Genomic DNA, 48,294 nt, shown 5'->3' on the forward strand with positions numbered 1-48,294 from the left:
CGCCCCCGCCCCCCCATCCCGCCCGCGGCCGCGGGCGCGGCGCCCCTGGGGGGGCGGCCCCCCCCCCCGGGGGGGGGGGGGGGGGGGGGCGGGGGCCCCCCCCCCCCCCCCCCGCGACCCGCGCGGCTTCGCCGGATCAGCCGATCCGGCTCAGCTTCTTCCCGAAGGCCGGCTCGGTCAGCTCGCTCTGGAGCGCGACCGGCACCTTCACCTGGCTGGCACCCTCGCCCACGGTCAGCGTGCCGACCTCGGTTCCGGCCGCCGCGGAGTGCGGCACCGTCTTCCCGCCGTCGGTGAGTTCCAGCTTCACCGTGAGACCGGCCCAGCCGACCGCCTGCACGTCCTTGGTCGCGACGACCGGCGTCGTGCCTCCGAGGCCGTCGTCGACGGTGCCGACGACCTGCCCCTTCTTCACGATCTTGGCGCCCTTCAACTCGTCCTGCGTGGCGATCATGACCTTCTTGCTCGCCGCGTTGACCGCGTCGATGATCGAGGTGTCGCTGTACTGGCCGAGCACCGCGCCGACGATCAGCTGGTCGGTACCGTCGACCATCTTGTGCGCCGCGAAGAGCAGGTTGCCGCCCGCCTTGCTGGTCGAACCGGTCTTGATCCCCAGCGCTCCGTCGAAGGGCACGAGGGTGTTGTAGTTCCGCCAGACCTTGCCCGACGGGTCCTTCCACTCCGGCAGCTTGGTGATGTCCATCAGCGCCGGGATCTCGACCAGCTTCTCGCCCAGCTTCACCAGGTCCTCGGCCGTGCTCACCGTCGTGGCGTTGAGCCCGGAGGGGTCGGTGTAGGTCGTGTTCTGCATGCCGAGCTGCTTCGCGGTGTCGTTCATCTTCTCGACGAACGCCTTCTCCGAACCCGCGTCCCAGCGCGCCAGCAGCCGCGCGATGTTGTTCGCCGAGGGGATCATGAGGGCGGACAGCGCGTCCTTCTCGCTGATCTTGTCGCCCTTCTTCACCGTGTTCAGGGTGGACTCGCCCTCGGTGAAGAGCTGGCCGTCGGACTCGCCCTTGGCGTCGACCTCGATCATCGGGCCGTCCTCGCCCCGCTTCAGCGGGTGCTCCCTGAGCACGATGTACGCCGTCATCGCCTTGGCCACACTCGCGATCGGCACCGGCTTCTGCTCACCGAACGAGTCGACCTTGCCCAGCCCGGTCGCCGCCATGTAGCCCTGGCCCTGGTCCGGCCACGGCAGCTTGGGCTTGCTGCCCTCGAAGGTGTACGTCGGCTGCGCCGTCAGCTGGAGCGTGGGCGTCGGCAGCGGGCGCACCATCTGCACGATCGCAAAGACGATCAACAGGAGCACGACCAGCGGGGTCCAGATCTTGACCCGGCGGACAGCCGTACGGACAGGGGTCTCCTGGGGCGGAGGCGTATTCGTCAGCTCGGCGAGCAGATCGAGCGGCGGCTTGGGCGGCAGCGGCTGCTGCCGGGTCCGCTCGGGCTCGGCCCAGGCCGGGCCGGGGGCGGGGGCGGGCTTCGCCCCGGAGGCGGCACCTGCGGCGGACCCCGCACCCGCCCCCGACGCTGCCGCACCGGTCCCGGACGCTGCCGCCGCCCCGGCCGCCGGTGCGGCGGGCTCGGGCTTACGGGGCGCGGGCGCGGGCCGCACGTCGTCCGAGCGGAGCGGCACGAACTTGCTGGTCCGCTCGGCAGGGGTCTCCGCGGTCTCGCGGCTCTTCGAGCCCTCGCCGCTCTTCGGGGCGGGCTCTCGCGGCGGAATCTTCAGCGCGGTCGTCGGGTGATCGACCTGCGCCTGCTTGGGCGCCTTGAAGACAGCGGTGGGCTGATCGATTCCTCGCTGGTCGGCCGCGGTTTCGGCAGGCACGGATTCAGCGGACACGGATTCGGCGGGCACGGATTCAGCAGACACGGACTCGCCGTCGGCGTCGGCGTCCTCACCGGTGCTGGAGTCCGCGCCGGCGTCGGCGCTGCTGTCGGATTTCGCCCCCGCGCCGGGCTTCGAGGCCGGGACGGCCACTTCCTCGCGGGTCTTCGGCACCCGTACCTCGCCGGACGCCTCACCTGATGACTCGGCCTCAGACGCGGTCTCGCGCTCAGCTGCCGGCTCATCGTCGGAAGCTGTCGCATCCGAGGTGTCGCCCGTGTCAGCCGCGTCATCCGCATCGCCGTCGCCGTCGCCGACCCAGGCGGCGACTGCGGCCCGCAGCCGCGCGTCACCGGGCTCGGCTCCAGCATCGGACTCGCCGGCCGCGGCCCCGGGCTCACCGGACCCGGTGACCTCACCCGGCTCGTCCGCCACCGCAGCCTCGTCCGCCACCGCAGTCGCGCCCGCCTCGTCCGCCCCGGAGGCCTCGCCGTCCGAGTCGGACGCCAGAGCGCCCTCGGCGCTCTCCGGGGGCGTGGAGCCCCCTTCAGAGGCCGCGGAGGCCGCAGCGGGCGTCACGTCGTCATCACCATCGCCGTCGTCATCGCCGTCGACCGCCGCAGCGGGCCGGGTACGGAAGACCGCGGTCGCGTTGTCCGTCACGCGGTCCGTCGCGCTCCCGGCATCCGCGTCCACGTCCGCATCCGTACCCGCGTCCGGGCCCGCCTCCGCATCCGTACCCGCGTCCGCCTCCGGGCTCACGCCCGACTTCGCGGCCGGTTCACGGAACACGGCGAGACGGGGGTCACGTTCCTCCGGAGCCGTCCCCGACGACTTCTGCTGCTCCGACTTGTCGGGGGACTCGCCCGCCACCGATGCCTCCTCATGCGCTGCGGGGACAACCCCGCGCTGTCCGAACCATCTACCAGTGTCCTGTGTGAACCCCTGGCCGGGCTGCTAGACGAGAACGACATACCTACTGGTTCCCATATATAGCGGTCAGGCGCTCTCGACAGACCAATGTGAGAGGGGTCACCCTGTCATTCATCCACGCGGGGAGGCATGGATGGGCAGGAGCCGCAGAACAATTCCGGAGGAGCTTCTGCTGCTCGCTCTGGACCCGACCACGGGTACCACAGCGCAGCCGCAGTCGCTCGACCTCGGCCTGGCCGGGGCACAGCTAGTAGAGCTGGCTCTGGCAGGACGGATAGCCCCTGACGGGGATCGTATCGCCGTGGTGATGCCACGGCCGACAGGAGATCCGACTCTGGACTCCGCACTGGAACTGCTGCGCCGTCGCGGCAGCCCGGTCCGGGCCGTCCACTGGATCGGCGGACCCCGGCTGGGGCTGCGCCAGATCTATCTCGCCCATCTGGAGCGGTGCGGCATGGTGCATGCCGTGGCGGGCCAGATGTGCGGAGTACTGCCGACGACTCGCTACCAGGCGACGGACACGGCAATCAGCCGGGACATCAGAGCCCGGCTGGACAGCGCGATCCGCACCGGTGTACCGCCGGACCCGCGGACCGCGGCGCTCGCCGCACTGGCCCACGCGGTCGGACTCGGCAAGCACCTGTACCCCGGGAACGAGGGGCGTTCATCGCGCTCCAGGCTCCGGGACCTGATCAGACACGACCCGATGGGCGGACTCGTGGCGCATGCCGTGATGGACGTCCAGAACGGTGTGGCCGTACAGCCACGCCGCAATCAGCAAGCAGCGGGCGTGCCGTTGCAACCGCAAGCGCAGTCGCGCCGCGGCAGCATGGCGCAGACCGCCGCGCACTGAACCGTACGGTGTGCTGTACGGGACACCGCACAGCGCGCCGTACGGAACGGGCACGACAGCGGAACGAGCACGGACATACGCATACCGCCGCACCGACGTCCCCAAAGACCCGGTTCGGGAGCCGCACCACGCGCGGGGCAGCCGGATCCACCGGCTGCCCCGCGCGCTTGCGTGTTGCCGTTTCCCAGCGCGGCCGGTGCCGGGGGTGGCAATCTGCTGAGCAGTAGATACGCACAGCTACATAGCCGGAGGTGCCGTTTCCGTGCCGTCCCATGTCAATCCCACTGTCAGGCGACGCCGATTGGGCCAGGAGTTGCGCCGTCTGCGCGAGATCAAGGGCATGACCGCCGAGGAGGTGGCGGAGCGCCTGCTGGTCTCGCAGTCGAAGATCAGCCGTCTGGAGAACGGCCGCCGTTCCATCAGCCAGCGCGACGTCCGTGATCTGTGCGGGGTGTACGAGGTCGAGGACGTCCGGGTCGTCGACTCGCTCATGCAGATGGCCAAGGACTCCCGCCAGCAGGGCTGGTGGCACGCCTTCGGCGACATCCCCTACAGCGTCTACATCGGACTGGAGACCGACGCGGAGTCGCTGCGGGTGTACGAACCCCAGGTCGTCCCCGGACTCCTCCAGACCCGGGCCTACGCCGAGGCGCTGATCAACGGCGCGCTGCCGGAGACCCCGCCGTCCGACATCGAGAAGCGCGTCAATGTGCGCGCCCGACGCCAGGACCGGGTCAACGCGCCCGAGCATCCGCTGCGGGTGTGGGCGGTGATCGACGAGTCGGCGCTGCGCCGGATGGTCGGCGGCAAGCAGGTGATGCGCGAACAGCTGGAACACCTCGTCGAGCAGTCCCACCTCCCGCATGTGACGGTGCAGGTGCTGCCGTTCGACATGGGCGCGCACCCGGGCATCAACGGGCAGTACGCGATTCTGGAGTTCCCGGACGCCGCGGACTCCAGCGTCGTCTACATCGAGGGCGTCACCAGCGATCTCTATCTGGAGAAGGCGAACGACGTACAGCGCTACAGCGTCATGTACGAACATCTGCGGGCACAGTCGCTGAATGTGGAGCAGACCCGGCAGTTCGTCAGCGAGATGGCCAAGCGGTACACCAGCTGAAACAGGACAGCCGCAAGGTCTGTTTTGCGAGAAATGGAATGATGCCGATGGAGAGGCGACGGCAGAGTACACCGTCGCCACCTCACGACGGAAGACCCGCATGGAATATGCCATCCGGTCGAGTGAACGGCCACTTCACGCAACGGAGTTGGCGAGTAGCGTCGATCACGCCAATCGGAATCCGGTTGGCACGACTCCCCCCATCTCTCTGAACCGGAGTGAACATGGCTATTCTTCAGGGTGCTACGGAAATGTGGACGAAGTCTTCGTACTCCGGGGGCAACGGCGCATGCGTCGAGGTCAAGTCCCCGGTCGCTCTGTCCATCGCCGTGCGTGACTCGAAGGCCCCCGAGGGCCCCTCGATCACCTTCGTCCCCGGTGCGTGGAACGCGTTCGTGCGCGATGTCGCCGCAGGCTCCATCAACGCCTGACCAGCCGCACCGCCGGCCACGACGCACCATCTGACTGGAGCCCTCTCGACTGGTTCGCCGTCCTGGCCGAGGGGGCTCGGCCCATTTCCCGGCACCCGCCGCGTCACCTCAGCTGATCGACGTACCGATCCGTCCCCGGCACCGTGGGAATGAACGGCGCGGCCAACTCGACCCGCCCCAGGCCCGATTCAGCTACAGCTTCCCCGAGTCCGGCGAAGTGTTCGGCCCAGGAGGCACGCGGGTCCTCCTGGAGGAACCACAGCAGCGTCAGACGGGTCCCGACCCCCTCGACCTGCTTCACATACGTCATCCGGTCACCGGGCAGCGGCGTGGGCCGGAAGACCGTGACCATCGCGGCGGGCGACCCGTGGAGCCGCTTCGGCAGGTGCCGCGAGCGCAGCCACTCCAGCAACTCCGCACACCGCTCCGGGTCCTCGGCGTCGATGACCTCAAGGACCAGACCCCGGTACGGATGGTCCAGGGCATGGAAGTCCCGGGGGCCGGCGGCTCCGTCGCGGTAGACGGTCGCCGCGTGGTCCTGGAAGGCCGTGAAGACGTGGGTGCGGTCCTGGTAGACCCTGCCGTCCCGGTTGAGCCGCTTGTTGATCCCGACGGTCCACTTCATGTGGTCGTCGTAGCGCCCGTCCGTCACCCAGTACGTCGACAGGTAGCAGCCGGCCCCGACGGGCCGGGCGACCGCGGACTTCTCCGGGTAGCGCAGCTCCTGGAGCTCCTTGGTGGCCACCCAGCGGCGCCCGGCGGCCATCCAGGGCATGGCCATCGCGCCCGCGTAGTAGTGGTCGTCCTCGTACCAGCGGTTGTACGCGTACTCATGGCCGGGATGCGGTTCGACCATGGTGATCAGCGCGTGCCCCGGGTGGACCCCGTACGGCCCCACCGCCGCCAGTTCCGCGTACTGATCGCTGCGTGTCTCGTCGCTCATACCGTTCCCTTCCCCTTCCGTCCTGGGTCGCGGGCACCTACTCTGACGCTCCGTCAGACGAACTGCCAGAGCCGGGAGGCGCCGATGTTGCTCGCGGGGAAGACCGTCATCGTGTCGGGCGTCGGGGCCGGGCTCGGGCACCGGATCGCGGAGACCGTCGTCCGGGACGGGGGCAACGCGGTGCTCGGGGCGCGTACCGCGGCGCATCTGGCCAAGTCGGCCGCCGAGATCGACCCGGAGGGCCGGCACACCGCCTATCTCGCCACCGACATCACGGACGAGGGGCAGTGCGAGGTGCTGGCCGCCCTGGCCTCGGAGCGCTTCGGCGGGATCGACGCGGTGGTCCATGTCGCCGCCTGGGACAGCTACTTCGGCGGCCTGGAGGATGCCGACTTCGCCACCTGGCAGGCGGTGATCGATGTCAATCTGCTCGGTACGCTGCGGATGACCCGGGCCTGCCTGCCCGCACTCAAGGAGCGGGGCGGCTCGGTGGTCATCATCGGTACGCAGTCCTCGGTGGCCGCCCCGTCACAGGTGCGGCAGGCGGCGTACGCGGCGTCCAAGGGGGCGCTGACCTCGACGATGTATTCACTGGCACGGGAACTGGGACCGCACCGGATCCGGGTGAACACCGTGGTTCCGGGCTGGATGTGGGGGCCGCCGGTGCAGGCGTACGTCCGGTTCACCGCGGACACCGAGGGCGTACCGGAGGCCGAGGTGCTGGCCCGGCTCACGGATCGGATGGCACTGCCCGAACTGGCCACGGACGAGGATGTGGCGCAGGCCGCCACCTTCCTGGCCTCGGACCGGGCGCGATCCATCACCGGCCAGTCGCTGCTGGTCAACGCCGGGGAACTGATGCGCTGACGTGTCGGCGCCCCGCTGTACCGGCGCGTCAGCTCGACGACGCACTGACACACTGACGTGCCAGCGGACTGACATGCTGACGTGCTGACGCGCCAGCGGACTGACGTGCTCAGGTGCCAGCGGACTGACGAGCCGGCGCGCCCGCGCACTGACGTACCGGGCCCGGTGCCCCTACGCGCTCCCCCTTCCCCGGCCGCACGGGACCCGCATCCCGTACGGTCGCCTCACCCTCTCCCGGCGTACGCCCCTTTCGCGGTGCGGCCTGACGAAGTGCCCGCCCATCGTGTGGGTTTGGTCGCGTTCACGACAACGCTCCACCAGGTCAAGAACCAGCAAAATCGTTCGGCTTACTGATCGGTGTTCACATTTCTGATCGCGCAAGTCCTTGACCGGGAGCCCAGGCGGGCGGTTCAATCCCCGAAGTCCCCACTCCCGCACGGGGCCCCGCTGAACGGCCGTACCGACGAAGTGCGTGACCCGTTCACAAGGCGGACCCCTGGAGGGGGCACATGAACAGTCTCGACTGGGCCGTGCTCATCGGATACTTCGGTGTGATGGTCGCGATCGGACTCTGGTCGCACAAGCGCGTGGACAACGTCAGCGACTTCTTCACGGCCGGCGGCAGGATGCCGTGGTGGCTGTCGGGCATCTCGCACCACATGTCCGGCTACAGCGCGGTGATGTTCACCGGCTACGCCGGAATCGCGTACCAGTACGGCGTCACGTCCTTCGTGACCTGGTCGCTGCCGATCGCCATCGGGATCGGGATCGGCGCCCGGCTCTTCGCGCCCCGGCTCAACCGGCTGCGCTCGCGGCTGCGTGTCGCGTCCCCGCTCGAATATCTGAAGGACCGCTACAACATCCCGACCCAGCAGGCCCTGGCCTGGTCCGGTCTGCTGCTGAAGATCGTGGACGTCGGCGCCAAGTGGGCGGCCATCGCCACCCTGCTCTCCGTCTTCACCGGGATCTCGCTCACCCAGGGCATCTTCATCACCGGTGCCATCACCGCCGTCTACTGCACGGTCGGCGGGCTGTGGGCCGACGCACTCACCGAACTGGGGCAGTTCATCATCCAGTTGTTCGCGGGGCTGGCCATGCTCGTCATCGCCATGGGCAAGCTGGGCGGCTTCAGTTCGCTGTGGACCGTCTGGGACAGGCTGCCCGAGGGACACACCGACCCGACTGCCGGACCGTACACCGTGACGTTCCTGCTGGCGTACCTGTTCATCAAGACCTTCGAGTACAACGGCGGCATGTGGAACCAGGCCCAGCGCTACATGGCCACGGACTCCGCGCGCTCAGCGACCCGTTCGGCCCGGCTCTCCGCGGCCTTGTGGCTTGTCTGGCCGGTCGTCCTGTTCTTCCCCATGTGGGTGGCCCCGCTGCTCGTCGAGGCGAAGAAGCCGGACGCCTCGGACAGCTACGCGCTGATGACCGAACAGCTGCTGCCGCACGGTCTGCTGGGACTGGTCGTCGTCGGCTTCTTCTCGCACACGATGGCCATGTGCTCCTCGGACGCCAACGCCATCTCCGCCGTCTTCACCCGCGACATCGCCCCCGTCTTCTCGAAGGCGGCCCGCACCTGGAGCAACCGCAGCGGTCTGCTGGCGGCCCGGCTGTCCACGCTGGCCTTCCTCGGCCTGTCGATGGCGCTGGCGACACAGATCAACTCACCGACGTTCAAGGACATCATCTCGGTCGTCATCAAGTGGGTGGCCGGACTGATGGGCCCGATCGCGATCCCGTTCATGCTGGGGCTCCTGCGTACGTTCCGCAGGTCCGGACCGACGGCGGCGCTCACCAGCTGGGCTGCGGGTCTGCTCGCGTTCTACTTCACCAACTACAACGTCGACGGCTCGGTGAAGACGGATGTCGCGCTCCAGTACCAGGTGGCACTGCCGCTCGCGATCTCGCTGGTGCTCTACATCGTGATCGGCTTCGCCAAACCGGAGGACACCCCGGAGCGCGACGCGATCATCGACAAGGTCAACTGGGGCGACGGAGAACCGGACGACGACGGCCCGGCCCCGGCGTCGGACGCGGCGATTCCGGCCCAGGGCGGTCCCCCCGGCTCACCGGTACCGGACGGGCCGGGGAAGGGCTAGGGACCACCGGCCGAAGAGGGCACGGAGGTACGGGGATCGGGGCGCGGGGGCGCGGGGCGCGGGGGCGCGGGGGTACGTGGCGCGGGGGTGCGGGGGTGCTCATGCCCGTACCCCCGCCCCATCTCCGTGTCAGCGGCTTCGGACACCGCGGCCGGTCCGGCCACCGCGGCCAGTTCGGCAGCGTCGGCCGCTTCAGCCGCGTGGGTAGCGGACCAGCCAGCCCGGGGCGGCCGCGGTCGGGCTGTGGAGGGCCGGGCCCTGGGTCATCTCCATCGCGAAGTCGTCGGCGATTTCGAGGAGGGTGGCGCGCCCCTCCAGTTCGGACAGCCAGGCCGGCGGCAGTGCCGTCTCGCCGTGCAGCGCGCCGAGCAGGGCCCCGCAGACCGCCCCGGTGGCCCGGGAGGGCCCGCCGTGGTTCACCGCGAGCTTCAGGCCGTGCCGGATGTCCTCGCCGACCAGTGCGCAGTACACGGCCACGGCCAGGACGTCCTCCGCGGTGTCCGTGTCTCCCAGCGCCTCGATCAGGGCCGGGCCCGGGATTCCCTGGCGTACGGAGCCGAGTGCCTGCTGAAGTGCCTCGGTGACCGGTTCATGACCGGGGCGTTCCGCGAGCAGGGTCAGGGCGTGCTGGACGGAGCCGTCCAGGGTCTCGCCGCGGGCCAGCCCGTGCACCAGGAGGCCGAAGGCCCCGGCGGCGAGCTGGGCGGCCGGGTGGCCGTGGGTCTGGGCGGCGCACTCGACGGCCAGCTGGAGCACGAGCTGCGGCTCCCAGCCCACCAGCAGCCCGAACGGCGCGGACCGGGTGAGCGCGGCCGCGTCCCGGGCAGTGGGGTTCTTGGGCCGGTCGAGGGTGCCCATGGTGGTGTCGCCGAAGCCGGTGAGGCATTCCCGGGTGGGGTCGCGGCGGGCGTACAGCCACTCCTGCGCGGCCAGCCACCCGTTGTCCTTGCGGCGTTCGTCGGGCCCCCAGTCGCGCTGGGTCGCGGCCCAGCGCAGATGCGCCTGATGCACATCGGTGGGCGGGTGCCAGGCGCCGGTGTCACGGCGGACCTGGGCGCGGATCAGCCCGTCGACGGTGAACAGGGTGAGCTGGGTGACCGCGGTGACGGCCCCGCGGCTGCCGGGCGGGGAGCCTGCAAACACAGGACCTACGGGCGCGGGACTTCCGGGCGCGGGACTTCCGGGCACAGAGCTGCCGGGCGCGGGGACGAAATCGGTGACCCCTTCGGCGCCGTGGGCCTCGCGGATCTCCTCCAGGGTGAGCCCCGTGACCGCGGCCCCGAGCGCGTCACCGATGGCGCCGCCGAGCAGGGCGCCGCGTACCCGGCTGCGGAAGTCCTGCTGCTCGGCCCGGCCCCAGACAGCCGTGGTCCCTGTGCTCACCTCGCCCCTCCCCGTACGTCTGTCACGCAGGCCGATCCGTGTCCCAAACGCTGTGCTGCTCCGTGCGACTGCGCAGCACTGTAATCGAACGGGAACGGTCGGTTCAGGGCCGGATCCGAGTACGCGTGGGTATGTGAACGGACGTCCCGCAGGTCGTTTTTGAACTGTGGGGAAGCGGTGTGGACCCGGTGAGAAACCGCCCGGGGCACCACGCCCGAGGCACCGTCTCGGGTACCCGTTTCCGGCGGCGCCCGGCTCCCCCGGGTTCAGCTTCCCGGTTCCTGCCCGCTCTCGCGGACCGTCGCCTCCAGCCTTTCGCGCTGGGTGCGTGCCCAGGTGTAGTCCGGGTCTATCTCCAGCGCCCGGTCCAGGTCGGCGAGGGCTTCCGCGGGCCTGCCCAGGGCCTCGTGGGCGAGGGCTCGGCTGCCGTGTGCCCAGGCGTAGTCGGGGTTCAGCTCCAGCGCACGCCCGTAGCTCGCCACGGCCTCCTCGTAGCGCCCGAGCGCCCGGTAGACCTCGCCCCGCTCCCCCTCGGTCCCGGACAGCCCCGGGGTCAGTTCCTCGGCCCGGTCCAGGTCCGTGAGGGCGCCGAGCGGGTCGCCCAGGACGGTACGGACCCCGGCCCGCCGCACCAGTGCCCAGCCGTACTCCGGCCACCGGGCGATGGCCCGGTCGAAGTCCTCCAGCGCCTCCTCGTGCCGGCCCAGGCGGTGGCGGACCAGGCCGCGGCTGCCGAGCGGCACGGCGTCGGTCGGGTCCATGGCGTGGGCCCGGTCCAGGACGGTCAGGGCCTCCTCCAGCCGCCCCATCCGCCGGTAGGTCTCACCGCGTTCGCGCACCACCCACGCCCAGGTGGGGGCGATCTCCCCGGCCCGGTCCAGATCCGCGAGGGCTTCCTCGTACCGGCCGAGCGCGCGCAGCACCACCGCCCGCCCCTGGTAGGCCTGTTCGCTGCGCGGGTTCACGGCGATGGCCCGCCCGTGGTCGGACAGGGCGGCGTCGAACTCCCGGGCCCGGAAGCGGCTCCAGGCCCGCGCCACCAGGGCGGCAGCCCTGGCCCGGTCGTCCAGCTCGGCGCGGGTCAGCAGGAGCCCGAGGGCCGCGGTGGGGCGGGGGCCGTGGTCGGTGAGGGCGCTCAGCAGGTCCCGTCCCCAGTCGCGCAGGACGGCGCTGTCGGCGTCCTCGCCCGCCTCCGCGAGGGTCCGGGCCCAGTGGCGGGCGGCGACCGAGTGCTGACCGCAGACCTCGATCCCGGCGCGCAGCGCATCGGGCAGCGCGGTACGGGGGCGGGCGCAGAGCCGGTGGTACAGCGTGTCGAGCGCCGCGTCGCGCCAGGGCTCCTCGGCCCACAGCCTGCCCGGGTCGAGCCCCTCCGCCGCCGCGTCCCGCCGGGCGGCGAAGGCCTCGGCGAGGCGGTCGTGCGCCTCGGTCCATCTCTGCGGCGACGCGGTGCGCTGGAGGCGGAGCATCGGGGCACGGACGACGTCGTGGTACCGGGCCCGCCCGGAGTGCCGTTCGGCGACGAACGGCAGCTCGTGCAGCCACGCGTACACCCCGGGCGCCCCCTGGGGCACCACGACCGCCACCAGGTCCTCGTCGATGCGCCGGGGCAGCGCGCAGGCGAGAGCGGCGGCGCGGCGGTCCGGGTCGCTCTCCCCGGCCAGGAAGCGCTCGACCGCGCTCGCGCTCGCGTCGCCCACCGCCCCCGGGTTCGCGGCGAGCGTGGAGACGAGGACCGGCAGCCCGCCGGAGAGCCGGAGCACTTCCCGTACGACGCTCTCCTCCACCACCCCTCTGCCGGTGAGGAGTTGGCGTGACTCCCGCTCGGTGAACGGCTCCAGCGGCACATCCGCGACCAGACGGGTGTGGTCGGCCCAGCGGGCGGGGTCGAGGCGGCGCTGCCCGGCGAGGGTGAGGACGAGGTTCGCGGGGAGAGCCCCGTACCGGCCGGGGGTGAGCAGGTCGGTCAGCCAGCCGTCGAGAAGCGGGGCGGTGCGCTCGTACGTGTCGAGGAAGAGCACGATCCACGGCACGGCGTCCGCGACCCGTTCCAGTTCGGCGACGAACACGGGCGTCAGGACACGTACCGGCTCCGACAGCAGCCGGGCGTCGTCCTGCTGCCGCGACCGGCCGCCGAACACGGCCCGCAGCCCGCCCGCGCCGCGCGCCACCACCGCCGGATCGATCCCGCCGACGAACGCCCCCACGACCGGCAGCGTCCCGGCGGCGATCAGCCCGGCCTGCGCCGCGACCACGGCCCCGGTGGACGGCTCGCCCGCCGCCGGTTCACCCTCCGCCCCGGCCTCGGTGACGGCATCGTGCAGCCGGCGCCGGTACGTGGCCAGCAGCCTGTCCAGCGCCTTCATCGGGTGCCCCTGCGCGGCGAACTGCGCGGCGATCAGGGCCAGTACCTCCGGTACGGACTCGGCGCTCTCGTCGACCGACGCGGTGAGCGCCCCGCACCCCCTGGCCGTCTGCCGCCACTCCCGTACGAGGGACGTCTTGCCGACCCCCGCGTTGCCGCGCACATGGAACACGAAACGGTGCCGCGGATCCTCCGGCGGTACGTCGAAGTTCCCGCGGAACAGGCCGAGTTCGCCGTCCCGCCCGACGAACGCGGCACGGCGTTGCTCCTCGACGATCTGCTGAAGGGACAGGCGGCGCGGGGTGGCTGCGGACATGCGCACCAGTCTGTCAGCGGCGAGGTCCCGCCGGGGAGCGGTTCCACCGGGAGCGGCCTCCGGCCGGGGCGGTTCTCTGTACAGGGGGGCTGTCCGGGGGTCTGTCCGGAGCGGCCGTCCGGGGGGCGCCGGATCGGTTCTGCCGGGGGGCGGTGGCCGGAAGCGTGGGCCGGGAGCGTGGGCGGTGACCGTCATGGGCGGTCGTGCCCGGCGCGCAGGCTTGCCACGGCGCTGAGCAGCAGCACGCCCACGAAGACGACGAGCGGCACCGTCCACGTCCCCGTCACGGTGTGCAGCACGGACGCGGTGACCGGTCCGACCGCGGCGAGGAGGTAGCCGCCGGTCTGCGCCACCGTGGAGAGCGCCGCCACGTGCTCGTGGTCCTTGCCCCGCTTGACGTAGAGCACTCCGGCCACGGCCTGCCCGCCGCCGAGACCGATACCGAGGACGACCGCCCAGAGCGCGGGGGCGGCGGCCGGGGCGGCGATCAGGCCCGCGTAACCGCCCGCGCAGACAAGGATGATGCCGAGCAGGTGGGGGCGCTGGTCGGTTCGCGCGGCGGCCAGGACCGGGGTGACGAAGCCGCCCACGGCGACGCCGACGATGAACACCGACTGCATGCTCCCGGCCGTCGCCCCGGTGACCCCGGCGTCCACAAGGATCGCGGGCAGCCAGGCGAGCGTGGTGTAGAAGAGCAGCGTCTGGAGCCCGAAGAACGCCGTCAGACTCCACACCAGCCCACGCCCCGGCCTCCCCTGCGGCCTCTGCGAGCCATGTGGCCCCGCTGAGCCCCTTCGGCCCCGCGCCGGGGGCTGCGAGGGCCGGGGGGAATCCGGGGGCCGAGGGGCTCCGCCCGCCGCTCCGGGACCACCTGCCTTCGGGGCGGCCGATCCGGAACCGCGCACCTGCGGGGCGATACCGATGGCCGCGAGGGCCGCCGGGACGACGGCAACGCCGATCGCCGTCTGCCAGGAGTGTCCGGACGCCTGCCAGACCGGGACCATCAGGGCCGCGACGAGGGCTGAACCGGCACCCATGGACAGGGCGTAGACGCCCATCATCACACCGACCCGGCGCGGGGCGAACCGGCTGCGTACGAACACGGGGATCAGCACGTTCACGACGGCCGTGGCGACGCTGACGAGCACGGTGCCGACGAACAGACCGGGCAGGCCGGCTATCCGGACGATCGTTCCGGCGAGCAGGAGGACGCTCGCCCAGAACAGGCCGCGTTCCTCGCCGAACCGGCGCCGTACCCACGGCGCGAGCGGCGCGAACAGTCCCATGCACAGCGGGGGAAGCAGCCCGAGCACGGTGAGCGCCCCGGTACCGAATCCGGCGACCGGCGCCAGCGGCCCCAACTGACCGAACGCGACCCGTGTGTTGAGGCTCAGGAGGACGAAGCCGAGGACCAGGACCACGGCCGCGGCCTTCGCATGCGAAGAGGAAGGAGAGGAAGGGGATGGCGACGGAGTCGGGGACGGGGACGGGGGGAGGAAAGAGGACGAGGACGAGGACGACGGCGGGTCGGAGGGGGCCGCCGGCCGGGCGGGAGAGGGTACGGACACAGGAACCTTCCGGAGGTGGACGACCCCTCCAGCGTTCACGCTCAAGTAAACTTGAGCGCAACCCCGGGCGGAGGTGCCCCATGAAGGACCTGTACTCGATCAGCGAGGTCGCGGAGGCGTTCGGGCTGACCGTCGCGACCCTCCGCTTCTACGAGGAGCGCGGGCTCGTCCAGCACAGCGAGCGCCGGGGGCGCGTCCGCCACTACCGCCGCGAGGACCTCGCCCGGCTCGCGTACGCCCAGCTCTGGCACGACGACGGCATGCTCACGCTCACGGAGACGAGCGCCATCGTGGACAGTGAGCAGCTCGACGACCGGCTCACGCTCATCACCGCCCAGCGGGACGCGATGCGTGAACGGATCGAGAAGCTCGACCGCGCCGTGACGGTCCTCACCCATATGCTCGGCTGCCGCACCGACAAGGCCCTGGACTGCCCGATGACCGGCGGCTACATCCGGGGCCGGGTCGACGCGGCCCTCGACGGCACCCCGCACACCACCGACTTCTGGCCGGAGCGCGAAGACGGCGCCCAGGACGAGCGCGAAAGCGGCGCCCAGGACGGGGACGAAGACGACACCCGCAGCGGGCGCCGCGCCACGGACGGGAACGGCGCGCACAACGGGAGCGGCGCCCAGGACGGCGGCGGCGCCCACTGAGGCGGACGCCGCCGGGCCCCTTCCTCAGGCAGGTCCCGCCGGCCCCGCCGAACCCGCCGCGTCCGCGTCCATGTCCACGGCTCGCTCGGTGCTCCTCCGGTAGGTGAGCCAGGGCAGGAAGAACTGGGTGACCGGGCCGACCAGTACGGCGTACAGCACCGTCCCGACACCCGCTCTCCCCCCGAGCAGCCAGCCGACGCCGAGCACGGTCAGTTCGATCAGGGTGCGGACGAGCCGGAGGGAGAGCCCGGTCGCGGCGGACACACCCGTCATCAGCCCGTCCCGGGGGCCGGGACCGAAGCGCGCGCCGACGTAGACGGCGACGGACAAGCCGTTGAGCACCACACACCCGATGAGCAGGCCGATCCGGGTCATCAGTCCGAGGTCCTCGGGGATGAGCAGAAGACCGAGGTCGGACGATGCGCCCACGACGGCGATGTTGGCGAAGGTGCCCAACGTCGGCTTCTGCTTGAGGGGAATCCACAGCAGGAGGACGAAGACGCCGAGGAGGGCGCTGATCATGCCGAAGCTCAGGGGCGTGTGGTGCTCGACCCCTTCGTACAGCACGCTCCAGGGATTGACGCCCAGGGACGTGCGGACCATGGCCGAGAGGCTGAACCCGTACAGGGCGAGGCCGAGGAGCAGTTGGGGAAACCGTCTGAGCGGGTGTTCACCCAGGGGTACGTAGGTGAGGGGCGGCAGGGACGGGCGGGACGGGGACGCCGACGGCCCCTCGTCGCGTTGCTCCTGACGGCGCCGGAGTCTGTGCTTGTAACGGTCCGTGATCTCCTGCTCCACTCCGGTCGCCTACCGTGTGATCTCGTCCTGCCCGCATCGGCGCACGTCAGGGCTTCAGCCGGTCCAGGGCACGCTTGATCCGTCCGCCGACTTCGCTCGGGAGCGTACCCGTCCTGCCGCAGTTGATCCGGACGAAATGGTCCAGTGGCTCGCCCTCCGCGAAATGGTTGCCGCTGATCGTGGCGACCTTCGCCTCGGCCAGCAGGAACTGTTCCGCCGTGCTGTGGCCCAGTCTCCGGTAGCCGTCGGCGAACGCCGAGAGGTCGGCGAAGAGGAAGTAACCCCCCTGCGGCTCGTTGATCCGTAGCGAGGGGATCGTGCCGAGCTCCGCCAGCATCGCTTCGAGGTTGGAGCGCGCGGCCTTCGCCCTGGCGGTCGCCACCTCGTCCATCTCCGGCCGCAGCGCGATGTGCGTGGCGACCTGGCCGTAGGTGGACGCGAACGAGGTGAGGTTGACCTGTGCGCGTGCGGAGGCGTCCACGATGTCCGCCGGACCGCAGAGATAGCCGATCCGGTCGCCGTGCATGCCGTACGTCTTGCCGGGACCGGTCACCGAGACCGTCCACGGCCGCATGGAACAGCTCGTGCCGTCGGGCATCCGGACGTCGATGGCGGCGAACGTCCTGGCCCGGGGCCCGATGACATGGGCCTCGTAGGGGGTGTCGAACAGGACGTGGACCGGGCTCTCCCCCTCGGCCTCGCGCCGCAGGTTGTGCCGGGCGACGGTACGGGCCAGCGCCTCCAGTTCCCCGGTCGAGTAGACCTTGCCCGTGGGGTTGACGCAGTCGCCGAGGACGACGATCTTGGTCCGCCCGGAGATCGCCCCCTCCAGGGCGGACGGGGTCAGCCCGTCCTCCGCCGTGACCAGGACGGATTTCGGAATGGCCTCGTGCAGCCGCACCATATCCGCGTAGTGCGGCCAGTTGGGTACGGGAATGACGACCTCGTCGCCCGGGTTGAGCAGCGCGTGGAAGGTCACCGAGATCGAGCCCTTCACACCGCCCGGGGTGACCATGATTTCGCTCTCCGGGTCGTACGTGATTCCGTGGAGGCGATCCACCCGTGCGGCTATGGACTCCAACAGGAACGGAAATCCCTTGATCGGCGCGAACGCGTGAATCGTCGTGGAGTCCGCCTGGATGAAATCGATCACTCCACGGTCGATCCGGGGATCGGTCGGCGTATCAAGCGCACCGATGCTGAGATCGATGAACTGCTCATCGGCCGCGAGCCCACGATTGAGTGCGGCGAGCTTCGCCGCGGCCCCGTGGGTCGCCGATTCCGGAATGCGTAGGATGGCATCGGAAATGCCGCGATTCTTCTGCACGACGACGGGGTTCGCCTTTCCATCGGTGGAATTCAATTCGCGGCCACGGCCTTGTACATCGCGTTCCACATGTCCAGCTGGATGTTCAGGGTCTCCATCGCCCCGTAGGCGATCTCGGCGACGTCCGCGTCGGTGCGGCAGTTGTTCAGGACGCACTGCTTCGCGTCGGCGGCGTGCCGTTCCTCGACGCCCTCGTCCCCGACGTGGACGTCGAAGTAGACCTCGACCCTGTTCACGAACTCGTCGGCGGGCAGTTCCTTCCGGCTTTTGCGGAACGCCGTACGGCAGACCTGAAGCATCTTGTCCGCGTGCGACTCCAGGGCCATCGCCACACCCAGCATGCGGTGATAGTTGCTGGTCAGCAGCTCCAGGGTGCGCTCGCGGTAGGCCACCGTCCCGGGGATGACCAGGTCACTGTCGCGGGCCTCGCGCACGAGCAGCGGCGGCAGGCCGAACTCGCGCCGGCCGTACAGGTTGTGGGAGTTCTCCATCAGCAGCTCGTGGCAGTGCGCGGCATCGCCGTTCCCGGTCTCCTCGTTGAGGATGTGGGAGAACAGGACGAGCGTGTCACGGTCGTCGTGGGCCGCCGCCTGCGCGCACACATGGGCGATGCCCTTGACCGTGCCCTCGGTCCGGTGGAAGAAGTTGGCGCGGTGGAAGTCGTAGTCCCGGGCGGTCCACGGCGCTTTCTCAAGGAACGCGAAGTAGTCGTTCCCGTAGACGTCGTGATTGTCCAGGTCATCGATGAGTGCGGTGACCTGGTCGTGAATGGCCACTTCGGCGGAGTTCTTCATGGCGCGGCTACCTCCTGTGCACACAGGTTCTGAATCGCAGCCCACGAGATTCCCGGACGGACCCGCGATTCAATGGATGAATGCCTTACCGGAACCATCGTTCGGATGAGCACAATGCCCATCGCCGGAGGCCGTCGTGGTGGCAGCCTTGGCCGCTCGCCTGTTGAAGGCAGCCAGGATCGATCGCTGCCGGAACTTCCCCTCGGTAATCACCGAGGACCGCTTCGGCCCGACGGCGACCACTGTGGCGCAGCGACCGATACCGGGAACAGGTCACAACCGGCCAGATGCGAAGTCGCGCCCGCGCGGGAAAACGTCCGCACATTCGCATCGATGCATCGAACGCATGAATCGTCTTTCACGATCGACGGCCGTCGGAACCTCCCGCTCCGTGCCCGTGAACGACCCGTGAACGACCCGTGAACACACCCGTGAAGTCGCCGGTGAACGCGTCGGTGAACGCGTCGGTGAAGCACCCGTGAACGCACCCGCTCCTACGGGACAGCCCTTGCCCGGCGCCCACGGCGGGTGTCCGGCCTCCGTCGTCGGCTGAATCCCGTCGGAAACGTCGCGGAGAACGCCCGGTGGTGGCCGCGGCAACACGGTCGCGGCCACCACCGAGCCGACCCACCACCGAGCCGACCCACCACCGGGCCGACCCACCACCGGGCCGGGGCGTCACATCAACGGCAGGGTCTGGGTCCTCAGTTGGGCAGCACCGGCAGCACCGGCAGCAGTTCAGGCAGGTGGCCGTCCGACGCGGCGGCGGCCGTGACGCGCTCCGCCGGGACCTCGCCGTACAGCGTCGTGCGCGGACGGGCCGGGCGGCCGGCCAGTTCGGCGATCGCGATCAGGTCCTGGACGGAGCGGTACGAGCCGTAACCCGACCCGGCCATACGGGAGATGGTCTCCTCCATCAGCGTGCCGCCCAGGTCGTTCGCGCCGGACCGGAGCATCTCCGCCGCACCCTCCGCGCCCAGCTTCACCCAGCTGGTCTGGATGTTGGTGATGTGCGGGTGGAGCAGCAGGCGGGCCATCGCGGTGACCGCCCGGTTGTCACGGTCGGTCGGTCCCGGTCGGGCGATGCCCGCCAGGTAGACCGGGGCGTTGGTGTGGATGAAGGGCAGGGTCACGAACTCCGTGAAACCGCCCGTCTCCTGCTGGAGCGCGGCCAGGGTCCTGAGGTGGCCGAGCCAGTGCCGGGGCTGGTCGACATGGCCGTACATCATCGTGGAGGACGACCGCAGACCCACCTCGTGGGCGGTTTTGATGACCTCCAGCCAGGTGGCGGTGGGCAGCTTGCCCTTGGTGAGGATCCAGCGGACCTCGTCGTCCAGGATCTCCGCCGCCGTGCCGGGGATCGAGCCGAGCCCGGCCTCCTTCGCGGCGATCAGCCAGTCGCGGATCGACATGCCGGTGCGGGTCGCCCCGTTGACGACCTCCATGGGTGAGAAGGCGTGCACATGGATGCCGGGGACGCGTTCGCGTACCGCGCGGGCGATGTCGAAGTACGCCGTGCCGGGCAGGTCCGGGTGGATACCGCCCTGCATGCAGACCTCGACCGCGCCGACGTCCCACGCCTGGGCCGCCCGGTCGGCGACCTGGTCCAGGGAGAGCGTGTACGCGTCGGCGTCGGTGCGCCGCTGGGCGAAGGCGCAGAAGCGGCAGCCGGTGTAGCAGACGTTGGTGAAGTTGATGTTCCGCGTGACGATGTACGTGACGTCGTCACCGACCACGTCCCGGCGCAGCGCGTCCGCGATCCGGCACAGCTCGTCGAGCGCCGGGCCGTCCGCGTGGAGCAGGGCGAGCGCCTGGTCGTCGGTGAGCTTCGTCGGGTCGTCGGCGGCCCGGCCGAGCGCCTGCCGTACGTCGGCGTCGATACGGGAGGGCACCATCCCGGGGGCGGCGGCCTCGCGGAGCGCCTCCCAGTCCCCGTACACCTCGTCGAAGTCGTCGCGGCGGTCGCCGGTGCGGCCCTCGGTGTCGATGGTGCGGTGCAGGTCGGTACGGCCGGAGGCGTTGAAGCCCTCGTCCGGTTCCTGCCAGGGCAGACCGGTGGGGATCACGCCCTCGCGGGCCAGGCCCGTCTCCGGGTCGGCCAGGGCGCGGACGTGCGGGACGAGGCGGGGGTCCAGCCACGGTTCGCCGCGCTGGATGAACTCCGGGTAGATGGTGAGGCGCTCGCGGAGCGTGAAGCCCGACTCCGCTGTCCTCGCGGCGAGTTCGTCGATGTGCGGCCAGGGGCGTTCGGGGTTCACATGGTCGGGCGTGAGCGGTGAGACGCCGCCCCAGTCGTCGATCCCCGCGCCGATGAGCAGCGCGTACTCGGCGTCCACCAGATTCGGCGGGGCCTGGATACGGGCCGAGGGGCCGAGGATGTGACGGGCCACGGCGATGGCGGCGGCCAGCTCCTCCAGCTCCGCGTCCGGCATCCCGCGCATCGCCGTGTCCGGCTTGGCGCGGAAGTTCTGGACGATGACCTCCTGGAGCCCGTGGTAGGCGCGGGCGGTCCTGCGCAGCTCGAAGAGGGAGTCCGCGCGTTCCTCGTACGACTCGCCGATCCCGATGAGGATGCCGGTGGTGAAGGGCACGTTGGAGCGGCCCGCGTCTTCGAGGACGCGCAGCCGTACGGCCGGTTCCTTGTCCGGGGAACCGTGGTGCGGGCCGCCCGGCTCCGACCACAGACGGGTCGCCGTCGTCTCCAGCATCATGCCCATGGACGGGGCGACGGGCTTGAGCCGCTGGAGGTCGGTCCAGGTCATGACGCCGGGGTTGAGGTGGGGCAGCAGGCCCGTCTCCTCCAGGACCCGGATCGCCATGGCCCGTACATACGCGAGGGTGTCGTCGTACCCCTCGGCCTCCAGCCACTCGCGCGCCTCGGGCCAGCGGTCCTCGGGCCGGTCGCCGAGCGTGAACAGTGCTTCCTTGCAGCCCATGGCCGCCCCTCGGCGGGCGATGTCCAGGACCTCGTCGGGCGAGAGGAACATCCCGTGGCCCTCGCGGCGGAGCTTGCCCGGCACGGTGACGAAGGTGCAGTAGTGGCACTTGTCACGGCAGAGCCGGGTCAGCGGAATGAAGACCTTGCGCGAGTACGTGATGACGCCCGGCCGGCCCGCGGCCAGCAGGCCGGCGTCCCGCACCCGGGCGGCGGACGCGGTCAGGTCCGTCAGATCGTCGCCGCGCGCCTGGAGCAGTACGGCGGCCTCGGTCACGTCGAGGGCGACACCGTCACGGGCCCGTCTGAGCGCGCGCCGCATGGCGTTGGTGGTGGGGCGTCCGCTCTGAGGATCGGTCATGAACCGAGCATACGAGCGAGGCGCGCGTACCGGACCAGGGCCTCCTCCGGCCGGCCCGGCGGTCGGCCGGGCGGTCGGCCGGGCGGTCGGCCGGGCCGTGCGTCGCCCGCTTCCCGCCGTCGGGAGCACGCCCGCTCCGGGACCGGACAGCGCGCCCGCGCCCTCGCCCTCGCTCGACCGGCACCCCTCGCTCGGCCCGCACCCTCACTCGTCCGGGCCGACTCACCGAATGAGACCCGTCACGCGGCGGACGCGCCCGTAGGGTCGGGACGGTGATGGAAACGATCGTGTTCGACATCGGCGAAACCCTCGTACGCGACGACCGCTACTGGGCGTCCTGGGCCAACTGGCTCGGCGTCCCGCCGCACACGCTCAGTGCGCTGGTGGGTGCCGCCGTGATGCAGGGCCGGGACAGTGCCGACGCGCTGCGCATCCTGCGCCCCGACATGGACGTCGCCGAGGCCTACCTCGCGCGGGTGGCGGCGGGGCGCGGCGAGCACCTCGACGAGTCGGACCTCTACCCGGACGTACGGCCCGCCCTGGCCGAGCTCCGCGCGCTCGGCGTCCGTGTGGTGGTCGCGGGCAACCGGACGGTGCGGGCCGGGGAGTTGCTGCGGGCGCTGGACCTGCCCGCGGATCTGGTCGTCACCTCGGACGAGTGGGCGGTGTCTAAGCCCGACCCGGAGTTCTTCGCCCGGGTGCTGGAGGTGTCGGGGGCGGAGCCTCGGTCGACGCTGTACGTCGGTGATCATCCGGCGAACGACCTGTTCCCCGCCAAGTCCTCGGGCCTGCGGGCCGCGCATCTGCGGCGCGGGCCGTACGGGCACTGGTGGGCGGACCACCCCGACGTCGTGGAGACGGCGGACTTCCGGATCAACGCGCTGACGGAGCTGCCGGGGCTGCTGAGCGGCAGGAAATCAGGACCGGGCACGGAATCGGGAGCGGGATCGGGAGCGGGAAGGGCGGCGGAGTCCGGTACCGGGTCAGTGGCAGGGGCGGGGACTCCTGGGACTCCGGGGACTGCGGGGACTGCGGCGGACGCGCCCGCACGCCGTCGCACGCTCCGGTCCGTCCGCTAGCGTCCCCGGCCCGCATCGGCCCCGCCCCGCAGCTCGCACCCCACACCGCACACCCCGCACCGCCGGCCGACAGGGCCGGAACTCACGGAGACAGCCGCAGGGACTGGGGCAGGGGCAGAGACGAGGAAGAGGCCGGAGAGGCGAGCCGGCGCAGGGCCAGCCCGGCGAGCAGGGCGGCGGCGTACGGCAGCGCGCCGTCGTCGTACACCGCCTGCGCGGAGTGGTTCATCGGGGCGGTGGCCGGGTCGCTGCCGGGCGGGCAGGCTCCGAGGCCGACGAAGGCGCCGGGCACCTCGCGCAGGACGAAGGAGAAGTCCTCGGACCCGGCCATGGGCTGGGGGGCCTCCAGTACGCGGTCGGCGCCGAGGAGTTCGCGGGCGGTCTCCAGGGCGAAGGCCGCCTCGTCCGCGTGGTTCAGGGTGGGCGGGTACTGCTCGGCGTAGTCGATCTCGGCGGTCACCCCGTGGGCGGCCGCGACCCCGTGCACGGTCCGCTCGAACGCGGTGCGGACGGTGGCGTGGGCGGCGTCGGAGAAGGTACGTACGGTGGCGGCGAACTCCGCCGTCTCCGGAATCACATTGGGCGCGGTGCCCGCGTGGAGCTGTCCGACGGTGACGACGGCCGGGTCGAAGATGTCGATCTCGCGGGTGACGAGGGTCTGGAGCGCCGTGACCATGGCGCACATCGCGGGTACCGGATCGGCGGCGGAGTGGGGAGAGGAGCCGTGGCCGCCCCTGCCGCGCACGGTGACACGGGCCGAAGCGGAGGCGGCGAGCATGGGGCCCGGCCGGGTGGCGGCGTGGCCGGTGGGGGCTCCGGCGGACACGACGTGCAGGGCGTACGCGGCGACGACACGCTCCCCGGCGGCGTCGAGCACTCCCTCCTCGATCATGATCCTGGCGCCGCCCCGGCCCTCCTCGCCGGGCTGGAACATGAACACGATGTCCCCGGCCAGTTCCTCGCGGCGCGCGGCGAGCAGCCGGGCGGCGCCGACGAGCCCGGCGATGTGGAGGTCGTGCCCGCAGGCGTGCATGCGGCCGTCGACGGCGGAGGCGTACGGAAGGCCGCTGTCCTCCTGGACGGGCAGCCCGTCCATGTCGCCGCGCAGCAGGACGGCGGGGCCGGGCCGGCCTCCGCGCAGGACGGCGGTGACGGAGCTGAGCCCCCTGCCGAGGCCGATCTCCAGACCGAGCCCTTCCAGCGCGGCCAGGACCTTCGCCTGGGTGAGCGGCAGGTCGAGCCCGAGTTCGGGTTCGCGGTGCAGGGCGTGGCGCAGCGCGGTGAGTTCGGGTGCGAGGGCGTGGGCCTCGTGCAGCAAGGACATGGTCGTATGGTGCCGAGTGACCCATGTCAACCATGATCGTCCGCAGGAAAGCGCCGCACATGCCCTTGCCGCCGCCCGAATCCGCCGCCGCAGGTACCGCCGGAGCGGCCGGGACCCCCACGCTCGACGAGCTGGACCATCTCCTGATCACCGCGCTCCAGACCTCCCCGAGGGCCGAGTGGGCGCAGATCGGCAAGGCGCTGGGAGTGGACGCCTCGACGGCGGCCCGCCGCTGGCACCGCCTCACCGAGGCCGGTCACGCCTGGCTGAGCTGCTACACGGTGGCGGCCGGCCCGACGGAGCCGATCATCGCGTTCATCGAGGTGGACTGTGCGACGGGCGGGCTGCACGACGTGGCGGTGGAGATCGCGGACGATCCGCACCTGATCACCGTCGAACATGTCACCGGCTCCCGCGACCTGGTCCTGACGGCAGTCTTCCCCGACCAGTCCGCCCTCGGCCGGTACGTCGGCTTCCGCCTCGACACCCTGCCCGGTGTCGCCGCCACCCGTTCACAGATCGCCACGGCCGTCCACGCGGAGGGCAGCCGCTGGCGGCTGGACCGGCTGGACCCGGACGGCCGCGACACGCTCGCGAGGGACCGGCCGCACTCCGCGCCCCGGATCGGCCTGCGGTCCCCGGACGAGCTGGACAGCCGGCTCTCCCTGCTCCTGAGCGAGGACTGCCGGCAGTCGGCCGCCCGCCTCGCGGAACGTACGGGTGTCAGCGCCACCACGGTCCGGCGCCGCCTGGACCGTATGCACCGGACGGACGCCCTGGTCTACCGCTGCGAGGTGGCCCGCTGTCTCTCCGGCTGGCCGGTCTCCGTGACGATGTGGGGCATCGCACCGCCCGGCGAGGCGTCCCGGATCGCCGGGCAGCTGATCGGCATGCGCGAGACCCGCCTGTGCGCGTCCCTCTCCGGCCCGTACAACCTGCTGCTCACGGTCTGGCTGCGCTCGGCACAGGACATCGCCGCCTTCGAGACCCGCCTCGGCACCCGATTCCCCGAACTCACGGTCGCGGACCGGGCGGTGACCCTCTGGCCGTTGAAACTGGCGGGCCAGATCCTGGACCCGCAGGGCCGCCACATCAGGGGCGTGCCGGTGAGGTTCTGGGAGGACCCGGTGACGGACCGGGCGGAGGACGACCTGGTGGAACGGCTGCGGGGCGGCCGGGGGTGATGACAGGTTCCGTGGCGGTACGCGGTCGGGTTCGGCGCGCGTCCGCACGGTCAGGGCGCGGCGGTGAAGGCCAGTGAGACGTTGTGGCCGCCGAACCCGAAGGAGTTGGCGAGCCCGGCGGTCCAAGTGCCCCGGCGGGGCGGACCGGTGACGAGGTCGAGGCCCGTGCCGATCGCCGGGTCGGGCGTGTCGAGGTTGCGGACGGCGGGCACGATCCCGTCGCGCAGTGCGAGTACGGTGACGGCGGCCCCCAACGCGCCCGAGGCGCCGAGGAGATGGCCGGTCATCGACTTGGTGGCGGTGACCGCCGGGACACGTACCCCCAGGGCCTCGGTCAGCGCGTCCGCCTCCGCGAGGTCGCCCTGTGGAGTGGAGGTGGCGTGCGCGTGGACGAGACCGATGTCCGTGGGTCGCAGGCCCGCCGATTCCCAGGCCCCTCGCATGGCCCGTACCTGCCCGGCCGGCTCGGAGGCGGTGATGTGCCCGGCGCTGGAGGTGACGGCCGCCCCGGCGAGGACACCGTGGGGCCGTGCGCCACGGGCGCGGGCGAACGCGGCGCGCTCCAGGACCAGTACGGCGGCGCCCTCCCCGAGGACGAAGCCGTCGCGGTCCGCGTCGAAGGGGCGGGAGGCGCGGTCCGGGTCGCCGTTCACCGTCGACAGCGCCCGCATCTGCGCGAACCCCGCCAGCGGAAGCGCGTGCAGACACGCCTCGGACCCTCCGGCCACCACCACGTCGGCCCGGCCGAGCCGGATGAGGTCGAGCCCGTGCGCGAGGGCTTCCGCCCCCGAGGCGCAGGCGCTCACCGGGGTGTGGGCGCCGCCCCGGGCGCCCAGGTCGATGCTCACCCAGGCGGCCGGGCCGTTGGCCATCAGCATCGGCACGGTGTGCGGGGAGACCTTGCGCGGCCCGGACGACTCCAGGATGTCGTCCTGCCCGAGCAGGGAGAGCACGCCGCCCACCCCCGTACCGATGACGACGGCCACCCGTTCCGGGTCGACACCGGTCGGCGCCGCGTCCGCCCAGGCCTCGCGGGCGCTCACCAGGGCGGCCTGTTCGCACCGGTCCAGCCGCCGGGCCTCGGTCCGCCTCATGGCGCCGGCCGGGTCCACGCGCATCGGTGCCGCCAGCCGGACGGGCAGCCCGGCGGCCCACTCCTCGTCCAGGACCGCTACCCCGCTCTCCCCGGCCAGCATCGCCGCCCACGTCGTGGCGAGGTCCCCGCCCAGCGGCGTGGTCGCCCCGATTCCGGTCACCCATGCCCCCGCGTCGCTCCTCAGCACAGCGCACCTCCACCTTGTTCGACGGTCTGATCCCTTGACCGGCACGCTAGCCAACCAACTGGATGGTTGGCTATGTAGAGTCGTGCCATGTCGCAGCACCCCGAATCAGTAGGAACCCGCGCCCGCCTCCTGGCCGCGGCCAGGAAAGAATTCGCCGCCCACGGAATGGGCGGCGCACGCGTCGACCGGATCGCCGAGCACGCGGGCGCCAACAAGGAACGCATCTACGGCTACTTCGGCAGCAAGGAGAAGCTCTTCGCGGCGGTCGTCGCCGAGGCCCTCGCCGAACACGCCGCGCTCCTGGGCCCGCCCACCGGCGACCCCGCCGAGTACGCGGGCCGGATCTACGACCTCCACCAGAAGCACCCGCACATGCTCCGCCTGATGATGTGGGAGGCCCTGCACTACGGCACGGGCGCCCTGCCCGCCGAGGAGCAACGCGGCGCCCGCTACGAGGACCTGATCACCACGCTCGCCACCACCCTGAACGCCCCCGCCGACCCGCGGACCGCACACACCTTCCTGGCCCTCCTGGGCATCGCGGTGCTCCCCGCCGCCTTCCCCCAGCTCACCCGCCTGATCCTGGGCCCGGAAGCGGATGCCCCGACGACCCGCGCCCATGTGGTGGAACTGGCCCGCCGGATGACGGGCGGGGCGCCGGAGCCCCGGTGAAGCGTCCGGATCCGCCCGCATCCGCAAGCAGCGCGGCCTGACACAGCAGCAGATGCCGTAGGAAGGCAGTACCGGAAGTCCACCAGGCTCTCGGAGGCCGTGGCTCCCGTCCGGTCACACATGAGGAACGCGGGACCCGTTCAGGTCGGCATGCGCCGGCGCCCTCTCGCCCACCGTCGCGTCGGGGTCCGCTATCGCGGTGTCGCGCGGTCCGTCACCGTTGAAAGCCCGTTCGCCCCTAGAGGTACGCCGCGTACGCGTCCAGCACCCGGAGCACCTCCGGCTCGCCCGCCGGGGGGAGTTGGAGGACGACCTCCTCGATGCCCAGCTCGGCGTAGTGGGCCAGCTTGCCCGGACTCGGCAGGACCGCGTACGGGACCACCTGGAGGTCCTTCGGGTCGCGGCCCGCGGCGTCCCAGGCCTCCCGGAGCTTCGGTACGGACTCCGTCAGGCCGCGCCCGCCGATCGGGAGCCAGCCGTCCGCGTACTCCGCGATCCGGGCGAACAGCCTCGGGCCCGCGGCCCCGCCGATCAGGGTGCGGGGGCCGCTGACCGGGCCGCGCGGGGCCTGGACCGGCTTCGGGTACGCCCAGCTCGCCCGGACCGAGCCGAACTCGCCCTCGTACGCCGTCGGCTCGTCCGCCCACAGGGCCCGCATCAGCGCCATCCGGTCGCGCCCCAGCGCCCGCCGCGTCGACCAGTCGACCCCGTGGTCCGCGGCTTCCTCCACGTTCCAGCCGAAGCCGACGCCGAGCGTGAACCGGCCGCCGGAGAGGTGGTCGAGCGTGGCGATCTGCTTCGCCAGGTCGATCGGGTCGTGCTGGGCGACCAGGGTGATGCCCGTGCCGAGCGTCAGGCGTTCGGTCACGGCGGCGGCCTGGCCGAGGGCGACGAAGGGGTCCAGGGTGCGGCCGTACTCGGGCGGCAGCTCCCCGCCCGCCGGGTACGGGGTCTCCCGGCTCACCGGGATATGGGTGTGCTCGGGCAGATACAGCCCGGCGAATCCCCGCTGCTCCAGCTCGCGTGCGAGCCTGACCGGCGTGACCGTCTCATCGGTGAGGAAGATCGTTGTGGCGATCCGCATCGAGAACACCTCCGTCGTCGTCCGCTGACGGCCCCAACGTATGCGGTACGACGTCGAAAGCCGAGTATCGCGCGGGATGCCGCACCCCGCGTCCTCCTCAGCACCTTGGCCGCAACTCCCCTTCCGTTCGCGTGGAGTTCACGGCCCAATACGAGAGTCCGAGTACGTCGCCCTTGTCCCGCCCGACCCAGGGGAGCCCTCGTATGACCGGATCGCAGACCCCGAAAGCCCCGATCGCCAGGCGCGGCCTTCTGCTCGGGACGGCCGCCTCCGCCCTAACGTTGGGACCTGTGAGCTTCGCCCAGGCATCCGACAGCGGCACGGACGGCACCGCGGACGGTGAACGGACCGGAACCGTGCGCGGCACCCTGCCCACCGGGTCGCCCGACTTCGTCCATCTGCCCGTCGAAGTCCCCCGGGGCGTACGCGAGATCGCCGTCTCCTACACGTACACGAAGACGCCCGTCCCGGCCGGCACCCACGGCAACGCCCTCGACATCGGCATCTTCGACGAGCGCGGTACGGAGCCGGGAGGGCGCGGGTTCCGCGGCTGGTCCGGCGGCGCGCGCAGCTCCTTCTTCATCCGGGCGGACGAGGCGACCCCCGGCTATCTCGCGGGTCCGGTACGGGCCGGGACCTGGCACATCGCGCTGGGGCCGTACACCGTGGCCCCCGAGGGGCTGCCGTACGAGGTCACGGTCACGCTGCGCTTCGGCCCCTCCGGGAGCACCCCGAGGCCGGTGTACCCGCCCGAGCGGGCCAGGGGCCGGGGCAGGGCCTGGTACCGGGGCGACTGCCATCTGCATTCCGTGCACTCGGACGGCCGTCGCACCCCGGCCCAGATCGCCGCCGCCGCGCGGGCCGCCGGGCTCGACTTCATCAACAGCAGCGAGCACAACACCACCTCCGCGCACGGCGCCTGGGGCGGCCTGTGGGGCGACGACCTGCTGATCCTCACCGGCGAGGAGATCACCACCCGCAACGGTCACGTCCTCGCGCTCGGCACCGATCCGGGGACCTTCGTCGACTGGCGCTACCGCGCACGCGACAACCGCTTCGGCCACTACGCGAAGGCGGTCCGCCGGGCCGGCGGCCTGGTCGTGCCCGCGCATCCGCACGCCACCTGCATCGGCTGCCACTGGAAGTTCGGCTTCGGCGAGGCGGACGCGGTCGAGGTGTGGAACGGGCCCTACACCCCGGAGGACGAGATCTCCCTCGCCGAGTGGGACAACGCCCTCGTCGCGTCGGTACGGTCCTCGAAGCCCTGGATCCCCGCCATGGGCAACAGCGACGCCCACCGCGAGCCCGACACCGTGGGGCTGCCGCAGACGGTCGTCCTGGCCGAGGAGCTGTCCCGGGACGCGATCACGGCCGGCATCCGGGCCGGGCGCTCCTACGTCGCCGAATCCTCCGCCGTCTCCCTCTCCTTCGGCGCCTCGGGAGGGCGCGGCCGGCACGCGGGCATCGGCGAGCGGCTGCGGGTCGACGCGGACACCCCCGTCACCGTGCGGCTGGAGGTCGCGGGGGCGCCCGGCTGCACCGCGCACTTCGTCACCGACCAGGGCACGCTGTTCACGTCCGCGCTCCCCGCGTCGGGGACGGGCGCCGTGGAGTGGCGCACCACTCCCGCGTACGCGGCGTACGTCCGCGCGGAGGTCCGGCACCCGGTCGCCGTGCCGGGGCTGCCCGGTCCGCTCGCCGCCCTCACCAACCCGGTGTTCCTGGGCGACAGGGACTGAGCGGCACCCGGAGCCGAGAAGCGCCCGGAGCCGAGAAGCGACTGGGGCCGAAGATCGACCGGGGCTGAAGGGCGACCGGGCTGATTGATCGACCGGGGCCGAGGAGCTGTCGGGCCGAGGGCGACCGGAGGGCCTGCGTCCGGATGCTTCCCAGCCACTCCCCACCTTCAGAAATTTAGGTTAGCCTAACCTAAAGTAATTTTCTGGCCAGAGGGCGCGGGAGCGCGTCGGAAGCAGGGGTAGCCATGGGTCACGGCTGGGAGGGCGTCGTCCTCAAGCTGATGCGGGGGCGCGACTTCACGTTCACCGTGACCGGGACCGAGCAGGTCACCGAGGACTTCCGGCGGGTGCATCTGACCGACGGCGGGCTGCTGGCCGCGACCGGCGGAGCGCACCCGACCATGTGGGTCAGGGTGTGGTTCCAGCGGGACGGCAAGCCGCATCAGCGCGGGTTCACCCTGGTCGACCCCGACCCGGTGGCCGGGCGGTTCAGTTTCGAATTCGCCCTGCACGGCGGGGCGGCGAGCGAGTGGGCCCGCGCCGCGAAGCCCGGCGACACGGTGGACGCGACGCTCCAGGGCACCGGCTTCACGCTGCCCGACCCGGCGCCCGCCCGCCTCTTCGTGATCGGCGACGCGGCCTCGCTGCCCGCGGTCAACTCCCTGCTGGACGCGGTTCCGGCGACCCCGGCGACCATCTGGTTCGAGACGACGCGCGCCTCGGACGAACAGCTCCCGTTCCGCGTCGACCCGGCCCACCACACCCTGCACCGCGTCCCGCGCCGTGACGCGGGGGCCCATCTGGTGGACGAGGTGAAGGCCGCGCTGCCGGGGCTGCTGGGCGAGGACTCCTCCGACGCGTACGTCTGGATCGCCTGCGACACCTCGACCACCCGGGCCCTGTCCTCCTATGTCCGGCGGGAGTTGGGGCTGCCCAAGGACCGGGTGCACGCGCTGGGGTACTGGCGCCCCTGAGCCACCGGGACCCGGCCGGGCCGCGCTGGGCCTGACCGCGCCGACCGGGGCTCGTGGCGGGCCCGGCCCGGCACCGGCCCTGGCCCGCCGCCGGCCCCGGTCAGTCCGCCACGATCAGGGCCGGTGTCTCCTTCGTCAGCACCTCGCCGCGGAAGAACGCCGGGCTGCGGCGCCCCATCACGGTCATCAGCACCAGGCCGAGCAGCAGCAGCCCCACCCCGATGACGAACACCGAGCCGACGCCGAACACCGCGGAGCCCGAGCCGTAGGCCGGGTCCCACATGTCGTAGAGGGTCTTGCAGAAGACGGCGCCGAGCAGGATGCCTCCGACGACCGGGAAGAGGCCCTTGAAGACCAGGTCGCGGGCGGACCGCGTCAGTTCGGACCGGAAGTACCAGGCGCAGGCGAAGGCCGTCAGCGCGTAGTAGAAGCAGATCATGAGGCCGAGCGCGTAGATGGTGTCGACCAGGACGTGCTCGCTGACCAGGGTCATCACCGTGTAGAAGACGCCGGTCGCGACGCCCGCCGTCACGGTCGCCCGGCCCGGGGTCCTGAAGCGCGGGTGGACCTGGGCGTACGAGGCGGGCAGTGCCTGGTACGCGGACATCGCGAGCACCGTACGGGCCACCGGGATGAACGTGGTCTGGAGGCTGGCGGCGGCCGAGGCGAGCACCGCGACGAAGAGCAGGACACCGAGGCCGGGGCCCATGACCGGACCGGCGAGCGCGGCGAAGACGTTGTCGGAGGTGTCCGGGTTGGCGAGGCCGGGACCGGAGCCGCCCGAGCCGACGGCCATCTGGGCGGCGATGCCGGTGGCCAGGTAGGAACCGACCAGGACGACCATCGCGATGAGCGCGGCCCGCCCGGGGGTCTTCTCGCTGCCGGTCGTCTCCTCATTGGCGGTCAGGCACGCGTCCCAGCCCCAGAACATGAAGATGGACAGGGAGAGTCCGGCGGTGAAGGCCGCGAAGGACTGCACGGCGAAGGGGTTCAGCCAGGACCACGAGAAGTCGACGGACGAGGCGAAGTCTCCGCTGTCCGCCTTCTGGAGGGCCATCGCCACGAACAGGGCGAGGACGACGAGCTGGAGTCCGACCAGGGCGTACTGCACCCCCTTGGTGGCGGTCATGCCCCGGTAGCTGATGGCGGTGGCGGCGGCGATGAGGGCCAGACAGGTGAGGATGTGGACGGCCTTGTTGTCGTCCAGGGCGGCGACCTGACCGCTGCCGGTGATCTCGCCCGCGAGGAGCCAGAAGTACGAGGTGGCGACGCCCGCCAGGTTCGACAGGACGATGATCGTCGCGATGACCAGACCCCAGCCGCACATCCAGCCGACGCGCGGGCCGAAGGCCTTCACCGTCCAGGTGAAGGAGGTGCCGCAGTCCGGCATGACCTTGTTGAGCTCGCGGTAGGCGAAGGCGACCAGCAGCATCGGCAGGAAGCCGGCCAGGAAGACGGCGGGCATCTGCACCCCGACCTCCCCGGCGGTGGAGCCGAGGGTGGAGGTCAGGCAGTACACCGGGGCGACGGTGGAGATGCCGATGACGGCGCTGCCCATCAGCCCGACGGAGTTTCCGCCGAGGCCCTTGTTCCGCACTCCGTCCCGCACTCCACCGTCGGCCGGGGCACTTCCCCGTACCGTGTCTCCGGCCCGTGGCCGCGCGTCCAGCTGAGTCATGGGGAGGACGCTATGCGCTGCGATATCCACATCCGGAGCGTGAGACTCCAGCGTCTCACCCTTTCAAAACAAGGTAGTTGAGCGGCAATACGCGTGCGAATAGCGCATTACACCGCCATCACACCTTGCAATGAACGACCCGCGAGCGGGAGCGACGGCGTACGGTAATCGCAGCGCCGCCCGATTTGTGCTGGTTCAAAAATTTCCCGCGGTGTTTCGTCCGCACCTCTCGGACAGCTCATCCCGGCCAGACGATCGCCTGCGTCTCGCTGTAGGCGTGCAGGGCGTACGAACCGACATCGCGTCCCACCCCGCTCTTCTTGAACCCGCCGAACGGCGCCTCCATGTTCCGGCCGATCGTGTTCACACCCACTCCGCCCGCACGCAGCCGGCGGGCCACCCGGAAGGCCCGCGCCACGTCCCCGGACCAGACGTAGTCGAGGAGGCCGTAGTCGCTGTCGTTGGCCAGCGCGATGCCCTCCTCCTCGTCGTCGAAGGGGACTACCACGACGACCGGGCCGAAGATCTCCTCGCGGACGACCCGCATGTCGTTGGTGCAGTCGGCCAGGAGCGTGGGGGCGACGTAGAAGCCACGCCCGGTGCCCTCGGGCCGTTCGCCGCCCGTGACCACCCGCGCCCCCTCCTTGCGGCCCAGCTCCACATACGCCTCGACGCGGTCCCGGTGGGCGGCGGAGATGACCGGGCCGACCACCGTGCCCCGGTCGGCCGGGTCGCCGACCGGCAGCCGCGCCGCGTACCCGGCGAGTTTCTCGATCAGCCGGTCATGGAGGCCCCGTTGGACCAGGACGCGGGTCGGAGCCGTACAGATCTGTCCGCTGTAGAACGAGAACGTCGTCCCGATGCCCGCGACCGCCGAGTCCAGATCGGCGTCGTCGAGGACGAGCGCGGCGCCCTTGCCGCCCAGCTCCATCAGCTGCCGCTTCATGCCGCGCCCGCACACTTCGGCGATGCGCTGCCCCACGGCCGTGGAACCGGTGAAGCTGACCATGTCCACGTCCGGCGAGTCCACCGCCGCCTCGCCCGCCTCCGGCCCGGAACCGGTGACGACATTGACGACACCCGGCGGGATCCCGGCCTCCGCGAGGGCCTCGGCCATCCGGTAGACGGAGAGCGGGTCCTGCGGGGCGGGCTTGACGACCACCGTGTTGCCCATGGCGAGCGCGGGGGCGACCTTGCCCGCCGGGTTGGCCCAGGGGTTGTTGTACGAGGTGATGCAGGTGACGACGCCGACCGGCTGGCGCACGGCGAGCGCGCCGAAGACCCCGGCCCGCCCCATCGGCCCGGCCTCGTTGATCTGCGGGGCTATCGCCTCCTCCACCGGTTCCAGGGCTCCCCTGGCGTACCGGCGGAAGCGCGCGGCCCCCACGGCGACCTGCATGCCCCGGGCCGTGCCCGTGGTGGCACCGCTCTCCTGCCGGGCCAGGGCCGCGTGGGCGGCGATGTCGCGCTGGATGAGGCCGGCGGCACGGTCGAGGATCGCGGCGCGCTCCTCGGGCCGGGTGCGCGACCAGCCGGCGAACGCCTCGCGGGCCGCCCCGGCCGCCTCGTACACCTGGGCGCGGCTCGCCTCGGGGGCGAGGCCGACGACCTCCTCGGTGGCGGGGTTGATCACCTCGTAGTACCCGCCCGCGGGCTCGGTCCACTCCCCGCCGATGAACAGCCGCTGCCCGGTGCGGCCCGTGCCCTGCTTCTCCGTACCGCTCTCCGTACCGCTCATACGGTGCTCACCGTCCGGGTGTCGCGGCCGGAGCGGAGCACCCTACCGGGCACCGCCCCCGTCACCTTGTCCTCGCGCAGCGTCTCCACTCCATTGACGCGTACGGACACGATGCCGATGGCCTTGGAGTCGAGGCGGGGGCTGTCGCCGGGCAGATCGTGTACGAGGGTGGCGGGTCCGGCGTCGATGCGCTCGGGGTCGAACAGCACGAGGTCGGCGTGGAAGCCCTCCTCGATACGGCCCCGCTCCCGCAGCCCGAAGAGCCGGGCGGGGTCGTCGGTGAGCATCCTGACGGCGGTGGTGAGGGGCACGAGCTTGCGGCCGCGCAGACAGTCGCCGAGGAAGCGGGTGGTGTACGGGGCCCCGCACATCCGGTCCAGGTGCGCGCCCGCGTCGGAGCCGCCGAGCATCACGTCCTCGTGCTCCCAGGTCCGCTGCCGCAGCGCCCAGGAGGCCGGGTCGTTGTCGGTGGGCATGGGCCACAGCACCGTACGCAGGTCGTCGTTGGCGCAGATCTCGACCAGGCAGTGGAAGGGATCCATGCCGCGTTCGGCGGCGATGTCGTTCACCACCCGGCCGCTGAGGCCTTCGTTGGCGGCGCTGTAGGTGTCGCCGATGACGTACCGGCCGAAGTTCGCGAGCCGGCGGAAGACCCCGGCCTCCTTGCTGTCGGCGCGGCGCAGCATCTCGGCCCTGGTGTCCGCGTCCCGGAGCCGCTCGACGCGTTCGGGGACGGGGAGGCCGAGGATGTCGCCCCAGCCGGGGATGAGGTTGAGGGCGCAGAAGGTGCCGAGCGACATGTTCATCGGGGTCAGGATCGGCATGGTGAGCGCGACGATCCTGCCGCCCGCGCGGCGGGCGCGTTCGCTGGGGACCAGCTGACGCGGCACGCGTTCGGGCACGGCGGCGTCGATGGTGAGCACGTTCCAGTTGAGGGGCCGTCCGGCGGCGGCGCTCATGTCCACGAAGAGGTCGATCTCCTCGTCGGAGAACTGGTCGAGGCAGCCCGCGACGATCGCTTCGAGCTGGGTGCCCTCGTGTTCCCCGACCGCCCGGGAGAGCGCGAGCAGTTCCTCGGGCAGCGCGTGCCGCGAGGCGACCGGCCGGCCGTCCCCGTCGGCGTGGGTGGAGGACTGCGTGGTGGACAGTCCCCAGGCCCCGGCGTCCATGGCGTCGTGGAAGAGCGCGAGCATGGCGGTCATCTGCTCGCCGGTGGGCTGTCCGCCGACGGCGTCGGCACCCATGACATGGCGGCGCAGGGCGCAGTGCCCGACCATGAACCCGGCGTTGACCGCGATGCGTCCTTCGAGCGCGTCCAGGTACTCGCGGAAGCTGGACCAGGACCAGTCGACGCCTTCCTCCAGCGCCTTGAGGGCCATGCCCTCCACCCGCGACATCATCCGGCGCGTGTAGTCGGCGTCCTCGGGGCGGTCGGGGTGCAGCGGCGCGAGGGTGAAGCCGCAGTTGCCCCCGGCGACGGTGGTGACGCCGTGGTTCATGGAGGGCGTGGCGTAGGGGTCCCAGAAGAGCTGCGCGTCGTAGTGGGTGTGCGGGTCGACGAAGCCGGGTGCCAGGACGAGGCCGGTGGCGTCCTCGCTGGTCACGGCCTCCTCGGTGAGGATGCCGGGTTCGGCGATGACGGCGATGCGGCCGTCGCGGATACCGAGGTCGGCGCGGTAGGCGGGTCCGCCGGTGCCGTCCACGACGGTCGCTCCGCGGATGAGGTGGTCGAGCATGACGGGGTCCCTTCCGGGTGCGGCTCTCGCTGTTGGTGGTGGTCGGTCGGTGGTGGTGGCCGGTTGGTGGTGGCTGCCGTAGTGGTGGCCGGTCGGTGGTGGTGCCGGTTGGTGGTGTGCCGTGGTGGTCGGCCGGTGCCGGTCGGGCCGGGGTGCGGCCCGGGTGCGGCCGGGTACGGCGAGGTGCGGCGGGAATGCGGCCTTGCTGCGGCCGGGGTGCGTACGCTTTCGGCCGCGGTACGCACCCCGGCCCACGGGCGGCGGTCCGGGAAGACGCCGCCCGGTCCTGGCCGGGGCGGAACCCCCGGGGTCAGGCCGCCGCGTTCCGGAACCGCGTGGTCCGGTGCACCGGGTCCGTGTCGATCTTCGGGATCACGTGCTCACCGATGAGCTTGATCGAGTTCATCGTGTCCTCGGGGCTGATCCCGATCGGCAGCCCGAAGCTCAGCTGGTCCGCGCCCGCCTGCTCCCACCGCTTGCACTGCCGCAGCACCTCGTCCGGGTCGCCGCAGATCATCAGCTCCTCCGCGATCAGCAGCTCGATGATCTCCTCGCTGTACTCGGGAAGCAGCTCGGGCCACTCGGGAATCCCCTCGGGCCGCGGGAACGTGTCGTGGTAGCGGAACAGCAGCGACTGGAGGTAGTTCAGCCCGCCGCCCACCGCGATCTCGACCGCCTTGGCGTGCGTCTCGGCACAGATCGCGGTCGAGGTGACCATCACGTTGTCGTTGACGAAGCCGCCGATCGGATCGGCGTCCTTGACCGCGTTCTTGTAGGACTCGACGACCCATTCCATGTCGGAGACCTTCTGCACGCTGAAGCCCAGCACGCCGAGCCCCTTCTTGCCCGCCATCGCGTACGAGGACGGCGACCCGGCCGCGTACCACATGGCCGGGTGCGACTTCCCGTACGGCTTGGGCAGGATCTTGCGGGGCGGCAGCGACCAGTGCTTGCCCTGGAAGCCGACGTACTCGTCCTGGAGCCACATCTTGGGGAACTCGGCGATGGTCTCTTCCCAGAGTTCCTTGGTGTGGTTCATGTCGGTGATGCCCGGCATGAACCCGAGGATCTCGTGGCTCCCGGCCCCGCGCCCGGACCCGAACTCGAAGCGGCCCTCGGAGAGGTGGTCGAGCATGGCGACCTTCTCGGCCACCTTCACCGGGTGGTTGACCGGCGCGAGCGGATTGAAGATGCCGGACCCCAGGTGGATCCGGTCGGTGGCGTGCGCGAGGTAGCCGAGGTAGACGTCGTTGGCGGAGAGGTGCGAGTACTCCTCCAGGAAGTGGTGCTCGGAGGCCCAGGCGTACTTGAAGCCGGACTTGTCCGCCTGGATGACGTACTCGGTCTCCTCGATCAGTGCCTTGTGCTCTGCCTCGGGGTCGACCTTGGCACGCGCGGCGGGCACGTACCCCTGAACAAAGAGCCCGAATTCCACGGAGGTTCACCGTCCTCAAGTATTTCTGACGCACCGTCAGATTGTGATGCGACCGACTGTTCCACCGACGCCCCGACCCGTCAATACCTGACGCTTCGTCAGAATCTTTGCCGGAAGGCCTGTCGGAGGGTTGGCCGGAAGGCCCATCGGAAGCCTTGCCGGAGGGCTTGTCAGAAGAGGCTGACGCCGGCCAGCCAGCCGCCGTCGATGACGAACGGCTGACCGGTGATGTACGAGGAATCGTCCGAGGTCAGGAACAGGGCGAGCGCCGCCACCTCCTCCGGCCGCCCGATCCGCCCGAGCGGCACGAGTTTCCTGTACAGCTCGGCGACGGCCGCCTTCGACTCCTCCGGGTCGGCGGACGGGTCCAGAGCCGCCGGATTGGTCATCGGGGTGTCCACGGCCCCCGGGCAGACGGCGTTGACCCGTATCCCCTTCGACGCCAGTTCCAGCGCCGCCACCTTGGTCAGCCCCAGCACCGCGTGCTTGGTGGCCGCGTAGGCGCCCACGAACGCCATGCCGGTGAGCCCGGTGTACGAGGCGGTGTTGACGATGGTGCCGCCGCCCGCCGCCCCGATCTCGGGCGCGACGGTCCTGATCCCCAGGAAGGCGCCGACCTGATTGACCTGGACCACCTGCTGGAATTCCTCCAGCGGCGTGGACACCAGCTCGTTGAAGCGCAGGATGCCCGCGTTGTTGACCAGCCCGTCGATCCTGCCGAACGCGTCCTTCGCCGCGGTGACGGCGGCCTGCCAGTCCTCCTCGCGGCTCACGTCCAGATGCGCGAACAGGGCCGTGTCCTCGCCCAGCTCCTTCGCCAGCGCCTCGCCCTGCTCGTCCAGGACATCGGCGATCACCACCCGCGCGCCTTCGGCCGCGAAGAGCCGCGCCTCCTGCTCGCCCTGCCCGCGCGCCGCACCCGTGATGATGACGACGCGTCCGTCCAGCTTGCCCATGACCGGTCTCCCTAGGTGTCGAGCAGCGGTGCGACCTCGGCGCCGAACGCCGCCATCTGGTCGAGGAGTTCACTTGTCGAGCGGCTTCGGAACCGCACCTGGATCTGATGCACGCCCATGTCCGCGTACGCCCGGAGCGACGCGGCGAGGGCCTCCGGCTTCCCGCTCAGCGTCCGCCGCCCCACGGACCACCCGGGCTCACCGACGTACAGCGGCTCGGTGATCGCCCCGACGACGAGCGGCTCCGTGACCCCGGCCTCGGCCCGCAGGGCGTGGACCCGGGCGATCTGCGTGGGCAGCACCTCCCGCGAGCCTCCCTGCGGCAGCCACCCGTCACCCCGCTCGGCGGCCCGGCGCATCGCGGCGGGCGAGGATCCGCCCACCCAGACGGGCACGCGCTCCTGGGCCGGACGCGGCAGCTGTCCCAGCCCCGCGAAGGAGAACCGCTCCCCCGCGAACTCCGGGTACTCCTCCGGCCCGAGCGCCGCCCGCAGCGCGTCGATGGTCTCGTCGAGCACGGCCCCGCGCCCGGTGAAGTCCGCGCCGAGCGCGTCGAACTCCTCCTGCACATGGCCGGCGCCGACCCCGAGGATCAGCCGGCCGCCGCTGAGGTGGTCGAGCGTGGCGTACTGCTTGGCGGTGACGAGCGGATGGCGCAGCCCGACGACGGCGACATGGCTCATGAGCAGCACACGTTCGGTGACCCCGGCGAGGAAGGAGAGGGTGGCGACGGGGTCGTACCAGACGGTGCTCATGGCCTCGGCGAGCCGTCGCGGGATGGCGACGTGGTCACAGCTCGCGAGGTAGGCGAAACCGCCGCGGTCGGCGGCGCGGGCGATCCGGGCGAGATCGGCGGGGGTCGCCGAGGCCTCCCAGGACTCCGCGTAGATGGTGCTCTGCGACTGGATCGGGAGCTGCATCCCGTACGACAGGGGCCCGGTGGGCTGTATCGGCACCGAACGGCCTCCTTTCCTTGAGGTCCGCCGGGTTCGCACCGCCTCTCCACCGGGGCCCACGGCGCCCCGCCGAAGTCCATCTGACGTAGCGTCACATACGAACCGGCGGGGCCATCGTCGTACCTGACGGTCCATCAGACAAGGGTCGTGCCGACGGGGATCGCACCGCCGGGCACCTCACCGGCCGGAGAACGGACGCGGACCCCTGCCCCGAGCGGGCCGGGTGGTCAGCCCAGCGGGGAGCGTGCGCGGCACCCGGCGCGCCCCTGCCTCCCCTCGCTCTCCCCCTGCTCCTGCTCCTGCCCCTGACCCTGACCCTGCTTCACGGTGAACCAGCACAGGACCGCGCACAGGAAGGCCGCCGCCGCGAAGACCAGCGATTGCGTGACGGAGTCGTCCCGCGCACCGGCGACGAGCGCCCCGGCCGCCGACAGCGCCAGGGCGACCGCCGGCAGCGCACGGGGGTGCCGCGCTGCGGGTGCGGCGACGGACGGCAGGAACCGGGCCGCCAGGCCGTAGCAGGCGCACGCCAGCAGCGTGGAGCCCAGTACGTCGCTGGGGCGGTGGTGGTAGGTGGCCTGGACGGCGCCCGCGGTGACGGCGAGCCACAGCATGCCGGCCGCCGTGACGTAGGGGCGGGTGCGGGGGGAAGCGATGGCTACGGCGCCGAGGACCAGCCCCGCGGGGACGGCCACGTGCCCGCTGGGGAAGCTCGCCTCGATGAGTGAGACGTGCGCGTCCACGAGATCGGGGCGGGGCAGGACCGTCCTGGTGAGTTCCTTGCTCCCGATCGTGGCCACGACGATCCCGATCGCCGCGCAGCCCTGCCACCAGCACCGCCGTACCACCGCGATGGCCGCGATGACCGCGAGGCCCACCAGCAGGGTGGGCAGCGCGGTGTGCTCCAGGGGCGGCAGGGCCGACGACCGGTAGGAGGCCCCCGACCAGTCGTAGATCCAGGCCGGTTCGGCACCGTTCTCGCCGAACAGGGCGTTCTCCGCCCGTTGTCCGAGCGGGGTGCAGACAGCGAGCAGGTAGACCGCCAGGAACCCCGCGAGGCACAGCGGAGCCGCGAGTCGCAGCCGTACCCTCCGCGCGGGGCCGGGTCCGGTCGTGGTGCCCGGGAGCCGGTCGGGGTCCTGGTGTGCGGGCGGGGTCGGGGGATCGTGCTGAGTCATTGTCATCTCTGTCGTGGGAGGCAGTCGCGGTCACGCGCCTCTTCGGGCGCGGGGTGGGCGGGCGGTCCGCTCGGCGGCCCACCGGGAATCCGGGCCCTCAGCCGAGGAGCGCCCGGCTCTGCCGGCGCTGGGCGGCGATCACCAGGGCCGGGAGGGGGGCGACGAGAAGAAGGAGCACGACCAGGTCCGGCAGGGACCCCATGAACCCGTTCGGCTGGACGACGATCGTCTGTGTGCGGATGAACGCGTACGCCGCGACGGGGATCAGCCACCGGTGGTCACCGGTGGCGGCCGTCGCCACCCACGCGGCGATCAGCGCGGCGACTTCGAGGGCGAACAGGCCGCGCTGGAAGGCCGGGCTGACCGAGGTGATGTGCAGGGACCCGGCCACGAACATGGCGAGCACGACAGGAACCAGCCGGCGGTACGAGTGACGCCGCAGCCGGCCGGGACGGCAGGCCGCCAACACGGCGCACGCGGCGCAGAGCGTCCCGGACAGCACCAGGTCGCGGGCCGTGATCGGGGCGCCCAGCCCGTAGTAGCCCAGGCCCGCCTTGCCCTCGTCGCCGAAGAACGTGCCGCTGGTGAACGTGGCACCGGCGTGGATCATCGTCGCTGCGGCCGGCAGGGCGATCCACGGCCTGCCCCGCAGCAGGGCGATCAGACAGACCAGCGGAAGCAGCCCGTAGGGCAGGAACCGAGTCCGCGTACCGGGACCTCGCGCCCACGGGTACCAGCCGGAGAAGTCGAAGGCGATGGCGTGCCGGCCGGGATCGGTGTGCAGCGCCCAGTGCCACACGTCCTGCAGGTACGGCACCAGCGCCAGCGCGGCGAGGACGAGGGCGGCCAGGTGGATGCCGTCCAGCCACCACGGCCGGGCCGTCTCGTCGACGACGGCACGGGCGCGGGCCCACACCCCGGCCCGCAGCACGGCGACGACCTCGCGCGGCGGGGGCCAGGACCGGCCGGGATACGCCTCGGACAGGCAGGCCAGCAATTCCTTTCCCTGCCGGGAGCGGTAGGGCTCGGGGTAGGCCACGAGCAGCAGACGGTTCACGCCGGGGCCGCCCCGGCATCCGGCGCGCGCCCGAGGACGACAGCCGCCGCCGACCGCATCCGCAGCGCCTCCCGGCCGAGCGCCTCGGTACCGTCCTCCGTGATCCGGTAGTAGCGCCGCGCCCGCCCGTCCACGATCTCCTCGTCACCGGCCGCCACCAGCCCGGCCCGCTCCAACCGCTCCAGCGCGCCGTAGAGGGTGCCGACAGCGATCCTGAGCCGCCCATCGGTGACCTGCTCGGCGGCCTTGATGATGCCGTAGCCGTGCAGCGGTCCGTCCATGAGCGCGGCGAGGATGAAGTACTGCGGTTCCGTCAAGGACGGGCTCTGTCGCGTCATGCGTCGAGTATATATCGAGCTACGAAGTATATCGGCGGCCAGGGCCGCTGCCCCAGCGCGCTTCACCATGGACCCGGCGCACGCTTCACCATGAGGCCGGCGCACGCTTCACCATGAGGCCGGCGCACGCTTCACCATGAGGCCGGCGCACGCTTCCGCGGGACTGCCGAGCGGCCATCGCGGCAATCCGCTCGCCCCGGTCACCCGCTGAAGGGATCCTGGGGACATGGAGTTTCTCTGCTACCACCGCGACCGGCCCGGATCCTCACCCCTGCGGGAAGAGCTGCTGGAAGAGCACTGGTCCTATATGGACGGGTACGCCAAGGAGATGATCGCCCGGGGGCCGACCCTCGCCGACGACGGCGAGACACCCACCGGAAGCGTGCACATCGTCGACCTGCCCGATGCCGCCGCAGCCCGCGCGTTCGCCTTCGACGAGCCGAACTACCAGGCCGGCGCCTACCGGGACGTACTGCTGCGGCGGTGGCGCAACTCCCTGGGGCGCACCATGTGGGACTTCCCCGGCGGCCCGGCCGACGGCAACCGGTACCTGGTGATCGGCCTCGGTACGGGCGAGGCCGCCGACCTCGCGGTGCCGCTCGACCGGGAGGGGCTGATCGCCTACGGGCCGCTGCTGTCGGACGACGGCGCCACCTGGCTGGGCACGGCGGTGCTGATCCGGGCGGCGGACCCGGAAACGGCACGCGCCGTCCTGACCCCGGACCGGTACGCCGGCATCGAGGTGCACAACTGGCAGTTCGGCGGACGGTCGTCCTGACCTGAGGACATCGGACCGCCGCCACCGCCCGTGGTCGCAGTCGTCAGCGGCTGACCGTGACCACGGTCAGCCCTGTCCCCCGTGCCAGCGGGCACAGGGCATGACCTCGAATCCCCGGCTGGGGAAGACGGTGTCCATGAAGAAATCGTGCATGGCCGCGTCACCGTCGGCGCAACCGTCCCGCAGCACGGTCACCCGGTAGTCGCGGTCCGCCGCGTCGTAACACGTCGCGGCCACCATCGCGCTGGTCGCGACTCCGGCGATCACGAGACCGCTGACGCCGCTCGCGCGGAGGACGAGGTCGAGATCCGTGCCGGCGAACGCGCTGGCGCGGCGTTTCAGCACGACGACGTCCTCGTCGGCGACCGGCAGGGCGATCCCGGTTCCGGTCGCCCCCTCGTGGAAGGCGTCCCCGGCTTCGTGGAACGACCTGAGCTGGGCGTTGCCCGGGGGCAGGTCGGCCCCGTTGGGCCGGAGGGCGAAGCGCACGAACACCACGAGGACGCCGGCCGCGCGGGCGCGCGGCAGCAGTTCGGTGAGCGGCGGCACCACACTCCTGGTGAACGGGTAGCCGCTCGTGATGCCCTGCTGGATGTCGCCAATGATCAGTGCGGTGGTCACGACAGACTCCCGTCCCGTCCTTCGGTGCGGCGCCCGGTGGACCGGCAAGGGCAACCGGCGCCATTCCGGCGGGCCTGGTACCAGTGATGGCCGACCGTGCGTGGGTGAAGCTACCAGTCGCGGCGCAGCGGCCGGAATGTCACGCCCTGGGGAGCGGGGGGGGCGGGCCTTCGCTCAGTCGATGTACGTGAACGGGGCGTCGGCCGTGTTGTCGGTGTCCACATCATCCACGCTCCAGGCACGGAACTTGGACTGCTCGAAACCGTTACCCCTGTCCTTGGGAACCCTCACCTCCGCGACGGAGCTCCCGTCGGGCCCGGCGGTCACATTGCGCAGTTCCACCTCCATCTGCGGACTGGTGTCCTGGAAGCTGATACGGACCTGCTCGCCGGGGGCGAAGCCACTGACCTTGAGCGTCACGACGGCCCCTTCGGCGGCCATGTCGGGAGAGGCGATCACCCGCGGAGGGGCGTCCGGCGTGGGCGTGTCCGCCGCCCCGCTCGGCAGCCTGTCGACCGGCGGGTCCGACGGGGCAGCGGACGCCTTCGGCCCACCGGGCGGGGCCGAGGCGGTCGCGGATGTCTCCGGCGAGACGGCGGACGACGGCACTTCCGGGCCGGAATCCCCACCGGATACCGCGACAGCGGCGATCACGGCGGCGGCAATCGTCGCCACCGCAGTGATCACGGCAGCGATGATCGGCACTCGGTGCCCCCCGCCCTGCGGGGGCGGCGGGTCAGAAGACGGGGTTGGAGACGGGGTTGGGGGCGGGGTTGGGGGCGAGGACGGAGTCGGGGACGGAGCCGGCGAATGGGGCGGTCGCGGCGGAGTCACGGGCGGCGGATCGGAGGGCCTGGGCGGGGTCGGGCGGTGCTGACCGCCTGGGTCGGACACGCTGGGTTCTCCTGCCGGCTCGCGTACATGGTGGAGCCGCTCAGGCTACAGACCGGGCCGTGTCACGTCCTGGCCAATTCCGCTCGCCGGAACCGTCGTTGATCCCGCCCGGGTGACCGGATCGCCAGGCCGTGACCACCGCGGAACAGCGACCCCGCACGCGGCCCGACCGGAGTCGCCGGCCGGGCGGCCGGGCGCCCGGAAGAGGTCCGGGTGGCGCCCACCGGTCCGGCCCAGGAGACCCGGGTCAGGGACCGGCCCGGGAGTCCCCGAGTCAGCCGCTCGCCCCGGGTCAGTCCGGCTTCTTCCATCTCGCCCGGTCCACCGGGTCCGAGCAGCGCGAGCACCAGTGACCGATCCCCTCGTGATACGTCCAGCCCAACTCCCTCACCCGCCCCACGGACGCCTGAGCCGTATGCATGAGGTGGCCCAGGAAGTCCTCCTCGATGGGCGGAGCCGGCTCGGCCACCACCAGGTCGAACATGGTGTGGGTGTCACAGTGCGGCCAGTCGCAGGCCAGATAGAAACGGACCGGTCCCGGCGCCTCGCCCTCGCTCGCCAGCGTCATGGGTGAACCCCTCTCTCCCGAGAGCGATGACGGCGGGGCAGGCGCACGGACCGAAGGCGTGGACCGACCCGGAGACCGCCGTACCTCGCTGTGTTGGCAGACATTCGGACGGTATCCGACATACGGCCCTACGGGAGGGCGCTTGCGCCCGCTTTCGGGCGCGCGGGATCAGAACCGGAGCGCGCCCCTCAGCCGACGCGCCGTACCCGCGTCACTGGCGCCCAACTCCTCTGGCTCAGGCACGCTTTCCGGTACGGAGACATCGACGGTGTCGCCCGTGCCACCCCCGGTGGCCAGGGCGGGAGAGGCTCGGGCCGGCGTCACAGGGGTAGGCGCGGATCCACCGGGCTCTCCCCGGTTCCACAGGCCTCAGTCGTCTTCGAGCAGCTCGCCGGCCGCCTCTGCGTACACGTCGAGAGCCCGGAGCACCGAGGGCTCGTCCCGGAAGCACGTGCGGGCCTCGCTCAGGAACTCCCGCATCTCGGACGCGTAGTGCTGACCGCCGATCTCGTCCTCATCGGGGAGCGACCAGCCCCTCCCCCGGGCACCGAGGAAGCCGTTCACCGCCGCCAGGGCGTGGATGTCGCGGGCCACCGCCGCGAGAGTGTCCCGATACAGCTCCCCGGGCTCCCGCGCGTCGCCGAAGACCTCCCTGAACCAGGCCTCGGGCGAATCCCCGCCCGGCGCGAACTCCCCTGCGGCCAGCGCGTTCCACACCGGTCGCGCGACGAGCGCGGAGAAGACACGGTGGCCGTACAGGGTCGCCGCCGGCCGCTCCTCGGACGAGTCGCTGACGTTCCGCTCGAAATAGCTCAGCAGGGAGTCGATGTCGCGCGGCGGATCGCCGTACGCGTCGGCGTACTCCTCGGCCATCACGAAGTCACCGCTCCAGGCACGACGGCAGAAGTACGCGAACACCGCGTCGCTGTTGGGGTCTCGCTTGATGCCGTCGATGGAACCGAGCCGGTTGTAGTTGCCGGTGATGCCGAGAGTGACCGGCCGGTACCCACCCTCGTTCGCCATAAGCCCGACGGCCACCGCGTCCGTACCGCGCAGGCTGACACCGGTGACGGCACAGCGAGAATCGTAGAAGCCCATGAACCGGATCCTATGCAGCCTCCGGCTCCACTTGGCGCGGCGCACGGATGCTCGCCCCGGCAGCCCGCGCCCGGCGGTCGATGCACGGCGACAGCCCTGCACTCGGCTCCGGACACGGACGACGACCTTCGCCCGATACGGAATCGCGCGCTCGTCACGAACAGGAGAAACGCCCCCTCCGGGACCGGTCGTTCTGGAAGCATCGGGCTCCACCTACCTCGGGAGTTCCCATGCGCGCCGTCCCTCTCGCGATCACCGTCGTCGCCGCCTTGGCGTTGGTCACGGGTTGCAGTTCGGGGCCTCCCGACAACGTGAAGGACTGGTACACGTCGGGCGGTGACAAACAGATCGAGCAGATGCGGGCGGACGCCGCGCGGGTCAACGAGGTCAGCATGGGGACCTTCGACCAGATGGGGCCTGCCTGTGAGGACCTGCTGAAGCATCTGCCCGCCGCCGAGGATCTGGACGCGATACCGGACAAGACCGCCCAGGTCCCCTGGGAAGCCGCCCTGAAGGCGCTTCGCAAGGGCGCGACCGAGTGCAAGGCCGGGGTGAAGGCGAAGGACGGCACGAAGACGTCCAGAGGCATCATGGCCGTCCAGATGGACGGGATTCCCAATCTGCGTGACACCGTCACAAGGATCAAGGCGGTGCTGGACTCGGAGTAGGAAGCAGGCAGCGCTGCGAACGGGCCTCGCCGCGAACGGGTCTCCCCGCGAACGGCCGGCCCTCGACCGGGGCCGCCCGGTCGTGCGGACCTACGCGGGCCGGGCCTCCGCCTTCGTGGCGGAGAGACCTGCGGCCGACTCCCACTCCTCGCGCTCCGGGCCGTCGAAGCCGGGTACGAAGTCCGGGTGCCGCTCCAGCCAGCGGGCCACGTGGGCCCGTACCTCCTCGGTCCCGTAGGCCTGCTCCTCCGTCAGTACGAGATGGCGGACCTGTGCCCGCGCCCGCATGACCACGGGGTCCTCCAGCGCGCAGGCGGCGCGGGCGGCCCGCTCGCGGGCGGCGCCGGTGGGGGGCTCCGGGGCGCGGGCTGCCGAGCTGCCGAGCTGGTCCGCACTGGCCAGGTCGGATGAGGCCTGGGTGTCGAACCACGGGCGCAACTCCCTTACGGTCCACCGGTGATACTCCTCGGTGAACGACACCGGGTCCCGCGCGGCGTCCTCGGCGTGGTGGGCGATCCACTGCCCTGCTCGCAGGCCCAGCGCCACCCCCTGCCCGAACGTGGGGTTGGTGTGCATGACCGAGTCCCCGACGCCGACGAGCCCGGCGACCACCGGGCCCGTCCCGTCCACGAGCGAGGTCCAGCGGTTGTCGAGGCCGCCCATCGCGAGGACGTCCGACAGCGCCTCGTGTTCCAGTGCCAGCCACGCGGCGACGGCGGGAAACGTCCTCGCGACCCTTTCGAACACGTCCGGGTCCTTCAGAACCGCCCGTGTCGGGTCCGCCGTGGACACCGTCAGTGACACCGCGAAGGTGCCGTTGTCCGAGGGGAAGACCCCGCCGACGGCGAAGGACGAGGCCGAACCGTTCATGATCCGCCCGGGATTCCTCGGCGCACCGGCGCGCAGCCGGTACCAGCGGCAGAAGTACGCGATGCCGATCCGCTGGTTCTCCACCACGGCCTCCCGGCAACCGCCCTCGGCGAGCCACCCGTTCACCCCGAGAACCGTTGTGCCGCAGGTCGCGGTCAAGGTGCGCCGGGTCACGGATCTGTCCCAGCGGGCGCCGGCCACGGGGGGACGGGGGGAAGGCGGGGGAACCGTTGTCCCGGCTGGCCCGGGGCGGGCTTCGGGCGGGGCGTGCCGGGTTCCGGCGCGTGCTGGATCTGGCTGTGCGTGTAACAGCCGTGTCCTAGGGGGTGGTTGGGCGGAACGGCAGGCGGGTCCCGATGGGTCTTGGTGATCAGAAACGCCCGCTCGTACCGGCCCGAAAGGCCCGAGCGAACGGGCGGCTGTCCAGCACTGCCGACCGATACCGGGGAAGAAACGATGCGCGTTCACAAGCTCACCTTCGCGGCCCTCGCCGTTGCCGCGAGCCTCTCGCTGACCGCCTGCCAGGGAGACGAGGACGGCACGGGACAGAGCGCCCCGTCGTCCGCGTCCAACGCGGCTTCTACGGGCGGCGGTTCGGGCTCGGGCGGTTCGGATCAGGGCGGCGCGGCGGACTCCGCCGGGAAGAGCTCCGGCGGGAAGAGCGCGGCCGGGGCCGGTGACAAGGCGGCCGACGGGACCGGGAAGTGCCGTACGGACGAGTTGGAGGTCACGGCGTCGGACCAGAGCATCAGTGACGAGTCCGAGGGCACCGTCGTGGTGGAGTTCAAGAACGGCGG

The 48,294-nt window shown here is 71.6% G+C and carries 39 protein-coding genes and 1 pseudogene; 14 read left to right on the forward strand and 26 right to left on the reverse strand.

Going from position 1 to position 48,294, the window contains the following annotated elements:
- Positions 1 to 136 precede the first annotated feature (136 nt).
- On the reverse strand, positions 137 to 2,707 hold the full coding sequence (locus tag ABT170_RS38645; RefSeq protein WP_351875594.1) for a serine hydrolase: 2,571 nt from the start codon (positions 2,705 to 2,707) through the stop codon (positions 137 to 139).
- Positions 2,708 to 2,900: 193 nt separating this feature from the next.
- Between ABT170_RS38645 and ABT170_RS38650 the strand changes: the two genes are divergently transcribed.
- From ABT170_RS38650 to ABT170_RS38660, 3 genes are all read left to right on the forward strand, one after another.
- Positions 2,901 to 3,620 carry a GOLPH3/VPS74 family protein gene (locus ABT170_RS38650; RefSeq protein ID WP_073725732.1) on the forward strand — a complete coding sequence of 240 codons (720 nt, stop codon included), beginning with the start codon at positions 2,901 to 2,903 and terminating at the stop codon, positions 3,618 to 3,620.
- Positions 3,621 to 3,882: 262 nt separating this feature from the next.
- Positions 3,883 to 4,740 (forward strand): helix-turn-helix domain-containing protein, encoded by an 858-nt coding sequence (locus tag ABT170_RS38655; RefSeq protein WP_329943888.1) that lies wholly within the window; start codon positions 3,883 to 3,885, stop codon positions 4,738 to 4,740.
- Positions 4,741 to 4,964: 224 nt separating this feature from the next.
- Positions 4,965 to 5,171, forward strand: coding sequence for a DUF397 domain-containing protein (locus ABT170_RS38660; protein ID WP_266922771.1), 207 nt, complete (start codon positions 4,965 to 4,967; stop codon positions 5,169 to 5,171).
- Between the two features lie 103 nt (positions 5,172 to 5,274).
- On the opposite strand, the gene ABT170_RS38665 is transcribed toward ABT170_RS38660, so the two are convergent.
- Positions 5,275 to 6,114 carry a hypothetical protein gene (locus tag ABT170_RS38665; protein WP_329943889.1) on the reverse strand — a complete coding sequence of 280 codons (840 nt, stop codon included), beginning with the start codon at positions 6,112 to 6,114 and terminating at the stop codon, positions 5,275 to 5,277.
- Between the two features lie 84 nt (positions 6,115 to 6,198).
- Here ABT170_RS38665 and ABT170_RS38670 point away from each other — a divergent pair, with 84 nt between their 5' ends.
- Together ABT170_RS38670 and ABT170_RS38675 are read left to right on the forward strand one after the other, a co-directional pair.
- Positions 6,199 to 6,981 carry an SDR family oxidoreductase gene (locus ABT170_RS38670; protein WP_351875599.1) on the forward strand — a complete coding sequence of 261 codons (783 nt, stop codon included), beginning with the start codon at positions 6,199 to 6,201 and terminating at the stop codon, positions 6,979 to 6,981.
- A 509-nt stretch (positions 6,982 to 7,490) separates the two neighbouring features.
- On the forward strand, positions 7,491 to 9,086 hold the full coding sequence (locus ABT170_RS38675; RefSeq protein ID WP_351875602.1) for a sodium:solute symporter family protein: 1,596 nt from the start codon (positions 7,491 to 7,493) through the stop codon (positions 9,084 to 9,086).
- A 192-nt stretch (positions 9,087 to 9,278) separates the two neighbouring features.
- On the opposite strand, the gene ABT170_RS38680 is transcribed toward ABT170_RS38675, so the two are convergent.
- The 3 genes from ABT170_RS38680 to ABT170_RS38690 form a co-directional block, all read right to left on the reverse strand.
- Complete coding sequence (locus tag ABT170_RS38680) at positions 9,279 to 10,469, reverse strand: ADP-ribosylglycohydrolase family protein (protein WP_351875605.1); 1,191 nt, start codon at positions 10,467 to 10,469, stop codon at positions 9,279 to 9,281.
- Positions 10,470 to 10,735: 266 nt separating this feature from the next.
- The gene (locus ABT170_RS38685) at positions 10,736 to 13,150 is read right to left on the reverse strand and encodes a tetratricopeptide repeat protein (RefSeq protein ID WP_351875608.1); all 2,415 of its coding nucleotides are present in this window, start codon (positions 13,148 to 13,150) and stop codon (positions 10,736 to 10,738) included.
- A 191-nt stretch (positions 13,151 to 13,341) separates the two neighbouring features.
- Positions 13,342 to 14,571 (reverse strand): MFS transporter, encoded by a 1,230-nt coding sequence (locus tag ABT170_RS38690; protein WP_351875611.1) that lies wholly within the window; start codon positions 14,569 to 14,571, stop codon positions 13,342 to 13,344.
- A 227-nt stretch (positions 14,572 to 14,798) separates the two neighbouring features.
- Here ABT170_RS38690 and ABT170_RS38695 point away from each other — a divergent pair, with 227 nt between their 5' ends.
- Entirely contained in the window at positions 14,799 to 15,374 is a 576-nt protein-coding gene (locus ABT170_RS38695; RefSeq protein WP_351875613.1) for a MerR family transcriptional regulator, read from the forward strand.
- A 24-nt stretch (positions 15,375 to 15,398) separates the two neighbouring features.
- Here ABT170_RS38695 and yczE read toward each other — a convergent pair whose 3' ends face one another.
- The 4 genes from yczE to ABT170_RS38715 form a co-directional block, all read right to left on the reverse strand.
- Positions 15,399 to 16,172, reverse strand: a complete 774-nt coding sequence (gene yczE, locus ABT170_RS38700) for a membrane protein YczE (RefSeq protein WP_351875616.1) — start codon at positions 16,170 to 16,172, stop codon at positions 15,399 to 15,401.
- A gap of 46 nt (positions 16,173 to 16,218) precedes the next feature.
- Positions 16,219 to 17,499 (reverse strand): pyridoxal phosphate-dependent aminotransferase, encoded by a 1,281-nt coding sequence (locus ABT170_RS38705; protein ID WP_351875619.1) that lies wholly within the window; start codon positions 17,497 to 17,499, stop codon positions 16,219 to 16,221.
- Between the two features lie 32 nt (positions 17,500 to 17,531).
- Positions 17,532 to 18,293, reverse strand: coding sequence for an iron-containing redox enzyme family protein (locus ABT170_RS38710; RefSeq protein WP_329943898.1), 762 nt, complete (start codon positions 18,291 to 18,293; stop codon positions 17,532 to 17,534).
- Positions 18,294 to 18,997: 704 nt separating this feature from the next.
- Positions 18,998 to 21,589, reverse strand: coding sequence for a bifunctional FO biosynthesis protein CofGH (locus tag ABT170_RS38715; protein WP_329943899.1), 2,592 nt, complete (start codon positions 21,587 to 21,589; stop codon positions 18,998 to 19,000).
- 275 nt (positions 21,590 to 21,864) lie between these two features.
- Here ABT170_RS38715 and ABT170_RS38720 point away from each other — a divergent pair, with 275 nt between their 5' ends.
- On the forward strand, positions 21,865 to 22,668 hold the full coding sequence (locus tag ABT170_RS38720) for an HAD family hydrolase (RefSeq protein ID WP_351875670.1): 804 nt from the start codon (positions 21,865 to 21,867) through the stop codon (positions 22,666 to 22,668).
- 82 nt (positions 22,669 to 22,750) lie between these two features.
- On the opposite strand, the gene ABT170_RS38725 is transcribed toward ABT170_RS38720, so the two are convergent.
- Positions 22,751 to 23,992 carry a M20 metallopeptidase family protein gene (locus tag ABT170_RS38725; protein ID WP_351875624.1) on the reverse strand — a complete coding sequence of 414 codons (1,242 nt, stop codon included), beginning with the start codon at positions 23,990 to 23,992 and terminating at the stop codon, positions 22,751 to 22,753.
- 59 nt (positions 23,993 to 24,051) lie between these two features.
- Between ABT170_RS38725 and ABT170_RS38730 the strand changes: the two genes are divergently transcribed.
- Positions 24,052 to 25,176 carry an Lrp/AsnC family transcriptional regulator gene (locus tag ABT170_RS38730; RefSeq protein WP_351875627.1) on the forward strand — a complete coding sequence of 375 codons (1,125 nt, stop codon included), beginning with the start codon at positions 24,052 to 24,054 and terminating at the stop codon, positions 25,174 to 25,176.
- Between the two features lie 50 nt (positions 25,177 to 25,226).
- Here the strand turns inward: ABT170_RS38730 and ABT170_RS38735 are convergent, their stop codons facing one another.
- A complete protein-coding gene (locus ABT170_RS38735; protein ID WP_502970634.1) occupies positions 25,227 to 26,456 on the reverse strand; it encodes a beta-ketoacyl-[acyl-carrier-protein] synthase family protein in 1,230 nt (409 codons plus the stop codon).
- Positions 26,457 to 26,546: 90 nt separating this feature from the next.
- On the opposite strand from ABT170_RS38735, the gene ABT170_RS38740 reads away from it, so the two are divergent.
- Entirely contained in the window at positions 26,547 to 27,131 is a 585-nt protein-coding gene (locus tag ABT170_RS38740; RefSeq protein WP_351875633.1) for a TetR/AcrR family transcriptional regulator, read from the forward strand.
- Positions 27,132 to 27,369: 238 nt separating this feature from the next.
- Here the strand turns inward: ABT170_RS38740 and ABT170_RS38745 are convergent, their stop codons facing one another.
- A complete protein-coding gene (locus ABT170_RS38745; RefSeq protein WP_329943904.1) occupies positions 27,370 to 28,215 on the reverse strand; it encodes an LLM class F420-dependent oxidoreductase in 846 nt (281 codons plus the stop codon).
- A gap of 203 nt (positions 28,216 to 28,418) precedes the next feature.
- On the opposite strand from ABT170_RS38745, the gene ABT170_RS38750 reads away from it, so the two are divergent.
- Both ABT170_RS38750 and ABT170_RS38755 read left to right on the forward strand, forming a co-directional pair.
- Complete coding sequence (locus ABT170_RS38750; RefSeq protein ID WP_351875636.1) at positions 28,419 to 29,954, forward strand: CehA/McbA family metallohydrolase; 1,536 nt, start codon at positions 28,419 to 28,421, stop codon at positions 29,952 to 29,954.
- Positions 29,955 to 30,199: 245 nt separating this feature from the next.
- Entirely contained in the window at positions 30,200 to 30,928 is a 729-nt protein-coding gene (locus tag ABT170_RS38755) for a siderophore-interacting protein (RefSeq protein WP_351875639.1), read from the forward strand.
- A 100-nt stretch (positions 30,929 to 31,028) separates the two neighbouring features.
- Here ABT170_RS38755 and ABT170_RS38760 read toward each other — a convergent pair whose 3' ends face one another.
- The 9 genes from ABT170_RS38760 to ABT170_RS38800 all read right to left on the reverse strand — a co-directional run bounded on the left by ABT170_RS38760 (position 31,029) and on the right by ABT170_RS38800 (position 42,000).
- On the reverse strand, positions 31,029 to 32,606 hold the full coding sequence (locus ABT170_RS38760) for an APC family permease (protein ID WP_351875641.1): 1,578 nt from the start codon (positions 32,604 to 32,606) through the stop codon (positions 31,029 to 31,031).
- A 238-nt stretch (positions 32,607 to 32,844) separates the two neighbouring features.
- A complete protein-coding gene (locus ABT170_RS38765) occupies positions 32,845 to 34,344 on the reverse strand; it encodes an aldehyde dehydrogenase family protein (protein WP_329943908.1) in 1,500 nt (499 codons plus the stop codon).
- The gene (locus tag ABT170_RS38770; RefSeq protein WP_351875644.1) at positions 34,341 to 36,080 is read right to left on the reverse strand and encodes an N-acyl-D-amino-acid deacylase family protein; all 1,740 of its coding nucleotides are present in this window, start codon (positions 36,078 to 36,080) and stop codon (positions 34,341 to 34,343) included. Before ABT170_RS38770 ends, ABT170_RS38765 begins: the two co-directional genes overlap by 4 nt.
- Before the next feature lie 310 nt (positions 36,081 to 36,390).
- Positions 36,391 to 37,515, reverse strand: a complete 1,125-nt coding sequence (locus ABT170_RS38775; protein ID WP_329943910.1) for an LLM class flavin-dependent oxidoreductase — start codon at positions 37,513 to 37,515, stop codon at positions 36,391 to 36,393.
- 170 nt (positions 37,516 to 37,685) lie between these two features.
- On the reverse strand, positions 37,686 to 38,471 hold the full coding sequence (locus tag ABT170_RS38780) for an SDR family NAD(P)-dependent oxidoreductase (RefSeq protein ID WP_329943911.1): 786 nt from the start codon (positions 38,469 to 38,471) through the stop codon (positions 37,686 to 37,688).
- Between the two features lie 11 nt (positions 38,472 to 38,482).
- Positions 38,483 to 39,427: an LLM class F420-dependent oxidoreductase gene (locus ABT170_RS38785; RefSeq protein WP_329943912.1), complete on the reverse strand. Its 945-nt coding sequence runs from the start codon at positions 39,425 to 39,427 to the stop codon at positions 38,483 to 38,485.
- A gap of 227 nt (positions 39,428 to 39,654) precedes the next feature.
- Positions 39,655 to 40,605 carry a phosphatase PAP2 family protein gene (locus tag ABT170_RS38790; RefSeq protein ID WP_351875649.1) on the reverse strand — a complete coding sequence of 317 codons (951 nt, stop codon included), beginning with the start codon at positions 40,603 to 40,605 and terminating at the stop codon, positions 39,655 to 39,657.
- A gap of 97 nt (positions 40,606 to 40,702) precedes the next feature.
- Entirely contained in the window at positions 40,703 to 41,662 is a 960-nt protein-coding gene (locus ABT170_RS38795; RefSeq protein ID WP_351875652.1) for a hypothetical protein, read from the reverse strand.
- Positions 41,659 to 42,000, reverse strand: a complete 342-nt coding sequence (locus ABT170_RS38800; RefSeq protein WP_329943915.1) for a PadR family transcriptional regulator — start codon at positions 41,998 to 42,000, stop codon at positions 41,659 to 41,661. Before ABT170_RS38800 ends, ABT170_RS38795 begins: the two co-directional genes overlap by 4 nt.
- A 226-nt stretch (positions 42,001 to 42,226) precedes the next feature.
- Between ABT170_RS38800 and ABT170_RS38805 the strand changes: the two genes are divergently transcribed.
- A complete protein-coding gene (locus ABT170_RS38805; protein WP_351875655.1) occupies positions 42,227 to 42,778 on the forward strand; it encodes a YciI family protein in 552 nt (183 codons plus the stop codon).
- A 66-nt stretch (positions 42,779 to 42,844) separates the two neighbouring features.
- Here ABT170_RS38805 and ABT170_RS38810 read toward each other — a convergent pair whose 3' ends face one another.
- The 4 genes from ABT170_RS38810 to ABT170_RS38825 all read right to left on the reverse strand — a co-directional run bounded on the left by ABT170_RS38810 (position 42,845) and on the right by ABT170_RS38825 (position 45,959).
- A complete protein-coding gene (locus tag ABT170_RS38810) occupies positions 42,845 to 43,399 on the reverse strand; it encodes a cysteine hydrolase family protein (protein WP_351875658.1) in 555 nt (184 codons plus the stop codon).
- A gap of 174 nt (positions 43,400 to 43,573) precedes the next feature.
- Entirely contained in the window at positions 43,574 to 44,086 is a 513-nt protein-coding gene (locus ABT170_RS38815; protein WP_351875661.1) for a hypothetical protein, read from the reverse strand.
- Positions 44,087 to 44,585: 499 nt separating this feature from the next.
- Positions 44,586 to 44,861, reverse strand: coding sequence for a hypothetical protein (locus ABT170_RS38820; protein ID WP_266922739.1), 276 nt, complete (start codon positions 44,859 to 44,861; stop codon positions 44,586 to 44,588).
- 369 nt (positions 44,862 to 45,230) lie between these two features.
- Positions 45,231 to 45,959, reverse strand: coding sequence for a hypothetical protein (locus ABT170_RS38825; RefSeq protein WP_351875664.1), 729 nt, complete (start codon positions 45,957 to 45,959; stop codon positions 45,231 to 45,233).
- Between the two features lie 230 nt (positions 45,960 to 46,189).
- On the opposite strand from ABT170_RS38825, the gene ABT170_RS38830 reads away from it, so the two are divergent.
- Positions 46,190 to 46,627 carry a hypothetical protein gene (locus ABT170_RS38830; protein WP_329943920.1) on the forward strand — a complete coding sequence of 146 codons (438 nt, stop codon included), beginning with the start codon at positions 46,190 to 46,192 and terminating at the stop codon, positions 46,625 to 46,627.
- A 90-nt stretch (positions 46,628 to 46,717) separates the two neighbouring features.
- Here ABT170_RS38830 and ABT170_RS38835 read toward each other — a convergent pair whose 3' ends face one another.
- Positions 46,718 to 47,623, reverse strand: coding sequence for an NAD(P)/FAD-dependent oxidoreductase (locus ABT170_RS38835; RefSeq protein WP_351875667.1), 906 nt, complete (start codon positions 47,621 to 47,623; stop codon positions 46,718 to 46,720).
- 330 nt (positions 47,624 to 47,953) lie between these two features.
- Here ABT170_RS38835 and ABT170_RS38840 point away from each other — a divergent pair.
- A pseudogene (locus ABT170_RS38840) lies at positions 47,954 to 48,294 on the forward strand (DUF4232 domain-containing protein); the annotation flags it as partial.

The organism is Streptomyces sp. NPDC001787 (genome assembly GCF_040297465.1).
Classification (GTDB): domain Bacteria; phylum Actinomycetota; class Actinomycetes; order Streptomycetales; family Streptomycetaceae; genus Streptomyces.

What these genes read in the sequence shown, in the direction of transcription:
- ABT170_RS38650 (WP_073725732.1), top strand. Translation starts at nt 2,901, where the DNA reads ATGGGCAGGAGCCGCAGAACAATTCCGGAGGAGCTTCTGCTGCTCGCT.
- ABT170_RS38660 (WP_266922771.1), top strand. Translation starts at nt 4,965, where the DNA reads ATGGCTATTCTTCAGGGTGCTACGGAAATGTGGACGAAGTCTTCGTAC.
- ABT170_RS38665 (WP_329943889.1), bottom strand. Translation starts at nt 6,114, where the DNA reads ATGAGCGACGAGACACGCAGCGATCAGTACGCGGAACTGGCGGCGGTG.
- ABT170_RS38670 (WP_351875599.1), top strand. Translation starts at nt 6,199, where the DNA reads ATGTTGCTCGCGGGGAAGACCGTCATCGTGTCGGGCGTCGGGGCCGGG.
- ABT170_RS38675 (WP_351875602.1), top strand. Translation starts at nt 7,491, where the DNA reads ATGAACAGTCTCGACTGGGCCGTGCTCATCGGATACTTCGGTGTGATG.
- ABT170_RS38685 (WP_351875608.1), bottom strand. Translation starts at nt 13,150, where the DNA reads ATGTCCGCAGCCACCCCGCGCCGCCTGTCCCTTCAGCAGATCGTCGAG.
- ABT170_RS38695 (WP_351875613.1), top strand. Translation starts at nt 14,799, where the DNA reads ATGAAGGACCTGTACTCGATCAGCGAGGTCGCGGAGGCGTTCGGGCTG.
- ABT170_RS38710 (WP_329943898.1), bottom strand. Translation starts at nt 18,293, where the DNA reads ATGAAGAACTCCGCCGAAGTGGCCATTCACGACCAGGTCACCGCACTC.
- ABT170_RS38715 (WP_329943899.1), bottom strand. Translation starts at nt 21,589, where the DNA reads ATGACCGATCCTCAGAGCGGACGCCCCACCACCAACGCCATGCGGCGC.
- ABT170_RS38720 (WP_351875670.1), top strand. Translation starts at nt 21,865, where the DNA reads ATGGAAACGATCGTGTTCGACATCGGCGAAACCCTCGTACGCGACGAC.
- ABT170_RS38725 (WP_351875624.1), bottom strand. Translation starts at nt 23,992, where the DNA reads ATGTCCTTGCTGCACGAGGCCCACGCCCTCGCACCCGAACTCACCGCG.
- ABT170_RS38730 (WP_351875627.1), top strand. Translation starts at nt 24,052, where the DNA reads ATGCCCTTGCCGCCGCCCGAATCCGCCGCCGCAGGTACCGCCGGAGCG.
- ABT170_RS38740 (WP_351875633.1), top strand. Translation starts at nt 26,547, where the DNA reads ATGTCGCAGCACCCCGAATCAGTAGGAACCCGCGCCCGCCTCCTGGCC.
- ABT170_RS38745 (WP_329943904.1), bottom strand. Translation starts at nt 28,215, where the DNA reads ATGCGGATCGCCACAACGATCTTCCTCACCGATGAGACGGTCACGCCG.
- ABT170_RS38750 (WP_351875636.1), top strand. Translation starts at nt 28,419, where the DNA reads ATGACCGGATCGCAGACCCCGAAAGCCCCGATCGCCAGGCGCGGCCTT.
- ABT170_RS38755 (WP_351875639.1), top strand. Translation starts at nt 30,200, where the DNA reads ATGGGTCACGGCTGGGAGGGCGTCGTCCTCAAGCTGATGCGGGGGCGC.
- ABT170_RS38760 (WP_351875641.1), bottom strand. Translation starts at nt 32,606, where the DNA reads ATGACTCAGCTGGACGCGCGGCCACGGGCCGGAGACACGGTACGGGGA.
- ABT170_RS38765 (WP_329943908.1), bottom strand. Translation starts at nt 34,344, where the DNA reads ATGAGCGGTACGGAGAGCGGTACGGAGAAGCAGGGCACGGGCCGCACC.
- ABT170_RS38770 (WP_351875644.1), bottom strand. Translation starts at nt 36,080, where the DNA reads ATGCTCGACCACCTCATCCGCGGAGCGACCGTCGTGGACGGCACCGGC.
- ABT170_RS38780 (WP_329943911.1), bottom strand. Translation starts at nt 38,471, where the DNA reads ATGGGCAAGCTGGACGGACGCGTCGTCATCATCACGGGTGCGGCGCGC.
- ABT170_RS38790 (WP_351875649.1), bottom strand. Translation starts at nt 40,605, where the DNA reads ATGACTCAGCACGATCCCCCGACCCCGCCCGCACACCAGGACCCCGAC.
- ABT170_RS38800 (WP_329943915.1), bottom strand. Translation starts at nt 42,000, where the DNA reads ATGACGCGACAGAGCCCGTCCTTGACGGAACCGCAGTACTTCATCCTC.
- ABT170_RS38805 (WP_351875655.1), top strand. Translation starts at nt 42,227, where the DNA reads ATGGAGTTTCTCTGCTACCACCGCGACCGGCCCGGATCCTCACCCCTG.
- ABT170_RS38820 (WP_266922739.1), bottom strand. Translation starts at nt 44,861, where the DNA reads ATGACGCTGGCGAGCGAGGGCGAGGCGCCGGGACCGGTCCGTTTCTAT.
- ABT170_RS38825 (WP_351875664.1), bottom strand. Translation starts at nt 45,959, where the DNA reads ATGGGCTTCTACGATTCTCGCTGTGCCGTCACCGGTGTCAGCCTGCGC.
- ABT170_RS38830 (WP_329943920.1), top strand. Translation starts at nt 46,190, where the DNA reads ATGCGCGCCGTCCCTCTCGCGATCACCGTCGTCGCCGCCTTGGCGTTG.